At 68.8% G+C, this 55,900-nt stretch carries 55 protein-coding genes and 4 riboswitches (2 of these 59 only partly in view); of the genes, 13 read left to right on the plus strand and 42 right to left on the minus strand.

All coding sequences use genetic code 11. The features are described 5' to 3' along the window. The 9 genes from AC6I9V_RS05095 to AC6I9V_RS05135 all read right to left on the minus strand — a co-directional run. Positions 1-465: the start of an alpha-mannosidase gene (locus AC6I9V_RS05095; RefSeq protein ID WP_497898577.1), read on the minus strand. 2,559 nt of this gene lie to the left of the window's left edge; 465 of the gene's 3,024 nt are visible here — the first part of the coding sequence; its start codon is at positions 463-465; its stop codon lies beyond the left edge, outside the window. Positions 466-571: 106 nt separating this feature from the next. After that, on the minus strand, positions 572-1,441 hold the full coding sequence (gene fdhD, locus AC6I9V_RS05100) for a formate dehydrogenase accessory sulfurtransferase FdhD (RefSeq protein WP_497898578.1): 870 nt from the start codon (positions 1,439-1,441) through the stop codon (positions 572-574). 84 nt (positions 1,442-1,525) lie between these two features. Then, the gene (locus AC6I9V_RS05105; RefSeq protein ID WP_497898579.1) at positions 1,526-2,932 is read right to left on the minus strand and encodes a molybdopterin molybdotransferase MoeA; all 1,407 of its coding nucleotides are present in this window, start codon (positions 2,930-2,932) and stop codon (positions 1,526-1,528) included. Continuing rightward, positions 2,929-3,216, minus strand: a complete 288-nt coding sequence (locus AC6I9V_RS05110; protein WP_349413053.1) for a DUF6457 domain-containing protein — start codon at positions 3,214-3,216, stop codon at positions 2,929-2,931. The genes AC6I9V_RS05105 and AC6I9V_RS05110 overlap by 4 nt, the downstream gene beginning before the upstream one ends. Further along, the gene (mobA, locus tag AC6I9V_RS05115) at positions 3,200-3,901 is read right to left on the minus strand and encodes a molybdenum cofactor guanylyltransferase (RefSeq protein ID WP_497898580.1); all 702 of its coding nucleotides are present in this window, start codon (positions 3,899-3,901) and stop codon (positions 3,200-3,202) included. The genes AC6I9V_RS05110 and mobA overlap by 17 nt, the downstream gene beginning before the upstream one ends. Before the next feature lie 49 nt (positions 3,902-3,950). Continuing rightward, positions 3,951-4,451: an HNH endonuclease gene (locus AC6I9V_RS05120; RefSeq protein WP_349413051.1), complete on the minus strand. Its 501-nt coding sequence runs from the start codon at positions 4,449-4,451 to the stop codon at positions 3,951-3,953. Between the two features lie 256 nt (positions 4,452-4,707). Next, the gene (locus AC6I9V_RS05125) at positions 4,708-5,448 is read right to left on the minus strand and encodes an NlpC/P60 family protein (RefSeq protein WP_349413050.1); all 741 of its coding nucleotides are present in this window, start codon (positions 5,446-5,448) and stop codon (positions 4,708-4,710) included. 264 nt (positions 5,449-5,712) lie between these two features. After that, positions 5,713-5,871: riboswitch (cyclic di-AMP (ydaO/yuaA leader) on the minus strand. 147 nt (positions 5,872-6,018) lie between these two features. Then, entirely contained in the window at positions 6,019-6,846 is an 828-nt protein-coding gene (locus AC6I9V_RS05130) for a M23 family metallopeptidase (RefSeq protein WP_349413049.1), read from the minus strand. A 4-nt stretch (positions 6,847-6,850) separates the two neighbouring features. Continuing rightward, a riboswitch (cyclic di-AMP (ydaO/yuaA leader) is annotated at positions 6,851-7,062 on the minus strand. 149 nt (positions 7,063-7,211) lie between these two features. Then, positions 7,212-7,907: an iron-dependent transcriptional repressor DtxR gene (locus AC6I9V_RS05135; RefSeq protein ID WP_349413048.1), complete on the minus strand. Its 696-nt coding sequence runs from the start codon at positions 7,905-7,907 to the stop codon at positions 7,212-7,214. A gap of 285 nt (positions 7,908-8,192) precedes the next feature. Here AC6I9V_RS05135 and serC point away from each other — a divergent pair, with 285 nt between their 5' ends. Next, a complete protein-coding gene (gene serC / locus AC6I9V_RS05140) occupies positions 8,193-9,323 on the plus strand; it encodes a phosphoserine transaminase (protein WP_497898581.1) in 1,131 nt (376 codons plus the stop codon). Here the strand turns inward: serC and AC6I9V_RS05145 are convergent. From AC6I9V_RS05145 to AC6I9V_RS05155, 3 genes are read right to left on the minus strand one after another with little or no spacing between them, the layout of a single operon-like run. Next, the gene (locus tag AC6I9V_RS05145; protein WP_497898582.1) at positions 9,313-10,623 is read right to left on the minus strand and encodes an MFS transporter; all 1,311 of its coding nucleotides are present in this window, start codon (positions 10,621-10,623) and stop codon (positions 9,313-9,315) included. The two genes, serC and AC6I9V_RS05145, sit on opposite strands and share 11 nt — an antisense overlap. Before the next feature lie 42 nt (positions 10,624-10,665). After that, positions 10,666-11,220 (minus strand): DUF3027 domain-containing protein, encoded by a 555-nt coding sequence (locus AC6I9V_RS05150; protein WP_349413045.1) that lies wholly within the window; start codon positions 11,218-11,220, stop codon positions 10,666-10,668. A 9-nt stretch (positions 11,221-11,229) separates the two neighbouring features. Further along, positions 11,230-11,613 (minus strand): cold-shock protein, encoded by a 384-nt coding sequence (locus tag AC6I9V_RS05155; protein WP_138770163.1) that lies wholly within the window; start codon positions 11,611-11,613, stop codon positions 11,230-11,232. Positions 11,614-11,791: 178 nt separating this feature from the next. Between AC6I9V_RS05155 and AC6I9V_RS05160 the strand changes: the two genes are divergently transcribed. The 6 genes from AC6I9V_RS05160 to AC6I9V_RS05185 all read left to right on the plus strand — a co-directional run bounded on the left by AC6I9V_RS05160 (position 11,792) and on the right by AC6I9V_RS05185 (position 19,042). Next, positions 11,792-12,025, plus strand: a complete 234-nt coding sequence (locus tag AC6I9V_RS05160) for a hypothetical protein (RefSeq protein WP_349413044.1) — start codon at positions 11,792-11,794, stop codon at positions 12,023-12,025. Between the two features lie 10 nt (positions 12,026-12,035). Then, complete coding sequence (locus AC6I9V_RS05165) at positions 12,036-14,531, plus strand: helicase-associated domain-containing protein (RefSeq protein ID WP_349413043.1); 2,496 nt, start codon at positions 12,036-12,038, stop codon at positions 14,529-14,531. Continuing rightward, on the plus strand, positions 14,528-16,174 hold the full coding sequence (locus AC6I9V_RS05170; protein ID WP_349413042.1) for a DNA repair helicase XPB: 1,647 nt from the start codon (positions 14,528-14,530) through the stop codon (positions 16,172-16,174). The genes AC6I9V_RS05165 and AC6I9V_RS05170 overlap by 4 nt, the downstream gene beginning before the upstream one ends. 67 nt (positions 16,175-16,241) lie before the next feature. After that, on the plus strand, positions 16,242-16,952 hold the full coding sequence (locus AC6I9V_RS05175; RefSeq protein ID WP_349413041.1) for a response regulator transcription factor: 711 nt from the start codon (positions 16,242-16,244) through the stop codon (positions 16,950-16,952). Between the two features lie 2 nt (positions 16,953-16,954). Next, positions 16,955-18,508: a sensor histidine kinase gene (locus AC6I9V_RS05180; RefSeq protein ID WP_497898583.1), complete on the plus strand. Its 1,554-nt coding sequence runs from the start codon at positions 16,955-16,957 to the stop codon at positions 18,506-18,508. Positions 18,509-18,754: 246 nt separating this feature from the next. Then, positions 18,755-19,042, plus strand: coding sequence for a WXG100 family type VII secretion target (locus AC6I9V_RS05185; RefSeq protein WP_497898584.1), 288 nt, complete (start codon positions 18,755-18,757; stop codon positions 19,040-19,042). 109 nt (positions 19,043-19,151) lie between these two features. Here AC6I9V_RS05185 and AC6I9V_RS05190 read toward each other — a convergent pair whose 3' ends face one another. From AC6I9V_RS05190 to AC6I9V_RS05215, 6 genes are all read right to left on the minus strand, one after another. Further along, positions 19,152-20,201: an RNase H family protein gene (locus tag AC6I9V_RS05190; protein WP_497898585.1), complete on the minus strand. Its 1,050-nt coding sequence runs from the start codon at positions 20,199-20,201 to the stop codon at positions 19,152-19,154. Positions 20,202-20,472: 271 nt separating this feature from the next. Then, on the minus strand, positions 20,473-22,110 hold the full coding sequence (gene groL / locus AC6I9V_RS05195) for a chaperonin GroEL (protein WP_497898586.1): 1,638 nt from the start codon (positions 22,108-22,110) through the stop codon (positions 20,473-20,475). Positions 22,111-22,406: 296 nt separating this feature from the next. Next, positions 22,407-23,648, minus strand: coding sequence for an ABC transporter substrate-binding protein (locus tag AC6I9V_RS05200; protein WP_497900259.1), 1,242 nt, complete (start codon positions 23,646-23,648; stop codon positions 22,407-22,409). An 86-nt stretch (positions 23,649-23,734) separates the two neighbouring features. Next, positions 23,735-23,938 carry a cold-shock protein gene (locus tag AC6I9V_RS05205; protein WP_349413036.1) on the minus strand — a complete coding sequence of 68 codons (204 nt, stop codon included), beginning with the start codon at positions 23,936-23,938 and terminating at the stop codon, positions 23,735-23,737. 165 nt (positions 23,939-24,103) lie between these two features. Then, on the minus strand, positions 24,104-24,724 hold the full coding sequence (locus AC6I9V_RS05210; RefSeq protein WP_497898587.1) for a LytR C-terminal domain-containing protein: 621 nt from the start codon (positions 24,722-24,724) through the stop codon (positions 24,104-24,106). Between the two features lie 90 nt (positions 24,725-24,814). After that, positions 24,815-25,132: a DUF3263 domain-containing protein gene (locus tag AC6I9V_RS05215; RefSeq protein WP_349413034.1), complete on the minus strand. Its 318-nt coding sequence runs from the start codon at positions 25,130-25,132 to the stop codon at positions 24,815-24,817. Between the two features lie 182 nt (positions 25,133-25,314). On the opposite strand from AC6I9V_RS05215, the gene AC6I9V_RS05220 reads away from it, so the two are divergent. Both AC6I9V_RS05220 and AC6I9V_RS05225 read left to right on the plus strand, forming a co-directional pair. Further along, positions 25,315-26,019, plus strand: a complete 705-nt coding sequence (locus tag AC6I9V_RS05220; protein ID WP_497900260.1) for a uracil-DNA glycosylase — start codon at positions 25,315-25,317, stop codon at positions 26,017-26,019. A gap of 25 nt (positions 26,020-26,044) precedes the next feature. Next, entirely contained in the window at positions 26,045-26,884 is an 840-nt protein-coding gene (locus AC6I9V_RS05225) for a siderophore-interacting protein (protein ID WP_497898588.1), read from the plus strand. 14 nt (positions 26,885-26,898) lie between these two features. Here AC6I9V_RS05225 and AC6I9V_RS05230 read toward each other — a convergent pair whose 3' ends face one another. Further along, positions 26,899-28,395, minus strand: a complete 1,497-nt coding sequence (locus AC6I9V_RS05230; RefSeq protein WP_497898589.1) for a threonine/serine exporter family protein — start codon at positions 28,393-28,395, stop codon at positions 26,899-26,901. 31 nt (positions 28,396-28,426) lie between these two features. Next, entirely contained in the window at positions 28,427-29,500 is a 1,074-nt protein-coding gene (locus AC6I9V_RS05235; protein ID WP_497898590.1) for a lipid II:glycine glycyltransferase FemX, read from the minus strand. A 136-nt stretch (positions 29,501-29,636) separates the two neighbouring features. On the opposite strand from AC6I9V_RS05235, the gene AC6I9V_RS05240 reads away from it, so the two are divergent. After that, the gene (locus tag AC6I9V_RS05240) at positions 29,637-30,149 is read left to right on the plus strand and encodes a TspO/MBR family protein (RefSeq protein WP_497898591.1); all 513 of its coding nucleotides are present in this window, start codon (positions 29,637-29,639) and stop codon (positions 30,147-30,149) included. A 3-nt stretch (positions 30,150-30,152) separates the two neighbouring features. Here the strand turns inward: AC6I9V_RS05240 and AC6I9V_RS05245 are convergent, their stop codons facing one another. The 6 genes from AC6I9V_RS05245 to AC6I9V_RS05270 form a co-directional block, all read right to left on the minus strand. Next, entirely contained in the window at positions 30,153-31,565 is a 1,413-nt protein-coding gene (locus AC6I9V_RS05245) for an L-serine ammonia-lyase (protein ID WP_497898592.1), read from the minus strand. 160 nt (positions 31,566-31,725) lie between these two features. Next, positions 31,726-33,048, minus strand: a complete 1,323-nt coding sequence (gene glyA, locus AC6I9V_RS05250) for a serine hydroxymethyltransferase (protein WP_497898593.1) — start codon at positions 33,046-33,048, stop codon at positions 31,726-31,728. Next, a complete protein-coding gene (gene gcvH / locus AC6I9V_RS05255) occupies positions 33,045-33,428 on the minus strand; it encodes a glycine cleavage system protein GcvH (RefSeq protein ID WP_224048629.1) in 384 nt (127 codons plus the stop codon). The genes glyA and gcvH overlap by 4 nt, the downstream gene beginning before the upstream one ends. Before the next feature lie 536 nt (positions 33,429-33,964). Then, positions 33,965-35,098 (minus strand): glycine cleavage system aminomethyltransferase GcvT, encoded by a 1,134-nt coding sequence (gene gcvT, locus AC6I9V_RS05260; protein WP_497898594.1) that lies wholly within the window; start codon positions 35,096-35,098, stop codon positions 33,965-33,967. 9 nt (positions 35,099-35,107) lie between these two features. Next, the gene (gene gcvP, locus AC6I9V_RS05265) at positions 35,108-37,957 is read right to left on the minus strand and encodes an aminomethyl-transferring glycine dehydrogenase (RefSeq protein ID WP_497898595.1); all 2,850 of its coding nucleotides are present in this window, start codon (positions 37,955-37,957) and stop codon (positions 35,108-35,110) included. 51 nt (positions 37,958-38,008) lie between these two features. After that, positions 38,009-38,123, minus strand: a riboswitch (glycine riboswitch). Position 38,124: 1 nt separating this feature from the next. After that, positions 38,125-38,223, minus strand: a riboswitch (glycine riboswitch). Between the two features lie 187 nt (positions 38,224-38,410). Then, on the minus strand, positions 38,411-38,950 hold the full coding sequence (locus AC6I9V_RS05270; protein WP_349414451.1) for a TetR family transcriptional regulator: 540 nt from the start codon (positions 38,948-38,950) through the stop codon (positions 38,411-38,413). A 68-nt stretch (positions 38,951-39,018) separates the two neighbouring features. Between AC6I9V_RS05270 and AC6I9V_RS05275 the strand changes: the two genes are divergently transcribed. After that, positions 39,019-40,590 carry an MFS transporter gene (locus tag AC6I9V_RS05275; protein WP_497898596.1) on the plus strand — a complete coding sequence of 524 codons (1,572 nt, stop codon included), beginning with the start codon at positions 39,019-39,021 and terminating at the stop codon, positions 40,588-40,590. Positions 40,591-40,691: 101 nt separating this feature from the next. On the opposite strand, the gene AC6I9V_RS05280 is transcribed toward AC6I9V_RS05275, so the two are convergent. Together AC6I9V_RS05280 and AC6I9V_RS05285 are read right to left on the minus strand one after the other, a co-directional pair. Then, a complete protein-coding gene (locus tag AC6I9V_RS05280; protein WP_349414453.1) occupies positions 40,692-41,174 on the minus strand; it encodes a Dps family protein in 483 nt (160 codons plus the stop codon). 136 nt (positions 41,175-41,310) lie between these two features. After that, the gene (locus tag AC6I9V_RS05285) at positions 41,311-42,129 is read right to left on the minus strand and encodes a sigma-70 family RNA polymerase sigma factor (RefSeq protein WP_349414454.1); all 819 of its coding nucleotides are present in this window, start codon (positions 42,127-42,129) and stop codon (positions 41,311-41,313) included. A gap of 225 nt (positions 42,130-42,354) precedes the next feature. On the opposite strand from AC6I9V_RS05285, the gene AC6I9V_RS05290 reads away from it, so the two are divergent. Continuing rightward, a complete protein-coding gene (locus AC6I9V_RS05290; RefSeq protein ID WP_497898597.1) occupies positions 42,355-42,870 on the plus strand; it encodes a flagellar protein FlgN in 516 nt (171 codons plus the stop codon). Positions 42,871-42,876: 6 nt separating this feature from the next. Here the strand turns inward: AC6I9V_RS05290 and AC6I9V_RS05295 are convergent, their stop codons facing one another. The 13 genes from AC6I9V_RS05295 to AC6I9V_RS05355 are packed head-to-tail and all read right to left on the minus strand — an operon-like array spanning position 42,877 to position 53,578. Then, a complete protein-coding gene (locus tag AC6I9V_RS05295) occupies positions 42,877-43,137 on the minus strand; it encodes a carbon storage regulator (protein WP_349414456.1) in 261 nt (86 codons plus the stop codon). A gap of 9 nt (positions 43,138-43,146) precedes the next feature. Continuing rightward, the gene (locus AC6I9V_RS05300; RefSeq protein WP_497898598.1) at positions 43,147-44,337 is read right to left on the minus strand and encodes a hypothetical protein; all 1,191 of its coding nucleotides are present in this window, start codon (positions 44,335-44,337) and stop codon (positions 43,147-43,149) included. Continuing rightward, the gene (locus AC6I9V_RS05305) at positions 44,315-46,363 is read right to left on the minus strand and encodes a flagellar biosynthesis protein FlhA (protein ID WP_349414458.1); all 2,049 of its coding nucleotides are present in this window, start codon (positions 46,361-46,363) and stop codon (positions 44,315-44,317) included. The genes AC6I9V_RS05300 and AC6I9V_RS05305 overlap by 23 nt, the downstream gene beginning before the upstream one ends. 49 nt (positions 46,364-46,412) lie before the next feature. Next, the gene (locus tag AC6I9V_RS05310; RefSeq protein WP_497898599.1) at positions 46,413-47,495 is read right to left on the minus strand and encodes an EscU/YscU/HrcU family type III secretion system export apparatus switch protein; all 1,083 of its coding nucleotides are present in this window, start codon (positions 47,493-47,495) and stop codon (positions 46,413-46,415) included. Next, a complete protein-coding gene (locus AC6I9V_RS05315) occupies positions 47,495-48,253 on the minus strand; it encodes a flagellar biosynthetic protein FliR (protein ID WP_497898600.1) in 759 nt (252 codons plus the stop codon). The genes AC6I9V_RS05310 and AC6I9V_RS05315 overlap by 1 nt, the downstream gene beginning before the upstream one ends. 1 nt (position 48,254) lies before the next feature. Then, positions 48,255-48,530, minus strand: coding sequence for a flagellar biosynthesis protein FliQ (gene fliQ / locus AC6I9V_RS05320; RefSeq protein ID WP_349414461.1), 276 nt, complete (start codon positions 48,528-48,530; stop codon positions 48,255-48,257). Then, positions 48,527-49,357, minus strand: coding sequence for a flagellar type III secretion system pore protein FliP (gene fliP, locus AC6I9V_RS05325; protein ID WP_497898601.1), 831 nt, complete (start codon positions 49,355-49,357; stop codon positions 48,527-48,529). Before fliP ends, fliQ begins: the two co-directional genes overlap by 4 nt. Then, entirely contained in the window at positions 49,354-49,956 is a 603-nt protein-coding gene (gene fliO, locus AC6I9V_RS05330) for a flagellar biosynthetic protein FliO (protein ID WP_497898602.1), read from the minus strand. Before fliO ends, fliP begins: the two co-directional genes overlap by 4 nt. After that, positions 49,957-50,685: a flagellar motor switch protein FliN gene (gene fliN / locus AC6I9V_RS05335; RefSeq protein ID WP_497898603.1), complete on the minus strand. Its 729-nt coding sequence runs from the start codon at positions 50,683-50,685 to the stop codon at positions 49,957-49,959. After that, the gene (locus tag AC6I9V_RS05340) at positions 50,682-51,578 is read right to left on the minus strand and encodes a flagellar motor switch protein FliM (RefSeq protein WP_349414466.1); all 897 of its coding nucleotides are present in this window, start codon (positions 51,576-51,578) and stop codon (positions 50,682-50,684) included. The genes fliN and AC6I9V_RS05340 overlap by 4 nt, the downstream gene beginning before the upstream one ends. A 60-nt stretch (positions 51,579-51,638) precedes the next feature. Continuing rightward, positions 51,639-52,466, minus strand: coding sequence for an OmpA/MotB family protein (locus AC6I9V_RS05345; RefSeq protein ID WP_497898604.1), 828 nt, complete (start codon positions 52,464-52,466; stop codon positions 51,639-51,641). After that, a complete protein-coding gene (locus tag AC6I9V_RS05350; protein WP_349414470.1) occupies positions 52,463-53,287 on the minus strand; it encodes a motility protein A in 825 nt (274 codons plus the stop codon). Before AC6I9V_RS05350 ends, AC6I9V_RS05345 begins: the two co-directional genes overlap by 4 nt. A 3-nt stretch (positions 53,288-53,290) precedes the next feature. Continuing rightward, complete coding sequence (locus AC6I9V_RS05355) at positions 53,291-53,578, minus strand: flagellar FlbD family protein (RefSeq protein WP_349414471.1); 288 nt, start codon at positions 53,576-53,578, stop codon at positions 53,291-53,293. A gap of 261 nt (positions 53,579-53,839) precedes the next feature. Between AC6I9V_RS05355 and AC6I9V_RS05360 the strand changes: the two genes are divergently transcribed. Further along, the gene (locus AC6I9V_RS05360) at positions 53,840-55,000 is read left to right on the plus strand and encodes a cytochrome P450 (RefSeq protein ID WP_497898605.1); all 1,161 of its coding nucleotides are present in this window, start codon (positions 53,840-53,842) and stop codon (positions 54,998-55,000) included. A 57-nt stretch (positions 55,001-55,057) separates the two neighbouring features. Here the strand turns inward: AC6I9V_RS05360 and AC6I9V_RS05365 are convergent, their stop codons facing one another. After that, positions 55,058-55,900, minus strand: the 3' portion of a protein-coding gene (locus AC6I9V_RS05365) for a flagellar hook protein FlgE (RefSeq protein ID WP_497898606.1). The gene runs 324 nt beyond the window's last position; 843 of the gene's 1,167 nt are visible here — the last part of the coding sequence; the start codon falls outside the window, past its right edge; its stop codon occupies positions 55,058-55,060.

Here is a 55,900-nt window from a genome sequence, read left to right on the forward strand (position 1 = left end):
CCAGCCCTGGGACAGGTCCGGGTTGGCCGCCGCCTCGACGTAGAAGTCCACGGACATCCCGCTGCCCAGCAGCTTCAGGGGAATGTACTGGTTCCGCGGCGAGATCGCCTTGATCACGGTCCCGTCGGCCCGCCAGGCGGTGCCCTCGCACTGGAAGCCCGGCAGGTCGCTGCTAAAGCCCAGGTCCACCAGGATTTCCACGGTCGTGTCCGGTGCGTTGCCCCAGGAGTCGGGCACGTCTCCCTGCAGCCGCAGCCACTTGGTGCTCCAGGGCCTCCCCCAGGCTTCCCCCTGCGCCTGCGGCGTAAAGTGTTGCCGCAGCGCCTCCAGCGCCGGGACCGGTTCCCCCGGCGCGTCCCAGCTGCTCAGCGTGAGCGGCGCTGTGCGCGGGTAGACCGCGGGGGTGATGCGTTCGCGCAGAAAGCGGTCCAGCCGGACTTCCGTGAGACGGCGGTCGTCGTGCAATGTGATCCTCTTCGCGCTGGTGCCGGTGGTTCGTGATCAGTTCGGGTCGCGTGTCCAGTCGATGGATAAAATCTACGTCGGCCGCCGCGGTTAAGCCAACGCAGGCCTAGGCGGTTTCTTCCGGCGGGGAAATGCGTTCGTGGCCGGCGTAGACATTGATCGTGGTGCCCCGGCTGAACCCGGCCAGCGTCATCCCGCTGGCCTCGGCCAGTTCCACCGCCAGGCTGGAGGGCGCGCTGACGGCAGCGAGCACCGGGATCCCGGCCAGCGCCGCCTTCTGCACCAGTTCGAAGGACGCCCTGCCGGAGACCTGGAGCACGGTGCCGCTGAGGGGCAGCAGGCCTTCCCGCAACGCCCAGCCCACGACCTTGTCCACCGCGTTGTGGCGGCCAACGTCCTCGCGCAGGCAAAGGAGCTCGGCGTCGCCGTCGTCGGAAATCCGGAAAAGTCCCGCGGCGTGGACGCCGCCGGTGACGTCGAAGACGGCCTGGGCTTCGCGCAGCCGGTCCGGCAGCGAGGCGAGTGTCTGCACTGCGACGGTCACCGGGTCGCCGGCGGGGCTGAAGTGCGAGGACTTGTGCACGGCGTCGATCGAGTCGGTGCCGCAGATCCCGCAGGAGCTGGAGGTGAAAAAGTTGCGCCCGGTGTCGGGCTGGACGACGTCGGGGCGCAGCTGCGCCTCCACCACGTTAAACGTCTGGGTGCCGTCCTCGTCCTCGCCGGCGCAGAACCGCAGCGAGACGAGCTGCTCCGGTTCCCAGATGACCCCCTCGGAGACCAGGAACCCGGCGACGAGGTCGAAGTCGCTGCCCGGCGTCCGCATCGTGACGGAGTAGGAGAGGCTGCCGAGCCGGATTTCGAGCGGCTCCTCGACCGCCAGCACGTCCTCCCGGTGCCGGACCGGGAACTCCAGCGCCTGCGGCGAGCCGTCCAGGACAAATTTGTGCACCTTGCGGCGCTGTGTCACGCGGCCCATCGGATACTCCTCATCAGCATTGCATTTAGGTCCGGCCGCCCTTGGCGGACCGCCCCTGGATCCATCATGACCTGCCCCCGCGCCTCAGCCAAGCAGCGCGCTCCAGTCCACCGGGCCGTCCGCGGCCGGCTTCCGGGCGGCACGTTTCGTGGCCGGCTTCGCGGCCGCCTTGTCCAGGGCGGCCTGGGGCAGGGCCGCGCCCCACGGCAGCGCGAACGCCTGCACCGGCTCGCCCAGCTGCACGCCGTGCGGCGGGACCACCAGAACGCCGTCGGCGGCGGCGAGTCCGCGCATCATGCCCGGGCCGGTGTGCTGCGCCGGCGACGCCATCCCGTAGAGCATGCGGAACGGCATCAGCCGCGTCCGGCCCGGGTCGGGATCGATCATGGTGCCACACGGGACCTCGACCACCGGCGGCGCAGAGCGGTGCCCAAGGGCGGCCAGCAGCGGAGCGCCGAGAGTGGACAGCGCCATCATGGCCGCCAGTGGATTCCCTGGCAGCCCGATCACAAAGCGCCCGTCCGGCAGTTCGGCCAACACGGCAGGGTGGCCCGGACGCATGGCGATACCGTCGATGAGCAGTCGGCCGCCCAGTTCCGCGACCGTGCGCCGCAGGTGGTCGGTGCCGGAGCGGCCGGTGCCGCCGGTGGTGATGACGACGTCGGCCGGCAGCGGCTCCGCGGCGTCACCGGCGGCCGTGCCCGGCTCCGCGGCGTCGGTATCCTCAAGGGCCGCGAGCCAGTCAGCGTCGGCGTCGCCGATCTTGACCTCACCGGCGAAGGTCCCGCCGAGCATTTCCACGACGGCGGCCAGCTGCGGCCCGAAGGTATCCCGTACCTCGCCCGGTTGGGGGACGCCGCTGCTGACGACTTCGGAACCGGTGAACACGAGCCGGACGACGGCCTTGCCCAGTACCGGCAGCGCGTCGTGTCCGGCGAGGGCGGCCAGGGCCAGGTGTGCGGGGTTAAGGACGGCGCCTGCCTTGATGAGCAAGTCGCCGGCGGCGGCCTCCTCCGCGGCTTTGCGGATGTGGTCACCGTTGCGCGGTTCCCCGGGCTTGGCCCCGCCGCCGAGTTTGAGGACCGGCAGCCCGTCTTCGTCCGGGGCGATCACGCCGCTCTCGCTGCGGAGCACGGCCTTTGCGCCCGCCGGGATCAGCCCGCCGGTGGCGATCGGGCTTGCCTGGTGCGGGGCCAGCCGCTGGCCTGGTTCGGCGAGGATCCAGGGGCCGCTGCCGTTGACGGCCCAGCCGTCCATCGCCGAGGAGGCGTAGTGCGGCATGTCGTGCAGCGCCGTCAGGTCTTCCGCCAGCGTCCGTCCCAGGGCATGCCGGAGCGGCACCGGCGCGGCCGGGATGGGGGTGGCGCAGTCGAAGGCCAGCTGCCGTGCCTCCTGCCAGCCGTGCGCGAGGTGCCGGTGTGGAGCCTCGGCCGGGTCCCCGGAGGCCCCGTCCTCGGCGCCGGCACTGCTGCTGGGCGGCTCAGGCGTCATGCCCCGGGTGCCTCGGCGGCGGCGTATTCCTTCGCGAGTTTCCGGGCCACGCCCATGGCGGCTTGCATGGACACGCTGTCCGGCGCCTGCCCGGAACCGGAGGCCAGCCCGGCCGCGAACCCGGCAATAAAGGTCGTCAGCGGAGCTGCGGGTCGGACGACGGAGTGCGCGGCAACTCCGGCGAGCCCCAGCACTTCGTTGATGTCGATTTCGACGTCCTCGAGTTCCAGGGCCTGGAGCAGTGCCCGGCACCAGTCCTCCAGCGTCTCATCCTGGCTTTTCACCGTTTGCCTCCAAAGTCGAATTCGGCCGCCCGTTTCCGGACCGGCCTGGACCGGGGTCTGATACCCCCAGGGCGGAAGCGTCATCCCAGGTGTCCACGTCGTCAGTGGAACCCGGCGGAACCGGAACCGTCCGCAGTTCAAGACTAGCAAGCAGGGCGAAGACGGAGCCCCCCTCGAGGGCGTTGCGCCGGGCCGCGTCGCCGACGGCGCGTTGTAGCGCGGCCGTGCGATAAAGGCCGGCGAGGGGCTGGGTGCGTCCGTCCGGCGCCACTGCCATGACCCCGTCACGGCCGCCGCCCGGACCTTCGGCCGGGCCGTCCGCCGCCGCCAGCAGGGCGCCGACGGCGGCGGCGACCCTCGGCATGTCGCAGGCGAGCACCAGGGTCTGGGCCGCCGGTCCACCCGCTGCCTGCTCCCCGGCCCCGGCATGCTCTCCGGCCAGGGCCGCGAGGCCTGCGGCGATGGCGGCTGCGGGTCCGGAGAACGGGGGCTCCTCGCGGCAACGAAGCACCTGAGGCGGGAGGCCGCCCAGTTCCGGCCCGACCACCACGATCCGGCGGGCCCCGCCGGCCGCCTTGAGGGTAAGGTCCAGCAAGCTGGTGCCGGTTGCCGCCAGCCGGGCCTTGGGCACGCCGCCGAGGCGGGTTGACCTGCCCCCGGCGAGGATAACGGCGTCGAATTCCACCCGCCCAGCCTAGCCGCAGCGGCGGGCAACGGGCGTCAGCTCGGGATGCTCAGTGTGCCTTTTCGGGAAGCAGGAACGGGTCCCAGGCCGGGGCGGGCTTCTCCAGCTCCTTGATCTGCCAGATGGTGCCCTTGGGCGGGCCGGGAAGGAAGCCGAGTTTCCAGCCCATTTCCCCGGGTGTATGGTCCCCCTTGGCATTGTTGCAGCGCAGGCAGGCGGCGACGAGGTTTTCCCACGAATCCGCGCCGCCCCGGGACTTGGGCTGGACATGGTCGATGGTGTGGGCCGCCTTGCCGCAGTAGGCGCAGCGGTGGTTGTCGCGGCGCAGCACCCCCCTGCGGCTGACCGCCGTCAGAGTGTTGTAGCGCGGCCTGATGTACCTGTTCAGCAGGATCACGGAGGGCCGGCCGAGGATATCCTGCGGGCCCACCACGGGATCGTCGCCTTCGGCCACCACACTGGCCTTCCCCGTCAGCACAAGGACCAGCGCCCGGCGGAAGGTGACTACCGCCAGCGGTTCATATCCAGCATTCAGAACGAGAGTGCGCATCCGCATACCTCTTCACGGCCGCACCCGCCAGGGGCACGAGGGCCGGCTGCCCTGTGCATGGTCGGGCTATGGATCGACACCACAAGAGTAAACACGGCAGGCCAGGTTTACCGAATTTTGTTTCGGCGCGCCCCCGCGGCTGGGTCCGCCGCAGGGTCCGGGGGGCGGGTCGGCACTGCGCCCCGGGCAACGCAAAGGACCCCTGCCGCGGGCAGGGGTCCTTCACGATGCTTCCGGCGGGCGCCGGGATTCAGTCTTAGCCGCCGACGCGGATGAAGACCGGGCCGGAGCCGACGTTGACGCTGTACAGCGCGGTGGTTCCGCCGTTCCAGCCGCCGTGGACGGCCATGCCGTTGCCGACGTAAACAGCGATGTGGGCCATGCCCATGCCGCCGTTCTGGTAGTAGGCGAGGTCGCCCGGCTGAGCTTCAGCAGCGCTCACGGTGCGGCCCAGGGACAGGTAACCTGCCGGCCAGCCGTGGTAGTTGATGCCAACTGCGGCCAGCGCGTTGGTGGCCAGCATGGTGCAGTCCTGGGAGACACCGATCTGCGCGTAGGCAGCAGCGGCGATCGAAGCGCCCATGCCGCTGACAGCAGCCGGAGCCTTCGTGGCCAGGGAGGCGGTCACCGCGTTGCCGGTGGAAGCGGCAGCTTCCTTGACCTTGACGACGGGCTTGGGAGCCTCGACGGGGGCCGGTGCGGTGGTAACAGCGGGCTTCTCGTAGGAGATCGCGATGCTGGAGGCCGCGGAGATCGTGGCCGGTGAGGTGGACTGCACTTCCAGGGCGGAAGCGGAGGTCGACTCGCGCTGAACGTTGGTCTCGGCAGCGTTGGCTGCGATACCGCTGGTCAGCACCAGGCCGGAGGCTGCAGCGATAACCGCAGCCTGGCGACCCATACCACCGGCGTTGTCGCCGACGGCCTTAGCAATGACAGCCAGCGAGTTGGTCTTGGTGACCTCCGCGCGGTGGCGTGCAATGGTTGCACGAGTAGTCATTCAGTTCTCTCTTTCGTGATCCTTTTGTCCGCGCTCAATTCAGGCGGGACTGAGGACGCTCCGGCATCTTGGGGGTACGCCGGATCGCCCCGAAACGGGTTTCTTTAGCGAAGGGTGTACTGCGAAGACGCGCCAAAAGCGGGAACTGCGTTGTGAGATCCAGTCCGGGCGCCGACAAGGGCAGCGCGGAGCATGGAGTTCAGCGGGCTCAACTGAGCCTCGCCAGCGCGAGAACGCGCAGCATTGTGGCGTGAAGACACGAAAGTAGCCTCTCCCAATGCCTACGAGGTGAGCTGTCGGATTCGGATGGGAGTCACCCGGCCGCGCCGCTTCCTGGGAAGCTTTGCGACTTAACCCCAAGGTCTTCTTGCGAAGACCAAAATTGGTTCCCCCGCCCCTGCCAGACGATGTCATGCGAACGGACCTTGAGCGGTGGCAGAGTTAGGCAATCCACTCAAGAGCGCCAACTTCGGAGAAGTTGGCGTGCTTCATACGGTACAGCAGTTGGGACTCAATGTCACATTCAGATCACGGCGTGTCACAGAAATGCGAGTGGTCCCTCGGCTCGGCTTAGAGCCAGCCCAGCGGATCAACGACTTCCCCGTTGACCATCACCTCGAAGTGGAGGTGGCAGCCGGTGGAGGCGCCGGTGGTGCCGCTCATCGCCACCACGTCGCCGCGGGAAACCTGCTGGCCCACGCGGACAGTGGAGGACGACAAGTGGTTGTACGTGGTCTCCAGGCCATTGCCATGGTCGATCACGACGCGGTTGCCGCCCCCGTAGGGGTGCCAGCCGGTAAAGGTTACGGTGCCGCTGGCCGCGGCATGCACGGCGGTGCCGCACTGGGCGGCGTAGTCCTGCCCGCGGTGGAATTCCCCGACGGCGCCCGTGATGGGACTGATCCGATAGCCGAAGGGCGAGGCGGTGACCATCGTGTCCAGCGGGTGGCCGAGGCTGCCGGCCGAGGCCGCCCGGGTGATCGTGCTGGCGGACTGGGCGCTGAGCAGCTGCTTCAGCTTGCCGTCCGGGTCGCCCTTGGTGGTGACGGCTGTGCGGTTGAAGTCAATCTGGGCAGCGGAGGCCTTGACTTCGGGCTGCGCCGCGGCGGAAACCGAGCCGGTCTTGGCGGAGTCCGTGGAGTCGGTGGCCATCACTGGGCCGGTGGCCGGGACTGTGAAGGTGAGGACCAGGCCGGTGGCCGCCAGGGCGATGCCGGCTTTCTGCCCGACGCCGCTGACAGCGGCAAAGTCGGTTATCTGACGGAACGCACTGCGCCGGCCGCGGCGTTCGTCGCGGTGCGCGTCACGCGGGCGCCCGGCGGTTACGACGGCGGCCGGGCGCGGCTCCGGAGCGGGACCGGTCGCACGACGGCGGCCCCTGACGGTCTCGGTGGTCAACTACGGTTCCTCTCTGGATAGCCTGCGAAGTTAGCTGTCGGATTCGGGTCAGAGAGATCAAAGACCCGGTCCGCCGGTGCAAGCATCCAGACACAGGGGCATCCAAGGGAGGCCTCATGGAGATTGCTTGCCGCTAGCGGACTTCACCCCAAGGCTGTTGGATCAACAGCCGGTAGTGGTTCCCCCGCCTCTGCCAGAAGGTGACTCGCCTACTGATCCGCTGGCAGAGCTCGGCTTCGGATCAGATAACGCTTTAGTATCAGTGCCAGTTCATAACTATAGGCGATTAAGACAGGCAGTAATAATTTCGTTATCTCCCCTGTGCACAACTTGGCCCCCACGCCCAGGACGGCGGTTCGGACAAGTTACCCGAGCGTAACGAAGACGTGGGCCGCGACCTCGGGAGGCAGTTCAAGGGCGCCCTCGATATCGGGGACCCGGACCGAGATGTACTCCCCCACGCGTTCCAGCGAGACCCGGGCGCCGGGCCGGATTCCGCCCTCGTCGAGCTGCACCAGCAGCTCCGGTTCCACCTGGATGGGCTCGGCGAGGCGGCTCACGGTGATCCGGGAGTCAGCGCCGTAGCCGGCCATGGCATCGAGCAGGTTCACGACCCCGCCCGCGGCCTCCGACGGCGGGAGACCGCCCAGGTCCGCGAGCCCGGGAATCGGATTTCCGTACGGGGACACGGTGGGGTGGTCCAGCATTTCGAAGATGCGCCGTTCAACCCGTTCGCTCATCACATGCTCCCAGCGGCACGCTTCCTCGTGGACGTAGGCCCAATCGAGTCCGATCACGTCGGCCAGGAGCCGCTCGGCCAGCCGGTGCTTGCGCATCACCTCGATGGCGCGCTTGCGCCCCGCGTCGGTCAGCTCAAGGTGCCGGTCGCCGGAGACAACCACCAGGCCGTCGCGTTCCATCCGGCCGACGGTCTGGGACACGGTGGGACCGGAGTGGCGGAGCCGTTCGGCGATGCGGGCGCGGAGGGCGACGATGTTTTCTTCTTCAAGTTCCAGGATGGTCCGGAGATACATCTCGGTGGTATCGATCAGATCCGTCATTCAGCTCAGCTCCTCGAGCGCCGTCCTTGCGTCATTCCCACCGTACCGCGTGCAGGATGCGCCCCGGCGAGATCCGCCGTACATCACCGCACAGCCTAGCCTATTTTGAATTACTCCGGATAATCTGCGGACCTCCCGCCCGGGCCGTCTCAGTGACCGGACTATGACGGACGATTTTCCCGCCTGCCCGGGACCGTCGGGCAGAATAAGGGCAGGTCCCCGGCCGCAGCCCCCGCACCATCCGCCCGGGCCACGCCACGCACCCAGCCGACAATTGGAGCCACTGTGAGCGACACCAGCATCACCATTCCCGCGAACCTGCTGCCCAAGGACGGCCGCTTTGGCGCCGGTCCGTCGAAGGTCCGGCCGGAGCAGATCCAGGCCCTGTCCGCGGCGTCGGAGACGCTGCTGGGCACCTCGCACCGGCAGGCTCCGGTCAAGAACCTCGTGGGGTCGATCCGCACCGGCCTCAGCGACTTCTTCCGCGCCCCCGACGGCTATGAGGTCATCCTCGGCGTCGGCGGCTCCACGGCGTTCTGGGACATCGCCAGCTTCGGCCTCGTGGAGAACAAGGCACAGCACCTGTCCTTCGGGGAGTTCGGCTCGAAGTTCGCCGCCGCCACCAACAAGGCCCCGTTCCTGGCCGAATCCTCGATTATCACCTCCGAGCCGGGCACCCGCCCCGCGGCCCGGGCCGAGGCCGGCGTCGATGTTTACGCCTGGCCGCAGAACGAGACGTCCACCGGTGTTGCTGCCCCGGTCCGGCGCGTGCCCGGCGCCGACGACGGCTCCCTGGTCCTGGTTGACGCCACCTCCGCGGCCGGCGGCCTGGACGTGGACGTGGCCGAGGCGGACGTGTACTACTTCGCCCCGCAGAAGAACTTCGCCTCCGACGGCGGCCTTTGGCTGGGGCTGTTTTCCCCGGCCGCCCTCGAGCGTGCCGCCCGGGTTAAGGCGAGCGGCCGCTGGATCCCGGACTTCCTCGATCTCCAGACCGCAATCGACAATTCACGGCTGAACCAGACCTACAACACCCCGGCCCTGGCCACCCTGGTCACCCTGGAGGCGCAGGTGCAGTGGCTCAACGCCAACGGCGGCCTCGACTTCGCCGCCGCGCGGACCGCCGACTCGGCCGGCCGCATCTACCGCTGGGCCGGGGCCTCCCCCTATGCCACGCCGTTTGTGGCCCGGGCCGAGGACCGCTCCAACGTGATCGCCACGATCGACTTCGACGATTCGATTGACGCGTCTGCCGTCGCCAAGGTCCTGCGCGCCAACGGCATCGTGGACACCGAGCCGTACCGCAAGCTGGGCCGCAACCAGCTGCGCATCGCCACCTTCGTGGCGATCGAGCCCGACGACGTGTCCGCGCTCCTGGAGTGCATCGACTTCGTCGTGGGCGAGCTCAAGCAGTAGCGCCGCCGGCGTCCCCGCCGCCGTTTTCCTCCCGGCCGGCGGCAGGGACGACCCGGAAGTAGCGCAGCCCGCGGGCTCGGCGGTTGAAGGCGATCCGCAGCTGCTTCGCCCGGACGATCCAGACCATGCCGATCACGGCCGCGGCCACGCCCGAGGCCGCGGCCACGCCCATGGACCAGCGGGCCCCGGCCACATTGGCCACCCACCCCACCAGCGGGGCGCCGATCGGGGTGCCGCCCATAAAAATCGCCATGTACAGCGCCATCACCCGCCCGCGCATCACCGGATCCGTGGTGGTCTGGACGTAGCCGTTGGCGCTGGTCATCATGGTGATCGCGAAGAGGCCCACTGGTACCAGCGCGACGCCGAACCAGAAGTAGTCGGGCGCCAGCGCCGCGAGGCCGGAGGTCAGGCCGAAGGCGCCGGCCGCCCCGAAGATCACGCGCATCCGCGGCCGTCCCCGTCCGGCCGAGAGCAGCGCGCCGGCGACCGATCCGATCGCCATGATCGAATTCATCAGGCCGAAAGCGCCGGCGTCCAGGCCAAATTCGGTGCCGACCATGGCCGCAATAAAGAGGACGAAGTTCAGTCCCAGGGTTCCCACGATGAACACCGCCACCAGCACCACCACAATGTCCGGCCGGAAGCGCACATACCGCAGGCCCTCGCGGATCCGCCCCTTGCCCGCCGGCGCCCGGGGCAGCTGCCGCAGCGAGGCTCCGGGGATCTTGGCCAGGCTCAGGAGCAGCGCCAGGAAGGTGACGGTGTTGACCAGGAACACCCAGCCGGGCCCGATGGCCACGGTGAGCAGCCCGGCGACGGCGGGCCCGATCATCCGCGCCACGTTGAACGAGGCGCTGTTGAGGGCGACGGCGTTGGGCAGGTAGTCGTCGCGCACCAGCTCCGAGACGAAGGTCTGGCGCACGGGGGCGTCGAGGGCGGAGACGACGCCCAGCAGCAGGGCAAAGATGTAGACGTGCCAGAGCTGGGCGGCGCCGGACAGCACCAGGACGCCGAGCGCCGCGCTCAGGAGGGCCATGCCGGACTGCGTCAGGACGAGCAACTGCTTGCGGTTGAAGCGGTCGGCAACGAGCCCTGCCACCGGGGCCAGGAAGAGCTGCGGGCCCAGCTGCAGGGCCATGGTGATGCCCATGGCTCCGGCGTCCTGGTCGCTCAGGTGGTCAAAGACGAGCCAGTCCTGCGCGGTGCGCTGCATCCAGGTCCCGATGTTGGAGACCAGGGCGCCGATGAACCAGATCCGGTAGTTCAGGATGTGCAGTGATTTGAAGGTGGACCTCATGTCCCAACCCTTCGCCGCAGTCCCCCGAACGGTGCCAAACCGCTAGTCGGCCTCGACGGCGGACTCGTCCTCCGCCGCCCCGGTTCCGTCCGCGTCCTCGGGCCCTGCCGGCGCCTCTGCGGCGTTGTCGGCGGGCGGTTCCGTCACGGCACCCGAGGCGGGTGCGGTGACGTCGTCCTGCTGCGCGTCCTCGGGGCGGACCCGTTCGGCCCACGGCACCCATTCCGGGGCCAGGATCGAATCCTCGGAGGGCAGCAGGCCCAGTTCGTCCACGGTGACAACCTTGGACCGGGAGTTGCGCGTGAGCACCGCGTACCACTGCCAGCCGCCGTAGCCGGGCAGCTTGGATTCGAAGAGGTGCGTGACCAGACGGTCGCCCTCGCTCTTGGCACCCAGGTGCCGGCCGATCTGCTCGGCCGGGGCGATGCTTTCCACGGCGGTCCGTGCGGCGTCCACCGCGGCTGCCAGGAAGGCATCGGGCTTGCCGGTGCGCCAGGCGGGGACACCGAAGCGCGGCTTGGATCCTGCTTTGGCGCCGGCGGCCTTGGCGGCCGCACCGGCCGTCGCGGCGGCGTTCTGTTCAGGTTCCGGAGTCATCGCGGGCCCTTACGCGTCCAGCTCGTCGGCGACCTTACGAAGCGCGGCGGCAATGGCCTTGGCCTTGTTGCCTTCCGGGTACTTCCCCGCGGACAGTGTTCCGGAGAGGTTGTCCAGCACGCTGACCAGGTCCTGCACCAGCGGCGCGAGGTCCTTGGCGCTGGGCCGCTTGGCCTTGGCAATGGAAGGCGTCTTGTCCAGCACCCGCAGGCCCAGGGCCTGGGCGCCCTTGCGGCCGTCTGCCACTCCGAACTCCACCCGGGTCCCGGCCTTGAGCTCCGTCACGCCTTCGGGCAGTGCGGACTTGGGCAGGAACACTTCCTGGCCGTCTTCGCCTGCGAGGAAGCCGAAGCCTTTTTCCTTGTCATACCACTTGACCTTGCCGGTGGGCACGTAATCAACCTTCTTCGTTCTGCGGGGGACGCGGCCGGCGGTCAGCGCATCCGCATGGATATGCGGGTTCAGGGTGTGACTGCCAGGACCGTGTTGGTCTGTTCCTCCAAGGTTATCCTGCCTTGGCCACTTTGACGGTTTGAGGCGCGGGCGAAGCCGGGCTGTTAGCGTTGCCTCCATGACACCTCAGCGTTTCCGGCGGCCCCTGTTGATCCTGGCCGCCAGCGTTGCCGCGCTCTCCCTGGCCGCCGTCGGAGCGGTGATGGCCATGGCTTTCAACAACGCGGTGGCCCCGGTGTGGGTCACCTCCACCGCCCTGTACGGGCTGCCGCTGGCGTTCCTGCTCATGCTGGTCCTTGTGGTCGACGCCGTCGCCGCCCGCCGCCGGACGCCAGGGCACGGCGAAAGGTAACGTTGGACTGATGTCCCTGATCCGCGCGCTCAGCAAGGAACTGCAGGCCCGCAGCGACGACTCGTTGCGGGCCCTGTTCTCCGCGCGGCCGGACCTGATGTCCCCCGCGGTGCCGGACTTTGCCGCCCTCGCCGCCCGGGCCAGCGGCAGGGTCAGCGTGCAGCGGGCGCTGGAACGGTTGAACCGCCCCGAGATGCAGGTGCTGGAGACCCTCCACCTGTGCACCAACACGGACACCGCGCACAGCGCGTCCGCCGCGACGCTCAAACGGCTGATCAACGGTTCCACCGTGACCGCCCTGGAGCGGCTGCTGCATTCCCTCCAGGAACTTGCCCTCGTGCACCGGGCCGACCCGCCGCACGGGACAGCCCCGACGGCGGGCCGGCAGCGCTACTACCTTCCGGTCGGGAGCCTCAAGGATGTGATCGGCATTTACCCCGCCGGACTGGGCCGGAGCTACACCGAACTGGTCCGGCTGCAGCCGGCCTTCGCCCAGCGTGTGGTCCAGCTGGTCGCCGAGCTGCACCGGACCGGCGCCGACATCGCTCCTGCAGCCACCCCGATGGAGGCCGCGCTGTCACTGCAGCACTGGACCGCCTCGCCCGAGGCCCTGCAAGCCCTGCTCGCCGGCGCCCCCGACCGCACGGCGGCCCTGCTCGCCCGGTTCGGCAATTGGGCCATGGGCGCCGTTCCCCAGGCGCAGCGGCGCGCCTCCGTGCTGAACGAGGGCTCCGACGTCGGGCCGGTCGACTGGCTGTTGGCCCGCGGGCTGCTGGTGCCGCTGGATGCCGCCCACGTGGAATTGCCACACAGCGTCGGCATGGCCCTGCGCGGCGGCTTTGTGATCGAGCATTTCGCCCTCAGTCCGCCGGTGCCGCGGCTGGGACAGACCAGCGCGGCGCTGCGCCGCAATGCCGCGCTCGGCGCCATCGCCGAGACGCTGAGGCTGGTCGGCGAGCTCCTCCACAGCGTGCAGGAACAGCCACTCGTCACCCTGCGCAGCGGCGGCGTGGGCGTGAGGGAAATGAAGCGCCTCGCGGACGCCCTGCGGATCGGGCTGAACGAAGCCGGCGTGCTGGCGGAGCTGTCCGCGCTCTCCGGACTGCTCCGCCTGGACGTGGACAGCTCGGCCTGGATCCCGGCGCCGCAGCTGGAATGGCCGTCGCTTCCCCGGCAGGAGCAGTGGCTCTGGCTGGTCAACGCCTGGCTTGCCAGCGAACGCGTCCCCTCGCTGGTGGGGCAGCCGGTGAGCGGCGTCGCCACCGCCCAGCCGCACCGCGGCACAGCCGGGACCACCATCAACGCGCTCTCCGCGGAAGCGCAACGCCCGGATGCCCCGGTGGTCCGGAAACGGATCCTGGAAATCCTGAACGAACTCACCCTGGAGGCCGCCGCGGCCGACGGCGAGGCCCCGGTGCTCGACGCCGCCGCCGTGCTGGAACGCGCCGACTGGTCGCAGCCGCGGATGGCGCGCCGCTTCAGTTCGCTGATCCGCGGCGTCCTCGCCGAGGCCGAGATGCTGGGACTGATCGGGTCCGGGGCCCTGAGCCAGATCGGGGCGGCGATCGCCGTCGAACAACCTGACGCGGCCCTCGCCATCCTGGGCGAGCACCTGCCCGCAGCGCTGAACCATGTGCTGCTCCAGGCGGACCTGACCGCCGTCGCCCCCGGCTACCTGGATCCGGAGCTGAGCGAGAAACTCATGACCATGGCCGACGCGGAGGGCCAGGGCCCGGCCACCATCTACCGTTTCTCCGTGGCCTCGGTCCGGCGTGCCCTCGATGCCGGGCAGGACGCCGCGTCGCTGCTGGACTTCCTGCGCGAGCACTCCGCCACCGCGGTGCCGCAGCCGCTGCAGTACCTGATCGAGGACACCGCCGCGCGCCACGCCCGGCTCCGGGTGGGCCCGGCCGCGAGCTTCATCCAGAGCGAGGACGAGACGGCCCTGCTGGAACTGCTCAATTCCTCCGCCGCCGCCGGCCTGGCCCTGGTCCGGATTGCCCCGACCGTGCTGGTCTCCCCCGTCGCGCCCCGGGAAGCCGCCCAGGTGCTGCGGGGCCTGGGCCTGTCCCCCGCGCTGGAGGACACCGGTTCCGCCGTCGTCCGGCTGCGCCGCAGCACGGCGGCGCCGGGCAGCGCCCGCCCGGTCTACACGGCCCCCCGCACCGCGCCCGCGGACGCCGACGTCGACGCCCAGCTCGCGGTGCTGCGCGACGGCCGCACCCCGCACGCGTCCGGCGCGCCGGAGGGCAGGGGCGCCGCGGCGCCAGGCGGGGAGGCCGCGACGCAGCTGGGCCTGGAGACCCTGCAGAAGGCGATCCGGCTCAAGCAGCCGGTGGTGATGAACGTGGTGGACAGCCTGGGGAATTCCAGCCGTGAAACAGTTGTTCCGGTAGCAGTAAACGGCGGGCGGGTGCGGGTCTTCGATCCGGCAAAGGAAACGGAACGCGTCCTGTCCATCCACCGGATCATTGATGTTGAAGCCACAGAGGAACTGCTCCAGTGAATGACGGACCGCTGATCGTCCAAAGTGACAAGACCATCCTGCTGGAAGTGGACCATGACCAGGCCACCGAGGCGCGCCACGCAATCGCCGCCTTCGCCGAGCTGGAGCGCGCCCCGGAGCATGTGCACAGCTACCGCTTGACGCCGCTGGGGCTCTGGAACGCCCGGGCGGCCGGGCTCGACGCCGAACAGGTGCTCGACACGCTGCTCAAGTACTCCCGGTTCCCGGTGCCGCATTCGCTGCTGATCGACATCGAGGAGACCATGTCCCGGTACGGCCGGCTGCGGCTGGAGAAGGATCCGCAGCACGGCCTGGTCATGCGCACCTCCGACTACCCGGTGCTCGAGGAGGTCAGCCGGGCCAAGAAGATCGCTCCCCTGCTGGGGCCGCGGATCGACGCCGAGACGGTGGTGGTGCATTCCTCCCAGCGCGGCCAGCTCAAGCAGCTGCTGCTCAAGATCGGCTGGCCCGCGGAGGACTTCGCCGGCTACGTGGACGGCACGCCGCACCCCATCATGCTCAATGAGACCGGCTGGAAGCTTCGTCCCTACCAGCAGCTGGCGACGGAGAACTTCTGGGCCGGCGGCAGCGGCGTCGTCGTGCTTCCCTGCGGCGCCGGCAAGACCCTGGTGGGCGCGGCCGCGATGGCCACGAGTTCCACCACCACCCTGATCCTGGTGACCAACACCGTGTCCGCGCGGCAGTGGAAGGACGAGCTGCTCAAGCGGACGTCCCTCACCGAGGAGGAGATCGGCGAGTACTCCGGCTCCGTCAAGGAGGTCCGTCCCGTCACGATCGCCACCTACCAGGTGCTCACCACCAAGCGCGGCGGCCTGTACCCCCATCTGGAGCTCGTGGACGGCAACGACTGGGGCCTGATCATCTACGACGAGGTCCACCTGCTGCCGGCGCCGATCTTCCGGATGACCGCTGACCTGCAGGCCCGCCGCCGCCTCGGCCTGACCGCCACCCTGGTGCGCGAGGACGGCCGCGAGGGCGAGGTGTTCAGCCTGATCGGCCCCAAGCGCTACGACGCCCCCTGGAAGGACATCGAGGCGCAGGGCTACATCGCGCCGGCGGACTGCGTGGAGGTCCGGGTGGATCTTCCCCGCGACGAACGGGTGGCCTATGCCATGGCCGAGGACGCGGACAAGTACCGGCTCTGCGCCACCTCGGAGACCAAGACCGGGATCGTGGAGCGGCTGGTGGCCGAGCACGCCGGCGAGCAGCTCCTCGTGATCGGGCAGTACATCGACCAGCTGGACGAGATCGGCGAGCGCCTCAACGCGCCGGTGATCAAGGGCGACACCTCGGTCAAGGAACGCCAGCGGCTCTTCGACGCGTTCCGCGCGGGAGAGGTGCAGACCCTGGTGGTGTCCAAGGTCGCGAACTTCTCCATCGACCTGCCGGAGGCCTCGGTGGCGATCCAGGTCTCCGGGTCCTTCGGCTCCCGCCAGGAGGAGGCGCAGCGGCTGGGGCGGCTGCTGCGGCCCAAGCAGGACGGCCGGGCGGCACGGTTCTATTCGCTCGTGGCACGGGACACCCTGGACCAGGACTTCGCCGCCAAGCGCCAGCGCTTCCTCGCTGAACAGGGCTATGCCTACCGCATCATGGACGCCAAGGACGTGGGCGCCGGCAGTTAGCCGGCCTCCATTCAACACACATCTGCCTCTCAGAAAACTCTCAGAGTCTGGGAGCATCATGGGAACCATGAAAAAGAACGGTCCCGAAGCCAAGCTGCTCGTCGTCGATGATGAACCCAACATCCGCGAGCTGCTCTCCACCTCGCTGCGCTTCGCTGGCTTCGAGGTCGTCTCCGCCGGCACCGGGCGCGACGCCCTCGCCGCCGCGGAGCTCCACGCCCCGGACCTCGCCGTCCTGGACGTGATGCTGCCGGACATGGACGGGTTCACCGTCACCCGCCGGCTGCGCGCCTCGGGCAAGCACTTCCCGGTCCTGTTCCTGACCGCCAAGGACGACACCGAGGACAAGGTCACCGGCCTCACCGTCGGCGGCGACGATTACGTCACCAAACCGTTCAGCCTCGACGAGGTGGTGGCACGCATCCGCGCGGTGCTGCGCCGCACGCAGCCCCTCCAGGACGACGACGCCGTCATCCGGGTTGATGACCTGGAGCTCGACGACGACGCCCACGAGGTCCGCCGCGGCGGCACGGTGATCGAGCTGTCCCCCACCGAATTCAAGCTGCTGCGGTACCTGATGCTCAACCCGAACCGGGTGCTCTCCAAGGCCCAGATCCTGGACCACGTCTGGGAGTACGACTTCAACGGGGATGCCTCGATTGTGGAGTCCTACATCTCCTACCTCCGGCGCAAGGTGGACATTGACCCCAATGCGCCGGCCCTGATCCAGACCAAACGGGGCGTCGGCTACGTGCTGCGGACGGCCGAGAAGCGCTGACCTTGCTGCACCGTTGGAAGGCGGCGTCGCTGCGGTCGCAGCTGGTCGCGATCATGATGGCCCTGATGCTGGTGGCCCTCACCGCCACCGGTGCCGGCACCCTGGCCCTGCTGCACAGCTACCTGCAGGGCCAGGTCGATGACAAGCTCAAGGCCGCCGTCGAGACGGCCCGCCAGCAGCAGTCTTTCAGCCAGCTCCAGGACCAGAACCCGAACGTCCCCACCGACTATTCGCTGATGCTGTTCAGCCCGGGCCAGCCCGCGTACGTCTTTGGCGGCAGCAAGGGCTCACGCCCCTCCATCGCCAGCATCAGCCCCGAAGAGGCGCGCAGCCGCGGCGAGGCTCCATTCCAGGTCCGCGGCACCGACGGGCGCAACTGGCGGGTCGTGGCCGTCAACGTGCTGGACGGCAACCAGCGGCCCGCCGTCGTTGTGATCGGCCTGCCGCTCTACCCGGTGGATTCGGTGATGGAGCACGCCGCTCTAGTGGTGGTGGGCGTGGGCCTGCTGACCCTGGTCCTGGCCTTTTTCATCGCCACCTGGACCGTCACCCGGTCCTTCCGGCCGCTGGCGCGGGTGGAGAAGACAGCCGCGGCGATCGCGGCGGGCGATCTTTCCCGGCGCGTGGAGGTCGAAAACCCCGACACGGAGGTTGGCCGGCTCAGCCGGTCGCTCAACGCCATGCTGGCGCACATCGAGTCGGCCTTCGCCTCGCGGATGGCCTCCGAGGCGAGGATGCGCCGCTTCGCCGCGGACGCCTCGCACGAACTGCGCACCCCGCTGGTCACCATCCGCGGCTTCTCCGAGCTCTACCGTCACGGCGCCCTGGCCACCCCCGAGGATGTGGCCACCGCGATGGGCCGGATCGAGAGCGAAGCCAAGCGGATGGGCGCCATGGTGGAGGACCTGCTGCTGCTGGCCCGGATCGATGAACAGCGCCCGCTGCAGCAGAAACCGACCGACCTGCTGCTGCTGGCCCATGACGCCGTGGTGGACACCCAGGCCAGCGACCGCAGCCGGGTGATCTCTCTGCGGGGGCTCGATGGCGCCGCCGGCGCCCCGGCCCCGGTGCTGGGCGACGAGGCGAAGCTGCGCCAGGTCATCGGCAACCTGGTGGGCAATGCCTTGCGCTACACGCCCGAAGGCACCCCGATCGAACTCGCCGTGGGGGTGCGGACGAACCCCGACGGGGCCCGCCGTTCGGTGATCGAGGTCCGCGACCACGGGCCCGGCGTCCCCGACGACGAGGCCGCCAGGATCTTTGAGCGCTTCTACCGTGCGGACACCTCCCGGACGCGGGAGACCGGCGGCAGCGGCCTCGGGCTGGCTATCGTAGCGGCCATTGTCGGTTCGCATTCAGGCACGGTCCGCGTCCAGCCGACCGACGGCGGCGGCGCCACCCTTGTGGTCAGCCTCCCGTACCTGGATGAAGCGGAGGCCGCAGCCCCGGGTGCCGCCGAGGCGGCGGACACGGCCGTGGCGGACACGGCGGTGGTGGACACGGCCGGGGCGGCGTCCGCGGTGGAGGACTCGGATGCGGGGGGGCGCGCGCGCTGAGGGCGTGGATGGCTCCCGGGCGGACACTGCCCCGGCGGGGCCGGGGTCGGATGCCGGCCGCACGGCCCGCGGCTAGCGGTTGTCCACATAGCAGTCTTGCCCGCTGGGGCCCGGTTCTGGGGTTGCCTAGGCTCAAAGGGTCCGGAAGATCCGGATGCTTCCACCCCCAGGCAGCCGGGGATCCTGCTCCCCCGCGATCACGTCGGGATGCCCGGCTGCCTGCCGGCACGCTCGAAAGGCAAACCCGTGAGCATTATTGCTGTCGACACCGAACTGCTTCAGCTCAAGTCCGCCAACGTCCAGGCCACGGTCGAAAGGATTAGCGCCGACGTGCAGTCCATGAAACATGGGCTGGACGAACTCCAGGCGAGCTGGCGCGGCGCTGCGGCCACCAATTTCCAGGCCCTGATCACCGAGTGGGCGCTGACCCAGGCCAAGGTCGAATCTTCCCTGGCCTCGATCAACCTAGCCCTCAACTCGGCAGCTGCAAACTATGCGCAGGTCGAGCTGAACAACGCCCAGAGGTTCGGCTAGCCCTACCGGCGCCGTGAAGTCCCGGACGCGTCGGAACCCAAGCTCGTTGGAACGCCACCGCGGGCGGACGGTCCTCCGGTGAACCCGCCGGCCGGAGCCCCCGTTGCTGCTATGCCTCGGGAGTGCCCTGGTGGAAGCGGAGCCGCCACTGGGCGCCGTCGAGGACCCACAGGGAGCTGCGCAACGCCGTTCCCGTCCGGGTGTGGCTGCGGTAGGTCAGGAGCACGGCGCTCTCGCCGATACGGTCGGCGGAGAGGAGCTCCAGCTCGGCCGGGACGCCGGGATCATCCTCGAGAGCCATCATCATCTCGTCCCGGGTCCAGAGCCGGCCCGAGCTGCCGACCTCGGTGAAGTCCGGGTGCAGCAGCACCCCGGTGCGCCCCAGATCGGAGCGCGTTTCGGGGAGCAGCAGCTCGCGCTCCAGCGCCTCGACGATCGTCTCGGGGGCCTGGTCCGGACCGGCAGCGACCGCGCGGGATTCCGCTTCCAGCTCGCTGAAGAGGTCCGGCTCCGCGAATAAGCCGGATTCACCGAAGAGGGTGGGTTCCCCGAACAACTCCCGCGCGCTGCCCCGGGCTGCCGGCGGGGCCGGGCGCGTCCCCGCAGCCGCCATGGCCTGGCCGGCGGGGACCGGTTCCCCGGCTCCCCGCAGCGCGGGATTCTGCCGAGCGGCGGGGGCTGCCTCATCGCCGGCCCGGACGAAGCCGGGGCCCTGCCGGGGTGCTATCCCCTGCTGGTAGGCCGTGGCCGCCGCCCGCGCGCGGTCATCCGCGGCCTCGTTGAGGTCGTGGCCCGCGTGGCCGCGGACCCACTCGAAGGTGTACTTGCGTCCGGCCAGCGCCTGGTCGATTTCCTTGAGTAGCTCGACGTTGAGCACGGGCTTGCCGTCGGACTTCCGCCAGCCCTTGCGCTTCCAGCCCGGCATCCACTTGGTCACCGAATTGATGACGTACTGGCTGTCGCAGAGGATGTGCAACTCCTCGCCGGCCAGGTGCGCCGTGGCCCGGAAGAGATCCAGGACAGCCATCAACTCACCCTGGTTGTTGGTCCCGTGCGGCCAGCCGCCGGCACGCCAGCAGTCATCGTTCACGTACCAGGCCCAGCCGGCCGGACCGGGGTTCCCTAGAGCCGAGCCGTCGGCCGCTGCAGTAATCGTCACTCCACCATCCTGCCAGACCCCGGCCCTCCAACGCTCCCTCACCACCGGCGCCGTGCCATCCAACGCTCCCTCACTACCGGCGCCATAGCCTCCAACGCTCCCTCACCACCGCCTTTTGGGCGAGGGAGCGTCCGGCGGAATGCCGCCACAAGTGAGGGATCGTGCCTTAACGCCGACGGCGGCCCCACCCGAAGGTGGGACCGCCGTCGTCGAACGTGCTGCACTGACGGCAAACCGTCAGGCCGGGCGTTCAGGCTGGAAAGCCGGGTGGTTAGAAACCGCCCATGCCGCCCATGCCGCCCATGTCGTCGCCGCCGCCCATCGGGGCGCCGGCCTTCTCGGGCTTGTCGGCCACAACAGCCTCGGTGGTGAGGAACAGCCCGGCGATGGACGCCGCGTTCTGCAGGGCAGACCGGGTGACCTTGACCGGGTCATTGATGCCGGCGGCCAGCAGGTCGACGTACTCGCCGGTGGCTGCGTTCAGGCCGTGGCCTGCGGGCAGGCCGCGGACCTTGTCCACCACGACGCCGGGCTCGAGGCCAGCGTTGAAGGCGATCTGCTTCAGCGGGGCGTCGACGGCAACGCGGACGATGTTCGCACCCGTCGCTTCGTCACCGGAGAGCTGCAGGTTCGCGAACGCCTTGGCGCCGGCCTGGATCAGGGCCACGCCACCGCCGGCGACGATGCCCTCTTCGACAGCAGCCTTGGCGTTGCGGACGGCGTCCTCAATGCGGTGCTTGCGTTCCTTGAGCTCGACCTCGGTTGCGGCACCGGCCTTGATGACTGCAACGCCGCCGGCCAGCTTGGCCAGGCGTTCCTGCAGCTTCTCGCGGTCGTAGTCGGAGTCGGAGTTCTCGATTTCGGCACGGATCTGGGACACGCGGCCGGCGATCTGGTCGGCGTCGCCGGCACCTTCGACGATGGTGGTCTCGTCCTTGGTGACAACAACCTTGCGGGCCTTGCCGAGCAGTTCGAGGCCGGCGGTCTCAAGCTTGAGGCCGACTTCCTCGGAGATGACCTGGCCACCGGTGAGGATGGCGATGTCGGCCAGCTGGGCCTTGCGGCGGTCGCCGAAGCCCGGGGCCTTGACGGCAACGGACTTGAAGGTGCCGCGGATCTTGTTGACGATCAGGGTGGCCAGGGCCTCGCCCTCGATGTCTTCGGCAATGATCAGCAGCGGCTTGTTGGACTGCATGACCTTTTCGAGGACAGCAACCAGTTCCTTGACGTTGGAGATCTTAGAGTTGACGATCAGGATGTACGGGTCCTCGAGGACCGTTTCCTGGCGCTCGGCGTCGGTGACGAAGTAGGCGGAGATGTAGCCCTTGTCGAAGCGCATGCCCTCGGTGAGCTCCAGCTCGAGGCCGAAGGTGTTCGACTCCTCGACGGTGATGACACCTTCCTTGCCGACCTTGTCCAGGGCCTCGGCAATCAGGGCGCCAATTTCGTTGTCGCCGGCGGAGATGGACGCGGTGGCGGCGATCTCTTCCTTGGTTTCGATTTCCTTGGCGGAGGCCAGGAGCTCACGGGTGACCGCGTCGACAGCCTTCTCGATGCCGCGCTTGAGGGACAGCGGGTCAGCGCCGGCCGCGACGTTGCGCAGGCCTTCCTTGACGAGGGCCTGGGCCAGCACGGTGGCGGTGGTGGTACCGTCGCCGGCGACGTCGTCCGTCTTCTTGGCAACTTCCTTGACCAGCTCGGCGCCGATCTTCTCGTACGGGTCGTCCAGTTCGATCTCCTTGGCGATGGAAACACCATCGTTGGTGATCGTGGGGGCGCCCCACTTCTTTTCGAGGACGACGTTGCGTCCACGCGGGCCGAGGGTGACCTTGACGGCGTCGGCGAGGATGTTCAGGCCCCGCTCAAGACCGCGGCGTGCCTCTTCATCAAATGCAATGATCTTGGCCATAACGGCAGTAGTCCTTTCGGGACAGTCGTTAAGAATGAACCTGGGCCGTGGTGCCCGCGACGGACGATTCCTACCCGGCAGCCTCTGTATGCCGCCGGACCGGGAACCTCACCCCAGCCAGGTGTTTCTCTCGCCCCCGGTGATCCTGCCGCCTCGTCGCAGCCGGCCGAACCGGGCGTCGTGTTAGCAGTCAATACGCGGGAGTGCTAAGTCAATAATTAGCACTCCCCCGGGGAGAGTGCAAGCAGTGCCGGCGTTGCGGACCGCCGGCGCGGGACGGTCTTCGCTACGAGCGATCAGGAGCCGGTGCTGCGGGCGGTTTCGCTGCCGGTCATCTTGGCGTTGTTGTCCGCGCCGTAGGTGTAGACCATGTAGGGGGCGGCGGTGACGTCGCCGTTGGCGTCGAAGTTGACTGGGCCGGACTGGCCGTTGTAATCGGGGCGCTTGCCGGCGCGGAGGGCGGCCACACATTCCTGGTAGGACCCGCAGGCCGCGGCCTCGCCGGACGCCCCTCCGGCGGCACCGGCGCTCCCGCCGGAGACGGCGATGAGCCGGGCGGCGATCGAGGTCCCGGCGTCGTCCTCCGCTGCGGCGGCGGCGATGGCGGCGAGGTTGACGGCGTCGTAGGTCTCGGCGGCGAAGGCCATGTCCTTCAGGCCGGGATCGACGGCCACGAGTTCGGCCTGGAAGTGTGCGGAGGGGAACGTGCCGGGGAGAACCCCGCGGGCGCCTTCGAGGGCCTTGGAGCCCAGGCCCGGGCCGTACTGGTTGACGGCGCCGTCGCTGAGGACGAGCTTGCTGCCGGCCAGTCCGGCGTTGTGGAGCTCGGCGATGGCGCCTTGGGCACCGTCCCGGGCTACCAGCACGACGGCGTCCGGGGAGGCGGCCTTGGCGGCTGCGGCCGCCTGCTGCGCGTGGCCGGCCGTGAACTCGGCGTCGACGGCGGTGCCGAGGCCCACCGCTTTCGCGGCCGCGGAGACGGCCACTGAGACTTCCTTGCCGTAGCTGCCCTCCTCATGTAGCACGGCGATGGTCTTGGCGCCGCCGTCCTTGGCGAGCTTGACCAGGACGGAAGCCTGCGCGATGTCCGCGGCGGCGGTCCGGAAGTAGTAGCCCCCGCTCTTGTATTTGCTGAGTCCGGGTGCGGTGTTCGCCGGGGAAATCAGGGCCACCTTGGCGCGCGAGAGCACGTCGATGGCGTCGGCGGCCCGGCTGGAGTCGGTGGGTCCGATCACGACGTCGGCTTTGGCCGCCACTAGGTTCTTGGCCTGAGCCGCGGTATCCGTGCCGATCGCTTGCGGCAAGAGTTCCACCGGCCGGCCCTTGTGCCCGCCGGCCGCGTTGATTTCCTTGACCGCGAGCTTTGCCGCCGCAAGCTGGGGGGCGTTGAGGAAGCTTTGCTTGCCGGTGTTGTCCAGGATCAGGCCGATCCTCAGGGTGCCGTCACCTGAGGCGTCCACGGTGTCCGTCCGGGCGTTGCCGGTGGGCCCGGCACACGCGCTGAGCGCCACGGCCGCGGAGAGTCCGGCCGCCGCCATGCCGGCAGCTGACGCGCGGCGGAACCGCCGCAGGCGGGGCCGGCGGTCGGGGCTCTTCGGGGCGGGTGCCGCTGCGGAGAATGCCACTAGGCGGGCCGGACGCTTTCGGCCTGCGGGCCCTTGTCGCCTTCGCCGATTTCCAGCTCCACCCGCTGGCCCTCGGCCAGGGCGCGGTAACCTTCGCCGTTGATCGCGGACCAGTGCACAAAGACGTCGGCCCCGGAGCTGTCGACGGTGATGAAGCCGTAGCCCTTGTCGGCGTTGAACCACTTGACGGTCCCCAGTGCCATCTTCTCCACACTTTCAGTTAGCTGGTTAACGGCCCACCTCGTTGTGCGCCGCGGTATGCGAAACCAAATCCGCAGATACTCTACCCACAGCCTCCCACTGGCCTGCTGACCGGGCCGGGGGCCGCGCGGATAGTTATTCAGGCGTAACCGACGCCGCGGCCGCTGCTACTTGAAGCCGGGGCCCAGGACGACGACGAGGGGCATCTTGAATTCGGCCGAATCCACGAGCGTGGCGATTCCCAGGAGTGAGCCCAGTGCGTCGGCGTTGGCCTTCTGCGCCGGGCCGTTGTAGAAGACCACCGAGGTTTGCTGCCGGGCGCCGCCCCAGTTGCCGAGCGGGCCGAGGACCCACCCTGCCGAGGTGACGGTGGTTCCGACGCGGCCGGCGAGGCCCGCCGTCGCGGTTCCGTTGTAAATGGCCACCGGCTGTGTTTTGTCCACGGCCGCGCTCGGTGTGGCCGAGGCGGACGGCGTCGAACCTGCGGGGGCGAGGCTGCCGGTCGGCTCGGGGCTGGCGGAGGGTGTGGCGCCGGCAGCGGTGGGTGCGGCCGACGCTGCGGCGTTGTTGCTGGCCTGGTCCGCGGTCATGGCTGAGCCGCCGGCGGGGCCGAAGCCCAGCTTGGGCAGCAGGAGGAAGGCGACGAGGCCGATTGCGAGGGCCACGGCGCCAAAGGACAGGATGGGACCCAATCGGCGGGAGCGGGCTGCGGAAACCGTCCGGTGTACGCCTTGGCGCGTGGAGGTCTCCGGGACCCGATCAAATTCATCCCGAGCGTACTTGGTCATGGTAAAACTCGTCCTTGCTGATTTCTGGCTGATGGCCCGCCGCCGGAATCCTCGCGGATTTGCTCGCCTCCGGCTGGAATTCCCGCGGGTTTAGGCGTCTGAACCGAGGCGGCGAGCGGTGCGGGCACGTTGTCGTGACGTACGTAGTCTACGCAATCTCTTGACCAGCATGGGATCGTGGGCCAGCGCCGGCTCGGTATCGATCAGGGCGTTGAGGATCTGGTAGTAGTGCGTGGCGGAGAGGTCAAAAAGCTCCCGGATGGCCTGTTCCTTGGCGCCGGCGTACTTCCACCACTGCCGCTCCAGGGCGAGCATCTGCTGGTCCCGGCTGCTCAGCGGCGAGTCGTCGGCCGCCGGCGATGACTGGAGGTCCTCCGCCGGCAGGTACTCCGGTGCTGCTTCGGCCACAACGCACTCCCTGGCTGGTTCCGATAGTTGTCCCCCACATGCTACGGCCGAATAACAGCATTGTCATTTATCGGGCGGGTCGCGGGAGGTCCTGCGAGAATGGGACCGTGCCCAATTCGTCCCATCCTGATGCCCTGTTTGACCTCGAACCCGAGGCTGCCGGGACGCCGGCCTTCGCAGACATGGCGCGGCAGCCGCTGGCCGAACTGATGGCAGCGGACTGGGCTGCCGCGCTGGCTCCGGTCGAGCGGCAGTTGCGGGACGTCCTGGAGTTCCTCGCCGCCGAGGTGGCCGGCGGCCACGAGGTGCTGCCGGCGCCGTGGAACCTTCTGCGCGCCTTCCGCCAGCCGCTCGCCGGCGTCCGGGTGCTGATCGTGGGCCAGGACCCGTACCCCACACCCGGCCACGCCGTCGGACTCTCTTTCGCCGTGGACGGCGCCACGCGCCCGATCCCGCGCAGCCTGGCCAACATTTACAAGGAGCTCGACGCCGACCTTGGGCTGCCGCCGCGGGTGCACGGAGAGCTGGGCCGCTGGTCGGAGCAGGGCGTGCTGATGCTCAACAGGGTCCTCAGCGTCCGGGCCGGCGCCGCCGGGTCACACCGCGGCAAGGGCTGGGAAGCCGTCACGGCCGCGGCCATCACGGCCCTCACGCAGCGGCGCGGCGACGACGGCGCCCCGGCCCCGCTGGTCGCAGTTCTCTGGGGCAAGGATGCGGAGGGGGTGCGGCCGTTGCTCGGCTCCGCCGCCGTGATCGCCAGCCCACATCCCAGTCCCCTCTCGGCGTCCCGCGGGTTCTTCGGCTCCCGGCCCTTCAGCCGCGTCAATGAGCTGCTCACCGCCCAGGGGGACGGCACGGTGGACTGGGAACTGCCGCCGCTGCCGTGAGCAGTTCTTGGCTAGGCTTAGCCGCATGACTTCGCTCCCCGCCGCCACCAGCGCCAACCGGAACTCCCGGCCCCAGACCAGCCTCACGGTCCTGCGGCGGGAGCAGCTCTCGCCGCACATGGTCCGGATTGTTGCCGGCGGACCCGGCTTCGCCGGCTACGTCAACAACAGCTACGTGGACCGGTACGTCAAGATTGCTTTCCCGCAGCCCGGGATCGACTACCCGCAGCCGCTGGACCTCTGGGCCATCCGGGAATCCCATCCTCGCGAACAGTGGCCGCACACCCGGACCTACACCGTCCGCTGGGTTGACGAAGACGCGTCCGAGCTCGCGATCGACTTCGTGATCCACGGCGACGAAGGCCTCGCCGGGCCGTGGGCCGCCGCCGCCGAGGCCGGGGACACGCTGGTGTTTACGGGGCCGGGCGGCGGCTACAACCCGGATCCGGCGGCCGACTGGCATCTCTTCGCGGGCGACGAATCCGCCCTGCCGGCGATCAGTGCCGCGATTGAGTCCCTCCCCCGGGACGCCCGGGGCCTGGCGTTCCTGGAGGTGGACGGCGACGCCGACGTGCTGGCCCTCGACGCCCCCGCCGGCGTCGAACTGCGCTGGCTCCTGCGCCGCGGCGCACCGGCCGGAAGCACCCCGCTGCTGGTGGACGCCGTACGCGACGCCGTATGGCCGGAAGGTCAGGTCCAGGTCTTCGCCCACGGTGAGCGCGGCGCCATGAAAGGTCTGCGCGAGGTGTTCTTTGCCCAGCGCGGGCTGGAGCGCGGCCAGGTGTCGCTGTCCGGCTATTGGGCCCAGGGCCGGGTGGAAGACGACTTCCAGGCCGAGAAGAAGCTGCCGATCGGCAAAATCTAGCCGGACGCGGAGGGTCAGCGGCGGCGGGCGCGGCGTCGTTCGTTGCTGGCGAGGCTCCGGGTCAGGGGCCGGGCGAGCGTGTCACCGAGCACGATGCCAGCGGCGACGCCGAGCACGATCGCCCCGGCGTTGAGCATCCCGCCGGCGCCCATCAGGATCTCGGACTCCTCGATCGTCAATACATACATGGATCGGAATATAGTCAGGCCGGGCAGCAGGATGAGCGCTGCAGGCACGGCCACCACCAGCTGCGGGGCGCCCATCCGCAGCGCCACCACCCGGGCGAGCAGGCCGATCACAACGGCCGCGAGGGCCGGAGCGAACCGCGGACCAATGCCGGCGGCGGATCCACCGATGAGCACCAGGTGCCCGACGACGCCGACGGCCGCCGTCGGCAGCAACAGCTTGAGTGAGGTCTGCTCGGTCACGCCGATCGCGACCACGGCGATGGCGACCAAGGGAACCAGAGCCCACAATGGATACATCGGCGGGAATGTTTCGGTGACATCGATGGCTTCCATGCCTGTCATCGCCCCCACCACGAAGCCGACGGCGATTCCGGCGACGAGGGCGCCGAAGGTCAGCATGGTGGAGAGGAAGCGGCCGGCGGCCGTGACCGGGAAGCCGTTGATCGCGTCCTGCACCGAGGAGACCAGCCGGCCGGTGGGAAGCAGCAGCAGGATCCCGCCGACCACCACGATGGCGGGGGCGATCTCGATCCCGACCCTGCTGCCGAAGCGCCACAGCAACAACGCGATAAGGGTGACAACGAAGGAACAGGCCGCCGTGACGAAGAAATCCGGCGTGCGCCAGCGGCCCAGTTGCCGCGCCAGCAGGCTGATCAGCAGGTTGGACAGGAAGGCGACCCCGGAGGCGGCCAGGTCTCCGCCCAGCACACCGACAAAGACCGCCGAGAAGACGCCAAAGGCAACGGTGACCATCCAGCGCGGGAAGGGTTTCGGGCTGTGCGTGATCTCCTCGAGCCGGCGCACCGCTTCCTCGCGCCCCACACCGCCGGCCACAATCTCGGTGACCAGTTGGTGGACCTCGGCCAGCCCGGCGTAGTTGTTGGTCCACGACCGCACGACCCGCAGCAGCGTGATGGGCGTCTGGTCCCTCGGGGCGTAGTTGATGGCCACCGACTGGTTGGTGATGTCCACCTCGATGTTTTTCAGCCCCAGCGCGGCGGTAATCGCAATGATGCTGGTTTCCACTTCGAGGGCGCCGGCGCCGTACCGGAACATCGATTCGGCCAGCTTGAGCGCAAAGTCGATTGTCTTGCGGGCCGACGTGTCCACACCGCCGACCTGGATCATTGGGTTGGCGTACGGGCTGCCGGCCAGCCGGTCGACGATGCTCAGCGGGGCCGTCGGCGGGTTTTCGCCCTGGACCAGGCGGCGGAGCATCCGTTTGGCGGCGGCGTTCTGGCGCACCTGCAGCGGCGACATCGGTTCGGTCTTGGGCAAGCCGTCGGTGGGCGGCCTGCGCTGTCCGTCGGTTTCCTTGGTCATTCCGGCGTCCTCAACTGTCCGTACGTCCGGTTTAGTAGAACTGCTGGCCCGTGCGCCGCGTGTACAACTGGCGGGCGACGCGCTCCCCGCCGGCCATCCAGGCCTTGTACTTCAGCGGGCTCAGGACCTGGTCGTAGCAGCCGACGAAGTCCGTGACAGTCTTGCTGAAGCTGGTCTTGAAAAGGCCCAGGCCGTGGAAGGGGTTGGATGTGTCCTTGAGCTGGTCGCTGGGCGGGGTGCCGCAGAAATCGTATTCCGTGCAGCCCAGCTCCTTGACCTGGTTGATGGCCGTCCACTGCACCAGGTGGGAGTCGCCGTACTGGCCGCGTTTCTGCAGCGACCCGCCGTCCTTGTAGGTGCCCTTGCGGCCGTAGTTGATGACGAACGCGCCCACCGAGGGCACGCCGTTTTCGTACACAAACAGCAGCCGGCCCTGGTCCCGTTTGATGAAGTTGGTCCAGAACTGGCGGTAGTACTCGTATTCGCGCACCCGGACCTGGGACTTGGCTTCCACCGTGGTGGTCATCAACGCGTACATGGCCCGGAAGTTCTCCTCGCTGGGGTCCACGTTATGGACCTCAACGCCCTCCCGGATGGCGCGGCGGACGGCGTTGCGGCCGCGCGAGTGGAGGTTGCGCAGCAGCTGGTTCTCCTCCGGGGAGATGTCCAGAAGCGCCGTCGAGTCGTTGGGCTGCAGGTTGTGGGTCTTGACCAGGCCGGCGCCTTCGATCACGCGCCGGGCGTCGTCGGACCGGATGATGTCCGGCTCGATTTTGATGGCGAAGACCCCCAACCGGGCGCGCTTGACGAACTCGGCGTTCGCCGCGGCGATCCCGGGGATGTCCTCAACGGACGCCACGTCCGGTCCCTTGATCAGGTACCAGAGCTTGCCGAGAAGCGGGAAGGACTTCTCCAGGACGAGGTTGTAGCTCGTGTAGTCGGCGGTCTCGTAGACCAGGTGCAGGGGCTTCCAGCCAAAGTGCTGCTTCACCTCCGCGAAGGCCTCCGATTGCAGGAGATTGCCGCCATTGGGGTTCGCCGTGACGTGGGCATCCCAGTTGGCGATCTCTTCGGCTGAGGCAAAACGGGCAGTGAATTCACGCAAGGGGGCGGCATCCAATCATTGCGGTACGAGCATCGGCGGCATGGCTGGCATGCAGTCCCAAGTCTATCGGGCGGCCGGGGCAGTCCGGGTCCCGCGGCCCTGTGCCGGCCGCCGTCACCGCGATTAGGCTGGGGGTATGCAAGCGCAGCCGGAAGCCCGGGGCCCCGCCGCCCAGGCACTCGCCCTGCTCGCGTTGCTGGGCGCTTCAGCACTCGTCGCGGCCCTCGGCGGGATGGCCTCCGCGGCCAACGTCGACGGCTGGTACGCCGCCGCGGACAAGGCGCCGTGGTCCCCGCCGAACTGGCTCTTTGGGCCGGTCTGGACACTGCTCTACATCGCTATGGCCGTGGCCGCCTGGCTGGTCTGGCGCAGCCGGTCCCCCGCCATGAGGGCGGCCCTCACCGCCTACGGCCTCCAGCTGGTGCTGAACCTGCTGTGGACGCCGGCATTCTTCGCCCTGTACCCGTCCCTCGGCACACCGGCGCTGTGGATCGGCTTCGTGATCATCGTGGCGCTTGCCGTTGCCGTGGCCGTCACGGTGTTGCGGTTCGGCCCGATCAGCCGCGCCGCGGGGTTACTGATGCTCCCCTACCTGACCTGGATCGTGTTCGCTTCGTCCCTGAACCTCTGGGCGGCGCTGAACAACTGAGGCTCAGCACTCCACGACGTTGACGGCGAGGCCGCCCATGGCGGTTTCTTTGTATTTGGAGCTCATGTCTTTGCCGGTTTCGCGCATGGTCACGATGACCTCGTCGAGGGAGACGCGGTGGGTGCCGTCGCCCCAGAGGGCCATTTTGGCGGCGTTGATGGCTTTCGCCGCGGCGATCGCGTTGCGCTCGATGCAGGGGATCTGCACGAGCCCGCCGATCGGGTCGCAGGTCAGGCCGAGGTTGTGTTCCATCGCGATTTCCGCGGCGTTCTCGACCTGGGCCGGGGTGCCGCCCATGACTTCGGCGAGCCCGGCGGCGGCCATCGAGGACGCCGAGCCGACCTCGCCCTGGCAGCCGACCTCGGCGCCGGAGATCGAGGCCTGTTCCTTGTAGAGCACCCCGATCGCGCCGGCGGTCAGCAGGAACTTGACGACCGTCTCGTCGCGGTCGGCCTGGCTGGCCTTGTCCATGCCGGGGGCGAAGTGCAGGGCGTAGTAGAGCACCGCGGGGATGATCCCGGCCGCGCCGTTGGTGGGGGCGGTGACGACGCGCCCGCCGGAGGCGTTTTCCTCGTTCACGGCCAGGGCGATCAGGTTGACCCATTCCTGCCAGTACTTCGGGTCGCGGTAGTCGGGGTCCTGGCCGGGGGTTTCCTTGAGCAGGCGTTCGTGCCAGTCGGGGGCGCGGCGGCGGACCTTGAGCCCGCCGGGCAGCAGGCCCTCGCGCTTGAGGGAGGTTTCCACGCACTCGACCATCACGGAGTAGATGTGCAGCAGGCCTTCGCGGATCTCCTGTTCGGTGCGGGAGGCACGTTCGTTGACGAACATGATCTCTCCGATGGAGAGGCCTTTGGACTGGCAGCGGCCCAGCAGTTCCGCGGCGGTGCGGAACGGCAGCGGCAGTTCCTTCTTGGATTCGTCGAGTTCCTTCAGCGCGGCGTCCTCCTCGCCCTCGCGGACGATGAAACCGCCGCCGACGGAGAAGAACGTGGCACTGTGCAGGGTCCCGCCGTCGGCGTCGGAGACCGTGAAGGTCATCCCGTTGGTGTGCCGGGGCAGGATGGTCAGCGGGCGCAGGACCATGTCCTTCACGCCGTAGGGCAGGGGCACCGACCCTGCCAACTGGAGGGTGCCGCTTTCGGCGATCGCGGCCAGCCGCTCCTCCACCTCCTCGGGGAGGATCAGTTCAGGGTGGAAACCCTCCAGGCCGAGCAGGATCGCCGTCATCGTCCCGTGGCCGTGGCCGGTCGCCGCAAGGGACCCGTAGAGATCCACCCGCAACGACGCCACGCGTCCCAGGTCGCCGGAGGCCTTGAGTTCCTCGGCGAACACCGCCGCGGCCCGCATCGGGCCCACGGTGTGCGAGCTTGACGGCCCCAATCCGATGGAAAAGAGATCAAAGACTCCAACAGCCATGGCTGGGTTCCTAACTGGGGATAAATGTGGGGATAGAGCAGAAGGTGAGGTGCCCTCGAGGGGCCGGCGGAGCCGGGCTTTTCGAAAGCGTGCGTCAAAGCGACGAAGGAGCAGCACGCGTGAAAAGTCCGGTCCGCCGGGCCCGGAGCCAGCCGGGCTCTTATCCGAGGTTAGCAACCGACGGGTAGAGCGGGTGGGCTGCGGCGAGGGCCTGGACGCGGGTGCGGAGCCCGGAGAGGTCCGTGCCGGCGTCGGCGGTCAAAGCCTCGGCGATGATGTCCGCGACCTCGGCGAACGCGGCCTGACCGAAGCCGCGGGTGGCCAGCGCCGGGGTGCCGATCCGCAGCCCGGAAGTGACCATCGGCGGGCGCGGATCGAACGGGACGGCGTTGCGGTTGACCGTGATGTCGATCGCCGCGAGCCGGTCCTCGGCTTCCTGGCCGTTGAGCTCGCACTCGCGCAGGTCCACCAGGACCAGGTGTACATCGGTGCCGCCGGAGATCACGTTAATCCCCTTCGCGGTCACATCCGGCTGGACCAGGCGCTCGGCGAGGATCCGGGCACCGGCCAGGACACGTTCCTGGCGTTCCTTGAACTCGGGCGACGCGGCGATCTTGAAGGCCACGGCCTTGCCGGCGATGACGTGCTCGAGCGGTCCGCCCTGCTGGCCCGGGAACACGGCCGAGTTGATCTTCTTGGCGATGTCGGCGTCGTTGCTCAGGATGATGCCACCGCGCGGACCGGCGAGGGTCTTGTGCGTCGTCGACGTCGTGACGTGCGCGTGCGGCACCGGGGAGGGGTGCAGCCCGGCCGCGACGAGCCCGGCGAAGTGGGCCATGTCCACCATCAGGTAGGCGCCCACCGAATCGGCGATCCGGCGGAACTCCGCGAAGTCCAGCTGCCGGGCGTACGCGGACCAGCCGGCAACAATGAGCTGCGGCTTGTGCTCCCGGGCCAGGGCCTCGACCTCGGCCATGTCGATCCGGTGGTCATCCTCCCGCACCTGGTACGGGATGACGTTGTAGAGGCGGCCGGAGAAGTTAATCTTCATGCCGTGCGTCAGGTGCCCGCCGTGGGCCAGGTTCAGGCCCATGATCGTGTCGCCCGGACGGATCAGCGCGTGCATCACCGAGGCGTTCGCCTGCGCGCCGGAGTGCGGCTGGACGTTCGCGTACCCGGCGCCGAACAGGGCCTTGACCCGGTCGATCGCGAGCTGCTCGATCACGTCGACGTGCTCGCAGCCGCCGTAATAGCGCTTGCCCGGGTAGCCCTCGGCGTACTTGTTCGTCAGCACCGAACCCTGCGCCTGCATCACGGCCACCGCGGTGTGGTTCTCCGAGGCGATCATCTCCAGGCCGTCGCGCTGGCGGCCCAGCTCCGCATCGATCCGCACGGCGATCTCCGGATCCAGCGCGGACAGCTCCGCATCCAGCGACGGGGACACGACCTGCTTGAAGCTCGTTTCAGTTGCGGGGGTGCTCACAGTTCGCCGCCGTTCTTGGACGCGTATTCCTGGGCGGAGAGCAGCGGACCGTCCGATTCGGCGGCGACCTTGAACAGCCAGCCGGCACCGTACGGGTCGCTGTTGATCAGCGAGGGATCGTCGACGACGGCGGGGTTGGTTTCGGTGACCTCGCCGGTGACCGGTGCGTACAGGTCGGAGACCGACTTGGTTGACTCGACCTCGCCGCAGGTCTCCCCCGCGGTCACCGTGGCGCCCACCTCGGGCAGGTCCACGTAGACGATGTCGCCGAGAGCATCTGTGGCGACGGCGGAGATGCCGATAGACACAACGTTCCCGGCCTCCCGCGCAACCCACTCGTGCTCGTCGGAGTACTGCAGTTCAGGGGCAACTTTTGCCATGTGTTTTTCCTAATTCTTGGAGTGGTCGTTGGTGCTAAATCAATTGTGGCCGGGTTATGTACCGACCTCGGTCGGGTTCCGCGGCCGGAAACCGAATTCCTCCGCGTGCTCGCTCGTCCTCCCCACCGTCTCCCTAACCTCGCAAGCTCGGCTAGGGAACCCTGACGGCGTGGGCCCCCGCTTAGACGCACGCTTCCGGAATCCGGTCCCCTGCCGCTATCGCCCAGTTCAGTTCCGGAGGCCAACAGTTTCAAAACCCGTCCGCCGTTCTCCGGAAAGAAACAGTGGCCGTCGATATCTTCGAGAGCCGAGCCGCGGTAGGCGGCACTGGCTCCAGCGCCTTGGCGTTCGAAAGCGTCGCCCGAGGTGATTGGAACGGAGGGTGAGCTGTCCACGAGGGGCCGGCCGGTCTGGGTTTTCGAAAGCGTGCGTCTAAGCGAGGAACGAGCGAGCACGCGTGAAAACTCATGGCCGGCCGGCCCCGAAGCCGGGGCCCGCCGGTCCCGGAGCCAGCCACGGCTCCGGGACCGGAAGGGCTACTTTTGGCGCTTGTAGAAAGGCAGCGCGACAACTTCGAACGGCTCGTTCTTGCCGCGCAGGTCGATGTCCAGGGCGGTGCCGGGGTCGGTGAACTCGACGTCCACGTACGCCATCGCAACGGGGTACCCCAGGGTCGGGCTCGGCTGGCCGGAGGTGACCTCGCCGACAACATTGCCGTCCTTCAGGACAGGGTAGTGGCCGCGGCCGGCCCGGCGTCCGAGGCCCTTGAGTCCGACGAGCTTCCGGCCCGTGGTGGCTCCGGCGCCGGCTTCCTTCTTGGCGGCCAGGGTTGCCTTGCCAACGAAGTCGCCTTCCTTGGACAGCGCGACGACGGGGCCAAGGCCGGCTGCGAACGGGTCGCCGTCCAGGGAGAGCTCGTTGCCGTAGAGCGGCATGCCGGCCTCGAGCCGGAGCGAGTCGCGGGAGGCGAGGCCCGCAGGGGTCAGTTCGCCGTCTTCGGCGATGGCGACCAGCGCCTGCCAGAGGGTGGCGGCGTCGTCGTTGGCGACGAAGATTTCGAAGCCGTCCTCGCCGGTGTAGCCGGTGCGGGCCAGCAGGAGGTCCTGGCTGGCCCCGCCGAACATGAACGGGACCTCGACGGCGGCGTAGTACTTCAGTCCGGTGACGAGATCGTGCTGGGCCGCGGGGACCAGACGGAGCAGGATGGCCTCCGCCTTGGGGCCCTGGACGGCGATCAGCGAGGTTGCCGCGGAGGCATCCTCGACCGTGACGTCAAAGCCTGCAGCGCGCTCGGCCAGGGCCTCGGCGACGACTTTGGCGTTGCCGGCGTTGGGAACCACCAGGAACTTCTGGTCGCCGCGCCGGTAGGTGATGAGGTCATCGATGATGCCGCCGTCCTCGTTGCAGATCAGCGAGTACTTGGCCTTGCCAATGGCCATCGCGGAGATCTTGCCCACGAGGGCGTAGTCCAGGAATGCGGCGGCATCGGTGCCGGTGACCCAGACTTCGCCCATGTGGGAGAGGTCGAACAGGCCCGCGGACTTGCGGACGGCGTGGTGTTCGGCGAGTTCGGAGCTGTACTTGAGCGGCATTTGCCAGCCGCCGAAGTCGGTGAAGGAGGCGCCGAGCTTCTTGTGCTCTTCGTAAAGGGCCGTGTAGTTCTCAGTCATCAACAATCCTTAGTTTTCGAATTCGGACAGCGGCGGGCAGGAGCAGATCAGGTTGCGGTCGCCGGCGGCGCCGTCGATCCGGCCGACCGGCGGGAAGTACTTGTCCTGCTTGAGCGTGTGGACCGGGAAGACTGCCTGCTCGCGCGGGTACTCGCGGGTCCACTCGGTGCTGATGACCGCAGCGGCGGTGTGCGGGGCGTTGCGCAGCGGGCTGTGCTCCACACTGAACTCGCCGTGCGCCACCTGGTCGATCTCGGCGCGGATGGCGATCATTGCCGTGATGAACCGGTCGATCTCGCCGAGGTCCTCGGATTCGGTGGGTTCGACCATCAGGGTGCCCGCCACGGGGAACGCCAGGGTGGGGGCGTGGAAGCCGTAGTCGATCAGGCGCTTGGCGACGTCCTCGGCGGTGACGCCGGTCTTGGCCGTGAGCTCGCGCAGGTCCAGGATGCATTCGTGGGCCACCAGGCCGCCTTCGCCGGTGTAGAGCACCGGGAAGGAGTCGTTGAGCCGGGCTGCGATGTAGTTGGCCGCGAGCAGGGCGGACTTGGTGGCCTCGGTCAGGCCCTGGCCGCCCATGAGCTTCACGTACGCCCAGGAGATCGGCAGGACGCCGGCGGAGCCGTAGCGGGATGCGGAGATCGGGGTGCCTTCGGCCCCGTTGGCGGGGTCGGCTGCGTTGCCCGGCATAAACGGGGCCAGGTGCGCCTTGGCCGCGACCGGGCCGACGCCGGGCCCGCCGCCGCCGTGCGGGATGCAGAAGGTCTTGTGCAGGTTCAGGTGTGAGACGTCGCCGCCGAACTGGCCCGGCTGGGCCAGGCCGACGAGGGCGTTGAGGTTGGCGCCGTCGATGTAGACCTGGCCGCCGGCGGCGTGGATGGCGTCGCAGACTTCGCGGACGTCGGCGTCGTAGACGCCGTGCGTGGACGGGTAGGTGATCATGATGCAGGACAGGGCGTCCTTGTTGGCCTCGATCTTGGCGGTGAGGTCCGCGTGGTCGATGGTGCCGTCGGTGGCGGTGGCCACGACGACGACCTTCATGCCGGCCAGCACCGCGGAGGCGGCGTTGGTGCCGTGCGCGGAGGCCGGGATCAGGCAGACGTTGCGCTGAGCTTCGCCGCGGGAGTGGTGGTAGCCGCGGATCGCGAGCAGGCCGGCGAGCTCGCCCTGGGAGCCGGCGTTGGGCTGGATGGAGACCTGGTCGTAGCCGGTGATTTCGGTCAGCTGGGCTTCGAGGTCCTCGATCAGTTCGCGCCAGCCGGCGGTCTGGGAGTCGGGGGCGAAGGGGTGGATGGAGGCGAATTCCGGCCAGGAGATCGCTTCCATCTCGGCCGTGGCGTTCAGCTTCATGGTGCACGAACCCAACGGAATCATGGTCCGGTCCAGCGCGAGGTCCCGGTCCGAGAGACGGCGGATGTAGCGCAGCAGCTGGGTCTCGGAACGGTGCGTGTTGAAGACCGGGTGCTGCAGGTAGTCGGAGGTGCGCTCGACGGCGGCGTCCAGGGCGAAGCCTTCCACGGAATCAACCACCGTGGCGCCGAAGGCGGCGACGACGTCGGCAACGTTTGCCGCCGTCGTCGCCTCATCGGCGGAGATGCCGACCGTGTCGGCATCGATGGAACGCAGGTTGATGCCCTTGGCATCGGCGGCGGCGATGATCTCCGCGGCCTTGCCCGGAACCGAGACGGTGACAGTGTCGAAGAACGAGGTGTGCAGCACGTTAAGGCCGGCGCCCTTGAGCGAGGCGGCGATGGTGCGGGCGTTGTTGTGGACGGTCTCGGCGATCGCCTTCAGCCCGTCCGGGCCGTGGTAGACGGCGTAGAACGAGGCCACGATGGCCAGCAGCGCCTGGGCCGTGCAGATGTTGGAGGTGGCCTTCTCGCGGCGGATGTGCTGCTCGCGGGTCTGCAGCGCCAGGCGGTAGGCGGGCATGCCGGCGTTGTCCTTGGAGACACCGACGAGGCGGCCGGGCATGGAGCGCTCGAGGCCCTTGGCTACGGCCATGTAGGCGGCGTGCGGGCCGCCGAAGAACAGCGGGACGCCGAAGCGCTGGGCGGAGCCGACGGCGATGTCCGCACCCTGCTCGCCCGGGGAGGTGATGAGGGTCAGGGACAGCAGGTCCGCCGCCACCGTGACGAGCGCGCCGCGTTCCTTGGCCTCGGCGATCACGGTGGTGTGGTCGAACACGCGGCCGGAAGCGCCCGGCTGCTGCAGCACAACGCCGTTGATGACGCCCTCGGGCAGGCCTTTGGACAGGTCTGCGACCTCAACTTCGAAGCCGAGGGCCTCGGCGCGGCCCTGGACGATGGCGATGGTCTGCGGCAGGCAGTCGGCGTCGAGGACGGTTTTGCCGTCGTGGGCCGTCTTGTTCTTGTTGGCCCGGCGCATCATCAGCACGGCCTCGGCGACGGCGGTGGCTTCGTCCAGCAGCGAGGCGTTGGCGATCGGCAGGCCCACGAGGTCCTGGACCATGGTCTGGAAGTTCAGCAGCGCCTCGAGCCGGCCCTGCGAGATTTCGGGCTGGTACGGCGTGTACGCGGTGTACCAGGCCGGGGCTTCGAGGATATTGCGGCGGATCACGGCCGGGGTGACGGTGTCGTAGTAGCCCTGGCCGATCATCTGCACGGCGGTCTTGTTCTTGGCGGCCAGCTTGCGCAGCTCGGCGAGGACTTCGACTTCGCTCAGTGCCGCGGCGAGCGCCAGGTCGGAGTCCTGGCGGATGTCCTTCGGAACGGCGGTGTCCACCAGCGCGTCGACGGTGTCGTGGCCGACAGCCTTCAGCATGGTGTCGACGTCGGCCTGGCGGCGGGCGCCGATGTGCCGGTCAACGAAGGACGTGGAGGCTGAGGTAACAGTCACAAGGAACTCCATAACTAAGGCGGCGCAGGGTACGCCACATTGATTCGGGTTCCTCCCCGCTCTGTATTGGACCTGAGAGTTTCCGCGCAACCGCTTTCGCGAGGCTCCGCTTGCACCGTCGGTGAGCACGGCGCGCCCGGGGCGTGCCTGCTGCTTTCCAGAGTTGCCTTGCCGCGGCGGTACATGGGCCTGAGAGATTCCTGGGGAGGGTTTGCTCCTACGGCGCCTGCTTGTACCTACTTGCAGAACTCTCCCGCCGCAGATCAAAGGCATATTCAATTGCTCGTGACCGCAGTCACAAGTCCCATTGTCCTATGCCGGAGGCACGTCCGCAAACTCCGGCGCACGGAGCGGTTCGGGTCACGCTTCGGGTGCCGCCGCAGGCCCCCTGATGGGACGCTCCCGCACCAACCCGCCACACCTGCGGGAGCCTCCCCGGGTTGGAGCGCCCACTCAGCCGCGCAGCCGTTCGACGGCGGCGAGCAGGCCGTCGACGTCGCCGGCCACCTCCGGCGGCGCCCCGCCGGGAGCCCGCGCGAGCATCGCGTTGAAGTACAGCCCATCCCCCATGTACAGCACAGCCTTGGCCATCGCAGGTCCGACGTCGGCAGCGAGCAGTGCCAGCCAGCTGGCCTGGACCCCGGCCATCCGCTGCAGGGTCTCAGCGTGCGCCACTTCGGCCAGCCGGGTAGCGGCCACAAACACCCGGTCCAGCGGGGTGTCGGCCCACACGGAGGATTTGATGAAGTACGCCGCCGCCCCCTCCGGCGCGGCGGCCATGGCATCCAGGTCTTCGGCGAGCAGCCGGTCCAGGCGCTCGAGCAACACCGCGATCATGGCTTCCTTGTTCGGGAAGTGGTACAGCAGGCCGCCCTTGGAGACACCTGCCAGCCTGGCCACCGCATCCAGCGTCGCGGCGCGTTCCCCCTCGGCGATGAGCAGGGATTCGAAGGCGTCGAGGACGGCTTCGCGGGCGACGGGTTTTCTGGCCATGGATTACATCATGCCTGTCGGGACGCGCATTTCTTAACTATACCGTCCAGACGGTACAGTTATCTTTTATGAGCACCATATTCCTGCCGGACCCTGACCGCACCGCCACGGCCCCGGAGCCGCGCGCGCCCTGGCGGGACTGGCTGGCGCTCACCCTGCTGATGTTCCCGGTGCTGCTGGTGGCCGTGGATAACACGGCCCTGACGTTCGCGCTGCCCGCGATTGCCCGAAGCCTGGATGCCACCGGGGTGGAACTGCTCTGGATTGTTGACTCGTACCCGCTGGTCCTGGCCGGCCTGCTCGTGGCGATTGGCAGCCTGGGTGACAGGATTGGCCGCCGGCGGCTGCTGCTGGTCGGCAGCACGGGCTTTGCGGCCGTCTCCGCGGTGACGGCCTTTGCACCCGGCGCGGAGTGGCTGATCGCCGGCCGGGCCGGGCTCGGTTTCTTCGGCGCCATGCTGATGCCATCCACCCTGTCGCTGATCCGGAACATCTTTCCGGAGCCCAACCGGCGGCGGCTCGCGGTGGCGATCTGGGCCGCCGGCTTCTCCGGCGGCGCGGCATTGGGCCCCATCCTGGGCGGCTGGCTGGTGGAGCACCTCTGGTGGGGTGCGGTTCTCCTCGTCGCGGTGCCCATCATCCTGCCGCTGCTGGCCCTCGGTCCGGCGCTGATCCCGGAATCCCGCGACCCGAAGCCCGGCCCCGTGGACGTACCCAGCATCGCCCTGTCCCTGCTGGCCATGGTCCCGGCGGTGTACGGCATCAAGATCCTGGCGACCCACGGCCCGGCACCGGAGGCGCTGGCCGCCCTCGGCGTCGGTCTCCTGATGGGGTACACCTTCGTCCGCCGCCAGCGCCGGCTAGCAGCCTCGCCGGCGACGGCTCCCCTGCTGGACCTCAGCCTCTTTGGCAACCCGGTCTTCAGCACCGCCATCACGGCGAACGTGCTGGCGCTGTTTTCCTACAACGGCTTTATTCTCTTCCTCGCCCAGCACCTGCAGCTGCTCGAGGGCCAGTCGCCGTCGGAGTCCGGACTGGCGATGGTTCCGGCCCTGGCCGCCACGGTTGTCGCGGGCCTGCTCGCGGTGCCGCTGGTGCGCAAGGTCCGCCCGGGCTTTGTGGTGGCGGGCGGGCTGCTGTTGAGCGCCACGGGCTATGCCCTGGTGGCCGTGGGCGACCACGGCGCCGGTCCCGGCATGTTGCTGGCGGCGCTGCTGGTGCTCTGCCTGGGCGTCGGCGCGGCCGAGACCATCTCCAACGACCTGATCCTAGGGGCCGTCCCGGCCGCGAAATCCGGCGCGGCGGCCGCCATTTCGGAAACCGGTTATGAGATCGGCTCCCTGCTCGGCACCGCCATCCTCGGCTCGATCCTTACCGCGTCCTACCAGCGGAACCTCAGGTTGCCCGCCGACGTCGCCGGCGCCGGCCCCGGGGCGGCCCACCAGGCCGGCGAGACCCTTGCCGGGGCAACCGAGCTGGCCCGGAGCCTCCCGGCCCCGCTGGCCGAGGCCGTGACGGCCGCCGCCAGGACCGCATTCGACTCCGGCGTCCACATCACGGCCACGATTGCCCTGGTGCTGATGGCGGGCGCGGCCGTCCTCGCCGCCGTCGTACTGCGTAAAGTGCCGAGGGCCGCCTGAACAGGCTTACCCGAGGGGTAAAGCGCGTTAAACGCCGGACGCCCGACGCCGGGAGGGAAACCCGGCGCCGGACGCTTGGAAAGGCGCGTGGAAGGTTGCGTCTATTTCTTGGCGTCAGGGGTGGTGACGCTGGCGGAGGCACGCATGGTCTCAGCGTTCACCATCCAGGCGAACTGCTCGAACTTGGCAATGAATTCGTGCAGCAGGTCCGCGGTGGTGGGGTCTTCCTCGTCCACCTCGTCGTGCACCTTGCGCATGGTGCCGACGGCGGCTTCGAGCGCGGCGACGATCTTGTCGATCGCGTCCTTGGTGTTGATGAGCCCGGCCGGGAATTCCGCAAGGGCGGTGGACTTGGAGACGGTGGAACTGCGGCCGTCCGGCAGGGCGTGCAGGGCGCGCATCCGCTCGGCCAGGTCGTCGGCGAATCCGCGGGCGGCTTCGATGATCTCGTCGAGCTGGAGGTGGAGGTCGCGGAAGTTGGTTCCCACGATGTTCCAGTGCGCCTGTTTGCCCTGGACGTGGAGTTCAATCAGGTCCACGAGAACGGCCTGCAGGTTGCTTGTCAGGGTGGGTGTTGCTTTCATGCATCCTCCTTGATCGGAACGGCTGGTACGGCGTTATGCCTCAGACGGTACCCCAGGGAGGACGCGGCCCGCGATGGCCGCGGGTGAATTTCACGGTCAGCTTACTAAGTGAGCTTAGTAAGCGTTCCGAGCGGCTTTAGACGGCCTGGTTGAGCATCGGCCCCTGCGGGAAGATGGCCCGGGTGATCCCGCCGGCAGTCGCTTCGGAGAGCTGGGCCAGGTAATCGTTCCGGCGGCGCGGCGTGATCCGCGACTGCGGCTCGAAGCTCTGGTCCGGGTCGTCGGCGTAGTGGGCGGTGAGGCCGTCGCGCATCAGCCGGATCGCTTCGGCGCGCTGCTGCGACACCGCGGCGTGCGTGGAACCCAGCTCGGCGGCCAGGTCCTTGACGGTGCGGTCCCCGAAGTAGATCTCCTCGACCACATAGCGCATCCGCTCCGGGAGGGACTTCACGGCGGCCCGCAGGTACTGGAGCCGTTCGTCCGCGAGCACCGAGTGCTCCGGAGACAGGGTTTCCGCCGCCAGCGTGTCCACAACGGCGTCGTCGAGCGGCGTGAGGGTGCGGGACGCGTCTGCGAGCGCCGCCTCCACCACGCTTTGCTGGACACCCAGCGCGGAGGCAATCTCGTCCACCGAGGGCGTGCGGCCGAGGGCGGCGGCGAGGGTCTCCTGGACGGACATGGTCTCTTTGATACGACGGCGCGCGGAGCGGGTGGCCCAGTCGCTGGCCCGCATTTCGTCCGCGAAGGCGCCCAGGATGCGGCGCCGGGCGAAGGCGCCGAAGGGCACGCCAAGGTCGGGGTCGAAGGAGTCCGCCGACGTAATCAAGGCAACGGCGCCAGCCGACGCCAGGTCATCGCGCGAGAGGTGGGACGCCTTCGAGCACAAATCTGAGACGAGATAACCCACCAGCGGAAGGTGCTGGGTGACCATCTCGTTGCGTTCCACGCGATTCAATAGTGTGTCCCCCCATGAGACCGGATCAGGAGCTTAAAAACCCTGAGAGCCGCACCCGCAAACGGTCCCGCGCTCCCCCCATGGGAGGCGGTGTTCGAAGCTCGGGCGCAGCACCCAGAACGAAACCTATCACCTGATCTGGAATCTGCGTGTAGCCTCAGGGAAAAGCTTGGCGGAAAATGCGGAATGCCGTAATTTGGCCGGGATGGCAAGGGAATGGGGCCCATGGGTGCAGGGGATCTTTCGGCGGCGCTGTGGCAGGAGCGGCGGCAGTTGGAACTGCTGTTGTTCAGGCTGGAAACCCAGCGCCTGCACGTGGCTGCCGGCAACACCCAATGGCTGATCTTTACCGCGTCCGAGGTGGAGTCGGTACTGGACCGGCTGCGGTTCGAGGCGCTGGCCCGGAACGTCGAATCGGCGGCCGTGGCGGCCGAATGGGGTCTTCCGGCGCAGGCGACGCTGGTTGAACTTATTGCCGCCGCCCCGCAGGGTTCGTGGCCGACGGTCCTGCGGGAGCACCTGGACGGCCTGCGGGAACTTCTGGGCCGCCTCGGCGACACGGCCCGCGCCAGCGAGGAGATGCTTGCGAGCCTGCAACTGCCCGCCGCTTCCGGCGATCCGGCCGGGATGCTGGAGCAGCTGACGATGGCGGGAAACATTGACCGGGCCTTGGCCATTACGCGCCGCGCCGCCCAGCCGCTGATGGCCCAGTACCTCGGCGACGACGCGAATTCCCACTGACCGCCGTTAGTCGACGGGGCGGACGGCCGCGGGGGGCAGCAACCCGCGCAGGGCGTCCTCGGTTCGGGATCCGGCTTGCGCACCGGCTTCGGCCGCCGCCAGGTTCGCCGCGGCGATGGCCTCGATGACTTCCCGGCGCTGGATCGGGACCCCGCGGGGCGCCTCGATGCCGATCCGGACGCCGTCTCCGCGGCCTTCCAGAACAGTGATGACGATGCCGTCGCCGATCATGATCTGTTCGCCCGGCTTGCGTGTAAGTACCAGCATTCTCTCAATCTACCCTCCGTGGCCGGGCGCTGCGTCCCACGGCAGCGGCCGGGTCGCCGGCCGGCCGTCGATCCAACCCACGGGCAGGCCGAGGGCGTCAACGCTTTCGGGCGTGGCGGTGTCCGCAGCGCCCACGACAGCCACTGCGGCAACGTCGAGCCGCGCCCTCAGCAGGCCGACCCAGCGGGCGGTGTCCTCGTGTTTGCGTCCGGCGTCCACGACCACCCAGAGTTGGTCCGGCGAGAGCGCCGCGATCGCCTGGAGCCGGGCCAGGGTGTTGCGCGCCTTGCCCAGTCCGAAGGCCGCCAGCACGGTCTGCTCCGTCTCGACGGCGTGGGCGCGGGCCGCCGTCGCGCTCTGGCGCCCGTCCAAATGCAGGTGCCCGTAGGCGCTGAGCTCCCCCGCGGTGCGGACGTCCGCGCCGCCCGCGGCGATGGACATGGCCAGGGCGGTGTCCATCGCGTCGTCGTCGAGACCCACCAGGACCACCAGGTCGCCGGTGCCGCTGAGCGGGAAGGGGACCGTCTCGCGTGCCGGCGCGGCGGCCCGCACCGCCGGCGACGGCGACGGCGACGACGACGGCGACGACGGCGACGGCGCAGACGGGACCGCGGACATTTGCTGGCCGGGTGCCGGGGCGGGTGGTTCCCCTGTGCCGCTCCCCGGCTGCGCCGAAACCCTTGGGCCGGGGCGTGCCGGTTCGGGCGCCGGCGGGCGGAGGCCGGAACCGAGCTGGTCCAGCAGTTCGGCGAAGCCCGGCGATTCGGTGGAGACTCCCGGGCTGGCCGTGCGGTGCAGGGTCAATTCGGCGGCGTCGGCTTCGGCCAGCAGGGCGGCGATCGCGTCGCCCTGCAGTTCGTGGCCGGGCGCGGCGGCGGCCCGCAGTCCGCCCGGCACCCCCGGCCGCGGCGTGTCGCGGGGGGTGTCCCGTTGCGTGTCGCGGACGGCGTCCCGCGGCGTGTCCACGATCTCGCCCTCGGCCAGGATGTCGGCGTCCGGGACCACCTCGCCGGTCACGACGTCGTGCTTGGGCTGGACCTCGATGATGGCTTCGTAGCGGTTGGCGGCGAAAAGTCCGGCAATGCCGGGGCTGATGACGCGCTCCGCGGAAATGATGCGGGCCGCGGGGCCGTACTGGGCTTCCGCTTTGCTGCGGATTTCCTCCAGCGAGGCTCCCTTAAGCCGATAGCGGTTCGGCATGGCGCACGACTCCTACGGTTTCGATCCGGACGTTGGCGGAGGTGACCTCGCGGTAGGACAGCACCGGCAGCGAACCCGGCTGCGCTCCGACGAGCCGGTGGATGGCCGGGCGCAGCGCAGGGGCGCAGACCAGGACTGCCTGCCGGTTGGCGGCGGCCGCGGAATCCACCGCGTTGCGCACCGAGCGGAGCACGGCGTCGAGCCGGTCCTGCCCCATCACAATCTGGCTGCCGCCCTCGGCCGGGCGCATGTCCTCGAGCATGGACTGCTCCAGCAGCGGATCGATCATGATCACGTTGAGCACGGGGCCTTCCATGAACTTGGCGGTCAGCGCCGGCCCCAGGGCCTGGCGGGCCGCCTCCACGAGGGACTCCGGGTCGGTGGAAATCTTGGCCCGGAGGGTCAGCGCCTCGTAGATCCGGGCGAGGTCGTTGATCGGGACCTGTTCGTCGAGCAGGCCCTGGAGCACCCGCTGCAGCTCCGCGAGCGAGAGCAGGGCCGGGGTGAGCTCGTCGACGGCGGAGGGGCTCTGTTTCCGGACTCCCTCGGTCAGCACCCGGACATCCTCGCGGGAGAGCAGCCGGGCGGCGTTGGCCGTGACGATCGAGGATAGGTGGGTGACGAGCACCGAGACCCGGTCGATCACGGTGGCCCCGGTCATTTCGGCGTTGTGCCGCATCTCGGCCGGAATCCACTTCCCAGCGAGGCCGAAGACCGGTTCGATCATCGCGGCGCCCGGCAGCGAGTCCAGCGAGTCGCCGAGGGCCAGCATCTGGCCGGCCGGGGCGGTGCCACGGCCGGCCTCCACGCCCGCGATCCGGATGGCGTAGGTGGCCGGCGGCAGGTCCACGCTGTCCCTGGTGCGGACCGGCGGGATGACCAGGCCCAGTTCCATGGCAATCTTGTGCCGGAGCGACCGGACCCGGGCCAGCAGGTCGTCCGAGGCGCCGGAGACCATGTCGACCAGGTCCGGGGCCAGCAGGATCTCCACAGGGTGGATGCGCATGTCCTCAAGCAGCTTCTCGTTCGGGTCCAGTTCCGGGGAGTTCAGCGCGGCGGCTTCGGCGTCGCGGGTCCGCTCGGCCTCCTGCTGGCTGGCGGCGGTTCGGCGCGAGGCCAGAATCAGCCCGGCCCCGACCAGGACGAATGGGATGGGCGGCATGCCCGGGATCAGGGCCATGGCGAGGGCGGCCACGCCGGCGATCAGGAGGGCGTTGGGCGATTGCAGCAGCTGGGTGGAGGCTGTCCGGCCCATGTCCGCTTCGGCGTTGGACCGGGTCACGATCATGCCGGTGGAGACCGCCATCAGCAGCGCCGGGATCTGCGTGACGAGCCCATCGCCCATGGTCAGCAGGCCGTAGGTGTTGAGGGCGTCGCCGATTTCCATGCCGCGCTGCAGCATGCCGATGGCGATGCCGCCGATGAAGTTGATGATGATGATGATGATGCCGGCGATGGCATCTCCCTTGACGAACTTGGACGCACCGTCCATGGCGCCGTAGAAGTCGGCCTCGGCCGAGACCTCCGCGCGCCGCTCCCGGGCCTGGGTGTCCGTGATCAGCCCGCCGTTGAGGTCGGCGTCGATCGCCATCTGCTTGCCCGGCATGGCGTCCAGGGTGAAGCGCGCGCCCACTTCGGCGACGCGCTCGGCGCCCTTGGTGACCACCACGAACTGGATGACCACCAGGATCAGGAAGACGACGGCGCCGATGATCATGGAGCCGCCCACGGTCACCTTGCCGAACGCCTCAATGACCTGCCCGGCATAGCCGTTGCCCAGCACCAGGCGGGTGGAGGCGACGTTCAGGCCCAGCCGGAACAGGGTGGCCACCAGCAGCAGCGAGGGGAACACGGAGAAGTCCAGCGGCTTCTTCACGAACATGCTGGTCAGCAGCACCAGCAGCGCGAGCAGGATGTTGCACACGATCAGGAAGTCCAGCAGCGGCGCGGGCACGGGAACCACCAGCAGCAGCACGATGCCGACGATGCCGATGGGCACCGCCAGCCGAGCGAGCCTGTTGTTCATGATCCGGTCCTTTCACAGACGCTGGTTCGGTGAGTGCAGCCAAAAGTCTTCACAGCGCGGCCCCAGCCATGCGGTGCAGCCCGGCGCCGGCGCCGCGGGCCTTGAGGGACATCACGAAGGCGAGGACCCCGGCCACGGCGTGGTAGAAATCCACCGGGATCTCCTGCCCCAGCTCGCAGGCGCCGTGCAGCGCCCGGGCGAGCGGGATGTCCTGGACCATCGGCACGTTTCGTTCCTCGGCTTCCTGCCGGATGCGTGCCGCGACGTGGCCGGCGCCCTTGGCCACCACCCGCGGGGCGGATTTTCCCGGTTCGTATTTCAGCGCGACGGCCACGTGCGTGGGGTTGACGAGGACGACGTCGGCGTCGCCGATCGCCGCGATCATGCGGTTCCGGCTCATGGCCAGCTGCCGGGCGCGACGCTGGGAGCGGATCAGCGGGTCGCCTTCGCTGCTCTTGTTCTCGTCCTGGACTTCCTTTTTGGACATCCGGGTCTTCTTCCTGTTTCGGCGCATCACCACGAAGAAGTCGACGGCCGCCAGCGCGATGCCGGCGAAGACGGCGAACTGGACCAACTGCGAGATACCGCCGCCGGCCGCCGCGACGACGCCGGACACCGGGAGCCCGCCCGCCGTGAGCAGCACCGGGATCAGGCCCTGCACCACGGAGTAGAGCACCAGGCCCACGACGCCGGCTTTCAGCAGGGCCTTGACGCCGCCCCAAAGAGCCTGGGTCCCGAAAATGCGCTTCAGCCCGCTGAGTAGTTTGAAGTTCTCGAAGTCCAGCCGGAATTTCTTCAGGTGGATTCCGCCCTGCAGCGCGGAGCCGACAAGGACGACGACGAGGACCACGATCAGCATGGGGCCGAGGATTCCGGCCAGCGAGCCGAGGCCCGCTTCCAGGGCTTTGAGGGCCTTCGCTGGGTCCGGCTGCGCCATCACGCCCTTGACGCTGAAGACCTGGTCCGTGGCCGCGCTTGCCCCGCGTTCCACGGTGGCGGGAATCATGACCGCGGCGGCGCCGACCGCCAGCCACGCCGTGAGGTCCTGGGAGCGGGAGAGCTGGCCCTTGGAGCGGACCTCCCGCATGCGTTTGTCGGTGGCTTGTTCGGTCTTTTCCTGTGAATCCGACATCAGCCCACCCCCAGCACGGTCTTGGCGGCCTGCCCGGCGAGGGTGGAGACGATCCTGGGCAGCGCAAGGAAGAGGAATCCGGCCAGCGCGAGGGTCAGCATGATCTTGAGCGGGAAGCCGAGCGAGAAGGCGTTCAGCGCGGGGGCCACGCGGGTCAGCAGGCCGAGGCCGACGTCGGCGAGGAAGAGCACCACCAGCAGCGGGCCAGCGATCTGGACGGCGGCGAGGAACATGCCGGTCACCGCGGACGTCATGGCCTGGACCGGCTGGGCAAGGTCAAGGCCGCCGGCCAGGGGCAGCGCGGAGAAGCTTCCGGTCAGGCCCCCGATCACCAGCTGGTAGCCGTCCGAGGAGAACAACAGGGCCAGCGCGGCCATCTGCAGCAGCCGGGTGAACTGGGCGCCGTTGACCATCATCTGCGGATCGAACGCCTGGGCCATCTGGAAGCCGCTGAAGAGGTCCACCAGGGAGCCTGCGGACTGGACCGCGGCGAAGACCAACATGACCAGGAAGCCCAGGACCAGCCCGGTGACGAGTTCCAGGACCACCCCGGTGAGGAATCCCGCCGTGTCACGGGCAACGTAGCCGGCGGAAAGGCGCTGCGAGACGGCCAGGCCCAGGCCGACGCCCAGCATGGCTTTGATCCGCCCGGGAAACGCCTGGTGCGCGAAGGGCGGCGCCACGATCAGGAAAGCCGTCATCCGGACGGTGGCCAGCAGGAGGACTTCCAGCCACGTCTGGTCGATGGGGATGCCCACCTCACAGGCCCCCGAGCAGGGACGGGATCTTGGCGAAGAGGTCGTTCGTGAAGGCGACCATCTCCGTGATCATCCAGTGCCCGCAGACCACCAGGGCCACCGCCACGGCGGCGAGTTTGGGCACGAAGGAGAGCGTGGCTTCCTGGAGCTGGGTGATGGACTGCAGCAGGGAGATCGCCAGGCCCACCACCAGCGCGGTTACCAGCACAGGGGCCGAGAGCTTGGCGGCCACGATCATGGCCTGGAGGCAGATGTCCAGGACGGCGTTGGCGTTCATCCCGTGCCTGCGTAACTCTGGATCAGCGACGTGATGATCAGGCCCCAGCCGTCCACGAGGATAAAGAGCAGGATCTTGAACGGCAGCGAGATCATGACCGGCGGCAGCATCATCATGCCCATGGACATCAGGGCCGCGGAGACGACGAGGTCGATCACGAGGAACGGGATGAAGATGACGAAACCGATGATGAACGCCGCGCGGAGTTCGGAGATCATAAATGCCGGGATCAGTGTCTGCAGCGGCACCGACTCCGGGGTCTCCGGGTTCTCCATGCCGGCGGCGCGGGTCATCAGGGCGATGTCTTCCTCGCGGGTGTGCGCCAGCATAAAGTGCTGCAGCGGCCCCGAGCCGGCGCTGAGCGCGGCGTTGAAGTCGAGGGTGCCGTTCAGGTAGGGCTGCACGCCGATGGTGTTCATCTCGTTGATGACCGGCCACATCACAAAGATGGACAGGAACAGGGCAAGGCCCGCCAGTACCTGGTTGGGCGGGATCGAAGGCAGTGATAGCGCGTTGCGGGTCATGGCGAGCACCACGAAGATCTTGGTGAAGGAGGTCATCATCAGCAGCAGCGCCGGCGCCACGGACAGCAGTGTGATCCCGATCAGGGTCAGGACCGCGGTGGAGGGCTTCCCGTCCATGCCGTTGATCTCAATGTTGACGCTGCCGGTGTCCGGGCTGGCCGGCGGGGTGGGCGGAACCGGCGGGACGGGCGCGGCGTGCCCGGCGGAGGCAGTCAGCCACAGGAGCAGGACAGCGAGCAGCGCGGCGGCGAGGCCGAGCGCCAGGATCCTGCCGGGTCGGCGGGCGGTGATGGGGCGGATCAATTGCGGCGTCCGCTCCTGAGAGCGGCAGCGGCCTGCTTCCAAGTGGAACCGGCCAGGATCGACCCGTGCAGCGGCGGGTGCACCGGGTTCCCGGACCCGGTATCCCGTCCCGGGGTGGTCCGCCCCGGGGAGGTCCGGGTGTGGGAGTCGCGGTGGATCGAGCTGCGGCGTGACAGCGGCAGCTCCGGCGACGCGCCGGCCGCGGGCTGGCCGCCTGCCGGCCGGGCGGCGCCGGCGTCGTCGGCGTCGTTCGCGGAAGCGGAAGCGGAGGCGCCGGCGAGGATCTGGGCGAACGCGCCGGCGGCCCCGCCGCGGCGGGGCTCCGGGGCCAGGTCTTCAAGGGCTTCTTCGGGGATGTCGCCGGTGTGGAGGACGTTGACGGCGTGGTCGGTGACGCCGAGCAGGAAGCGGTGGCCGCCGGCGTCGACCACCACGACCGAGGCGCGCTGGCCGAGGCTTTGGCGGCTGACGACGCTCAGCGCGGCGTCAGCGCGGCGGCGTCCCGGGCCCTTGCCGAGACGGCGTTGGAGCAGCCAGATCAGGCCGAGCACCGCGCCCAGGGCTACGGCTACCCGCAGCCCAAGGATCAGCGAGTCCATTCAGCTGAGCCCCTCGGCCACGTCGAGGATCCGGGTGATCCGCACGGCGTAGTCCTGGTCCAGGACCACAACCTCGCCGTGGGCGATCAAGCGGCCGTTGAGCAGCACGTCGGCCGGGGCGCCGGCGGAGCGGTCGAGTTCGATGATTTTGCCGGGTTCGAGCGAGAGCACGTCGCGGACGGACATGCGGGTGCGGCCGATCTCCACGGTCAGGGCCATCTCGATGTTGTTGATGCGGCCCAGCCGGCCGGCCACGGTGTCGCCGCTGCCGAACAGGTCGCCGGCGCGGTCCTGGCTGCTGCCGTGTTCGCGCAGCCGGACGGCAAACCAGGCCGCCGGGGCCGTGCCGTCGGAGAGTTCGAAGACGGCGGTGTCCGGGTCCGAGAGCAGCCCGGAGGCGTCGGATTCACGCAGGTCGGAGAGCACGCCGGCACCAAAGACGGAGCTGGCGCTTTCCATCGCCGGGCGGAGCACGTCGGTGACGGAGACGACGCCGAGCTGGCCGCCGGCCATGCCGCCGGCCGCCTCGTCCAGGAAGGTGCGGTCGCTGAGCATCAGGGCCAGGTCGGCGGTGACGGAACCGACGAAGGTCGCGGTGACGGCCTGCCGGGCGTAGGGGGCCGCGGCGCGTGCCGGGACCAGGGCAACAACCTTCAGGGCAACCGGGCTCGGCAGCTCCTCAACAAGCCGTTCCGCCGACGATTCGTGCTTGGTCAGGGTGATGCTCATTGGTTGTTCTCCTCGATTGTGACAATGACGGCAGCGGCCCGGGACCCGTTGCGGGCCGGGGCGGCGGTGGCCAGCCTCGTGCCGTCCAGGGTGAGGTCGAAGGGCCGGTTTTCCAGGTGCGGGAGGGTCAGGACGTCCCCGACCGCGAGGCCCAGGACCTGGCTGGGTGTGACGTACGACGTCGAGAGCCGGACCGAGAGTTCCACCGGGACGCGTTCCAGCTGGGAGCTGACGCGGGCGGCGGCGTCGCCGCGGTTGTCCGTCGGGTTGACCTTCTTCAGCCGTCCCAGCAGGATGCCCGCGGGGACCGCCAGGGTGGCGGGGGCGCTGATGTTGCCGACGTTGATGGTGAACGCGGCGACGATCATCAGTTCGCTGGGCGCTGCGGCCTGCGCGAACTGGGAGTTGTACTGGACGGTGTCCACCCGGATGGTTTCGCTCAGCAGCGGCCCGAGCGAGTAGCCGAGGTCTTCGAGGGCTTCGTCCATGAGCCCCTTGACCAGGGCCTGTTCGATCTGGGTGAACTTCCGGTCCGGCATCGCCGTATCGTTCGAGGCGCCGAGCATCCGGTTGATCCAACCGAGGGCCGAGGGGGCGGGGAACTGCACCACGAGCTTGGAGTCGTGTGCCTCGACGGTGCACAGGACCATCGCGGTCACGGCCGGCAGGGAGGCCGCGTACTCGTCGTAGCTCTGCATGCTGACGTCTTCGAGCCGGACCACGGATTTCACCCGGACCTTGGCGGTCAGCTGGGTTCCCCACTGCCGGGCGAAGGTTTCGAAGGCGAGTTCCAGGACGCGGCTGTGCTCTCGCGCCAGCGTCGCGGGACGCCGGAAGTCATAGACGCTGACGGTCCGCTCCCGTACCACTTCCCGCTCATCCAGAACACTCACGGTTGCCACTATCGGCAAGGGATCCGCCGCCGTAAGGCGTCCGCCCGAGGCAATACCAGCCTATTTCTGGCTGAGCTTTAGGGCCTCGGGAATGAGGGCCCGGACGACATCGGGCTTGTCCGAAATGACCACGATGTCCACCCGCCGGTTGCGTTCCATCAGTTCCGGGGTGGAATCGTCGTTGACCTGCCGTGCGGAGCCGAACGCGACGGCGCCGATCTGCCCCGGCGGGATCCCGCCGCGGTCCACCATGTAGCGCAGCACGTTGACCGCCCGGGCCGAGGACAGCTCCCAGGTGGACGGGTAGGCGGTGATGCCGTTGGCGGCGTGGCCCTCCACCATGATTTCCAGGGCCGCCGGGCCGAGGATGGGCGAGATGATCTGCAGCACGTGGGAGGCCCGGTCGGTGAGCTCGGGCCGGTCCGCGGCGAAGAACGCCTGGGAGCCGACCAGTTTGACCGTCAGGCCGCGCTGGTCGATCTGGAATTCGACGTTGTCGGTGAGACCGGCTTCGGCGAGGCCGGCCCTCATCTTCGCTTCGAGGGCCCGGAGCCGGTCGACCTCCTTTTTGGCTTCCTCCAGGGCTGCCTGCGTGGCCGGGTTTCCCGGAGCCGGGACGGCGGCGAAGGCTTCGAGGTTCTTGTCCACGAGTTCGGGCGGGACCACCGTGCCCGACGCCGTGTCCACGGTCTCCGAGGCCACGGCACCGAAGCCGGTGGCCAGTGAGTTGCGCAGTTTTTCGAACTTGTTCGCGTCGACCGTAGACATGGCGTACAGGACGATGAACAGGCACATGAGCACAGTGACCATGTCCATGTAGGAGGCCATCCAGCGTTCGTCGACGTGGTGCGCTTCGGGTTTCTTACGCGGCCGGCGACGGCCGCTCACGCGGCTGCGTCCATCGGCTCCGCAGAATCGTCCCCGCCGGGCGCCTTGCGGCCCTTGTCGGCGGAGCTCTTGAGCTGGTGTTCGGGGACCATGGAGCGGAGCCGCTCGGCCAGCAGGAGCGGCTGGGCGCCGGACTGCACGGCGAGCATGCCCTCCATCACGAGTGTCATGCGTTCGATGTCCAGCTCGGAGAGCCTGGCCAGGCGCGAACTGAACGGCAGCCAGATGAAATTGGCAGAGAGCAGGCCCCACAGGGTCGCGACGAACGCGGCGGCGATCATGTGCCCCAGCTCGTCCGGCTTTGAGAGGTTTTCCAGGACGTGGGTCAGGGAAACGACGGTTCCGACAATGCCGACGGTGGGGGCGTACCCGCCGAGGCTGGCGAAGAACTTTGAGGAGGCGTGGTCGCTGCGGGACTTTGTGTCGATCTCGTCCTCCATCTGCATCCGGAGGTCCTCGGCGTCGGTGCCGTCGGCGATGTTTTGCAGGGCGCGGGCGAGGAAGGGGTCTTTGACGCTGGCCGCTTCCTCCTCGAGGGAGAGTAGACCCTCCGCGCGTGCCTTTTCAGCAAAGCGGACCATCTGGTCGATGCTTTCCTGCGGCTTCGATGTTTTGCCCATAAACATTGCCGGCACGGACTTGAACGCCTGAATGACGTCCTTGAGGGTGTTGCCGGCCAGCCCGATGGCCAGGGTTGCCCCGAAGACCAGGACCAGGGGCCCGGGCAGCAGCAGGGAGGTGATGCTGCCGCCTTCAATGAGCACCATGGTGATGACGGACCCAAAGGCCAGGAGCAGTCCAATGATTGTTGCGGGATCCATGGCTTACTTCCTAGGTGATTCAGGTGCAGGGGCGCCGGACTCGTCGTCCGGTCCGGCCGGTGGGACCAAGCTCAACGGGTACCCGGTGACCGCGGGAAAGTCCCGCGCCTTGCTCAGCACATAGGCACGGTAGTCGGCGATCATCTCGACCACCTCGGCGAGGCTTTCAAGCACCACGTAAGCGGCGCCGTCGAGCGTGACCAGGTGGGTGTCCGGGCTCTCGTGGATCCGTTCGATCAGGTCCGGATTGACCGCGAAGCGCGTTCCGTTGAGGCGTGTGACAACGATCATGGGCCGATTCTGCTCTGGGGACTGCCCGGCTGTGGGCCGGGCGGCGGGGACGGGTGTTCTCCCCTTACTGTCGGCCGCCCGCGCGCTTTCGTTAGGAAGATTCCCGGTGCGGGGCCCGTTGCACAGGACTAGGGTGGAAGTCAGCGGGGCCGCGCGGCCCGCCCCGTTTCACCTTGGCCCGACGCGGTTGGCTGGCCGCCGGGCCACAGGCACCGCTCCCTGCCACGACCACGGCCGCCTGCCCCAGGAGGAGGGCGCGCCATGGCGTCATTTCCGGCTCTCGAACAGCCACTGAACCCGTTTCCGCAATACGAAGCGATGCGCCGCAGCGATCCTGTCTTTCAGGATCCGGTCACCGGGGCCCGGCACGTATTCGGCTATCAGGACGTGCAGCGTGTCCTGTCCGACCACGCCGTGTTTTCCTCCCGGTTCGGGAGGGACAACCCCACCGAAACCGGACAGCTCTTCGCGGCGAGCCTGATCAACACCGATCCGCCGCGGCACCGCCAGCTGCGTTCGCTTGTGACCCAGGCGTTCACGCCGCGGGCGGTCGAAGCTCTCGCCCCGCGCATCTCGGCGCTCACGGCGGAGCTGCTGGACCCCGTGGTTCCCGCGGGCAGCACCGACCTGATCGAACAACTGGCCTATCCCCTTCCGGTGATCGTGATCGCCGAACTCATGGGCATCCCGGCCGAGGACCGGGACCGGTTCAAGCAATGGTCCGACGCGATCGTTAGCCAAAGCCCGGAGGCCGGGGAGGACCATTCCTCCGGCAACCGGGAGATGGCCGAGTATTTCCTGGCCATGATCGAACAGCGGCGGCACCGGCCCGGCGATGACCTGATCAGCAGCCTCCTCAAGGCTGAGATCGATGGGCAGAAGCTCAGCATCATGGAGCTGCTTGGGTTCTGCACCCTCCTGCTCGTCGCGGGCAACGAAACCACCACCAACCTGATCGGCAACGCCGTGCTGTGCTTCACCGATGAGCCGGGCACGGCGGAGCGGCTGGCTGAGGAGCCGGAGCTGCTTCCCCCGGCAATCGAGGAGGTGCTCCGCTACCGCTCCCCCGTCCAGTCGATGTACCGGGTGGCCGCCGTGGACACTGAACTGCACGGCCGGCCGATCCCTGCGGGATCCCCCATCGTGGCCTGGATCGGCTCGGCAAACCGCGACGGGCACCAGTTTCCGCACCCTGACCAGTTCGACGTCGGCCGCTCACCGAACCGCCATCTGGCCTTCGGGCAGGGCATTCATTTTTGCCTCGGGGCACCGCTGGCCCGACTGGAGGCGAAAATCGCCCTGCAGGCCGTGCTCTCCCGGCTGCCCGGGCTTGCCCTGGAACCCGGGGCGCGGCTGGAGCGGATGGACAGCACAATCGTCTTCGGAGTGAAAACCCTTCCCGTGTGCTGGCAGCCCGCCTGAGCGCCGCAGGCTGTCCCCGGGCCGCCCGACAGGGCAACCCGGGGGTGGGGGCCGGTACTAGCGCTTGAGGTTGCCGAGTTCCTGCAGGACCTCGTCGGAGGTGGTGATGATGCGGGCGTTGGCCTGGAAGCCGCGCTGCGCGACGATCAGGTTGGTGAACTCCTGGGAGAGGTCCACGTTGGACATTTCCAGCGAGCCTCCGGCCAGGGTGCCGATGCCCGGGTCGCCCGCAGCGCCCAGCTGCACGTTGCCGGAGTTGGCGGTGGCGACGTAGGAGGAGCCGCCGGCCTTCTCCAGGCCGGCCGGGTTGGTGAACTTGGCCAGTGCAATCTTGGCCAGGACCTGCTTGGTGCCGTTGCTGAAGGACCCGATCAGGGACCCGTCGTTGCCGAGGGTGAAGGACTCCAGCTTGCCGGCCGCCGAACCGTTCTGGCCGGCAACCGTGAGGGAGCTCATGGTCGCGTAGCCGGAGACCTTCGAGAGGTCCACGACGATGCCCCCGCTGGTAGCGATTGCGGGACCGGGGTTCTGCTTCCCGTTGGTGAACGTGAGGGAGCCGATCGGTCCGCCAGCGTCGGAAACGTCCCAGCCCAAAGCGGATTTGCTGAAGGTGAGCGTCACGCTGCTCTCGGCGCCGGTGGCGTCGTAGACCTTGACGACGCGCTGCAGCGCGGGGCTGCCCACGGCCGCGTCGCTGGGCAGGTTGCCGTCGAGGGTGACCTTGGTGGTGGGGGTCGCGATCATCGTGTTGGGGTTGAGTGTGATGTCGCCGATGGCACCCGCCTGGTCGACCACGCCGCTGGCGTTCGCGGTCCAGCCCTGAAGGATGCCGCCGTCGGGGCTGACGAGCTGGCTGGCGGCGTCGAACGTCATGGAACCGGCGCGGGTGAAGAGCTGCTG

Source organism: Arthrobacter sp. SlRoot2-15 (assembly GCF_059739345.1).

Bases quoted from the DNA above. Each gene is read 5' to 3' on its own strand.
- fdhD (WP_497898578.1), bottom strand. From the start codon at position 1,441: ATGGGCCGCGTGACACAGCGCCGCAAGGTGCACAAATTTGTCCTGGAC.
- AC6I9V_RS05105 (WP_497898579.1), bottom strand. From the start codon at position 2,932: ATGACGCCTGAGCCGCCCAGCAGCAGTGCCGGCGCCGAGGACGGGGCC.
- AC6I9V_RS05120 (WP_349413051.1), bottom strand. From the start codon at position 4,451: ATGCGCACTCTCGTTCTGAATGCTGGATATGAACCGCTGGCGGTAGTC.
- AC6I9V_RS05125 (WP_349413050.1), bottom strand. From the start codon at position 5,448: ATGACTACTCGTGCAACCATTGCACGCCACCGCGCGGAGGTCACCAAG.
- AC6I9V_RS05135 (WP_349413048.1), bottom strand. From the start codon at position 7,907: ATGACGGATCTGATCGATACCACCGAGATGTATCTCCGGACCATCCTG.
- AC6I9V_RS05145 (WP_497898582.1), bottom strand. From the start codon at position 10,623: ATGAGGTCCACCTTCAAATCACTGCACATCCTGAACTACCGGATCTGG.
- AC6I9V_RS05150 (WP_349413045.1), bottom strand. From the start codon at position 11,220: ATGACTCCGGAACCTGAACAGAACGCCGCCGCGACGGCCGGTGCGGCC.
- AC6I9V_RS05160 (WP_349413044.1), top strand. From the start codon at position 11,792: ATGACACCTCAGCGTTTCCGGCGGCCCCTGTTGATCCTGGCCGCCAGC.
- AC6I9V_RS05165 (WP_349413043.1), top strand. From the start codon at position 12,036: ATGTCCCTGATCCGCGCGCTCAGCAAGGAACTGCAGGCCCGCAGCGAC.
- AC6I9V_RS05175 (WP_349413041.1), top strand. From the start codon at position 16,242: ATGAAAAAGAACGGTCCCGAAGCCAAGCTGCTCGTCGTCGATGATGAA.
- groL (WP_497898586.1), bottom strand. From the start codon at position 22,110: ATGGCCAAGATCATTGCATTTGATGAAGAGGCACGCCGCGGTCTTGAG.
- AC6I9V_RS05200 (WP_497900259.1), bottom strand. From the start codon at position 23,648: ATGGCGGCGGCCGGACTCTCCGCGGCCGTGGCGCTCAGCGCGTGTGCC.
- AC6I9V_RS05205 (WP_349413036.1), bottom strand. From the start codon at position 23,938: ATGGCACTGGGGACCGTCAAGTGGTTCAACGCCGACAAGGGCTACGGC.
- AC6I9V_RS05210 (WP_497898587.1), bottom strand. From the start codon at position 24,724: ATGACCAAGTACGCTCGGGATGAATTTGATCGGGTCCCGGAGACCTCC.
- AC6I9V_RS05220 (WP_497900260.1), top strand. From the start codon at position 25,315: ATGGCGCGGCAGCCGCTGGCCGAACTGATGGCAGCGGACTGGGCTGCC.
- AC6I9V_RS05225 (WP_497898588.1), top strand. From the start codon at position 26,045: ATGACTTCGCTCCCCGCCGCCACCAGCGCCAACCGGAACTCCCGGCCC.
- AC6I9V_RS05230 (WP_497898589.1), bottom strand. From the start codon at position 28,395: ATGACCAAGGAAACCGACGGACAGCGCAGGCCGCCCACCGACGGCTTG.
- AC6I9V_RS05240 (WP_497898591.1), top strand. From the start codon at position 29,637: ATGCAAGCGCAGCCGGAAGCCCGGGGCCCCGCCGCCCAGGCACTCGCC.
- AC6I9V_RS05245 (WP_497898592.1), bottom strand. From the start codon at position 31,565: ATGGCTGTTGGAGTCTTTGATCTCTTTTCCATCGGATTGGGGCCGTCA.
- gcvH (WP_224048629.1), bottom strand. From the start codon at position 33,428: ATGGCAAAAGTTGCCCCTGAACTGCAGTACTCCGACGAGCACGAGTGG.
- gcvT (WP_497898594.1), bottom strand. From the start codon at position 35,098: ATGACTGAGAACTACACGGCCCTTTACGAAGAGCACAAGAAGCTCGGC.
- AC6I9V_RS05270 (WP_349414451.1), bottom strand. From the start codon at position 38,950: ATGGCCAGAAAACCCGTCGCCCGCGAAGCCGTCCTCGACGCCTTCGAA.
- AC6I9V_RS05275 (WP_497898596.1), top strand. From the start codon at position 39,019: ATGAGCACCATATTCCTGCCGGACCCTGACCGCACCGCCACGGCCCCG.
- AC6I9V_RS05280 (WP_349414453.1), bottom strand. From the start codon at position 41,174: ATGAAAGCAACACCCACCCTGACAAGCAACCTGCAGGCCGTTCTCGTG.
- AC6I9V_RS05290 (WP_497898597.1), top strand. From the start codon at position 42,355: ATGGGTGCAGGGGATCTTTCGGCGGCGCTGTGGCAGGAGCGGCGGCAG.
- AC6I9V_RS05295 (WP_349414456.1), bottom strand. From the start codon at position 43,137: ATGCTGGTACTTACACGCAAGCCGGGCGAACAGATCATGATCGGCGAC.
- AC6I9V_RS05300 (WP_497898598.1), bottom strand. From the start codon at position 44,337: ATGCCGAACCGCTATCGGCTTAAGGGAGCCTCGCTGGAGGAAATCCGC.
- AC6I9V_RS05305 (WP_349414458.1), bottom strand. From the start codon at position 46,363: ATGAACAACAGGCTCGCTCGGCTGGCGGTGCCCATCGGCATCGTCGGC.
- AC6I9V_RS05310 (WP_497898599.1), bottom strand. From the start codon at position 47,495: ATGTCGGATTCACAGGAAAAGACCGAACAAGCCACCGACAAACGCATG.
- fliQ (WP_349414461.1), bottom strand. From the start codon at position 48,530: ATGAACGCCAACGCCGTCCTGGACATCTGCCTCCAGGCCATGATCGTG.
- fliO (WP_497898602.1), bottom strand. From the start codon at position 49,956: ATGGACTCGCTGATCCTTGGGCTGCGGGTAGCCGTAGCCCTGGGCGCG.
- fliN (WP_497898603.1), bottom strand. From the start codon at position 50,685: ATGAGCATCACCCTGACCAAGCACGAATCGTCGGCGGAACGGCTTGTT.
- AC6I9V_RS05350 (WP_349414470.1), bottom strand. From the start codon at position 53,287: ATGGATCCCGCAACAATCATTGGACTGCTCCTGGCCTTTGGGTCCGTC.
- AC6I9V_RS05355 (WP_349414471.1), bottom strand. From the start codon at position 53,578: ATGATCGTTGTCACACGCCTCAACGGAACGCGCTTCGCGGTCAATCCG.
- AC6I9V_RS05360 (WP_497898605.1), top strand. From the start codon at position 53,840: ATGGCGTCATTTCCGGCTCTCGAACAGCCACTGAACCCGTTTCCGCAA.